At 67.9% G+C, this 44,157-nt stretch carries 46 protein-coding genes, 2 tRNA genes and 2 pseudogenes; 30 read left to right on the forward strand and 20 right to left on the reverse strand.

Annotated elements, in window-relative coordinates; all coding sequences use genetic code 11:
- The 6 genes and pseudogenes from FV233_RS11435 to tsf form a co-directional block, all read left to right on the forward strand.
- Nucleotides 1-112, forward strand: a pseudogene (locus tag FV233_RS11435) (IS630 family transposase); the annotation flags it as partial.
- Nucleotides 113-322: 210 nt separating this feature from the next.
- Nucleotides 323-1,228 (forward strand): class I SAM-dependent methyltransferase, encoded by a 906-nt coding sequence (locus tag FV233_RS11440; RefSeq protein ID WP_147897558.1) that lies wholly within the window; start codon nt 323-325, stop codon nt 1,226-1,228.
- A complete protein-coding gene (locus tag FV233_RS11445; RefSeq protein ID WP_147855127.1) occupies nt 1,225-1,965 on the forward strand; it encodes a pseudouridine synthase in 741 nt (246 codons plus the stop codon). Before FV233_RS11440 ends, FV233_RS11445 begins: the two co-directional genes overlap by 4 nt.
- Before the next feature lie 28 nt (nt 1,966-1,993).
- Nucleotides 1,994-2,185, forward strand: a complete 192-nt coding sequence (locus FV233_RS30240; RefSeq protein ID WP_187278091.1) for a hypothetical protein — start codon at nt 1,994-1,996, stop codon at nt 2,183-2,185.
- A 283-nt stretch (nt 2,186-2,468) separates the two neighbouring features.
- Complete coding sequence (locus tag FV233_RS11455; protein ID WP_147855129.1) at nt 2,469-3,536, forward strand: 30S ribosomal protein S2; 1,068 nt, start codon at nt 2,469-2,471, stop codon at nt 3,534-3,536.
- Nucleotides 3,537-3,654: 118 nt separating this feature from the next.
- A complete protein-coding gene (gene tsf, locus FV233_RS11460; RefSeq protein ID WP_147855130.1) occupies nt 3,655-4,581 on the forward strand; it encodes a translation elongation factor Ts in 927 nt (308 codons plus the stop codon).
- A 218-nt stretch (nt 4,582-4,799) separates the two neighbouring features.
- Here the strand turns inward: tsf and FV233_RS11465 are convergent, their stop codons facing one another.
- Complete coding sequence (locus tag FV233_RS11465) at nt 4,800-5,198, reverse strand: nuclear transport factor 2 family protein (protein WP_147897560.1); 399 nt, start codon at nt 5,196-5,198, stop codon at nt 4,800-4,802.
- A gap of 192 nt (nt 5,199-5,390) precedes the next feature.
- On the opposite strand from FV233_RS11465, the gene FV233_RS30245 reads away from it, so the two are divergent.
- Nucleotides 5,391-5,537: a hypothetical protein gene (locus FV233_RS30245; RefSeq protein WP_187277736.1), complete on the forward strand. Its 147-nt coding sequence runs from the start codon at nt 5,391-5,393 to the stop codon at nt 5,535-5,537.
- A 27-nt stretch (nt 5,538-5,564) separates the two neighbouring features.
- Here the strand turns inward: FV233_RS30245 and FV233_RS11470 are convergent, their stop codons facing one another.
- Together FV233_RS11470 and FV233_RS11475 are read right to left on the reverse strand one after the other, a co-directional pair.
- On the reverse strand, nt 5,565-6,380 hold the full coding sequence (locus FV233_RS11470) for a metallophosphoesterase (RefSeq protein ID WP_147897561.1): 816 nt from the start codon (nt 6,378-6,380) through the stop codon (nt 5,565-5,567).
- The gene (locus FV233_RS11475) at nt 6,377-7,279 is read right to left on the reverse strand and encodes a diacylglycerol kinase family protein (protein ID WP_147855133.1); all 903 of its coding nucleotides are present in this window, start codon (nt 7,277-7,279) and stop codon (nt 6,377-6,379) included. The genes FV233_RS11470 and FV233_RS11475 overlap by 4 nt, the downstream gene beginning before the upstream one ends.
- Nucleotides 7,280-7,467: 188 nt before the next feature.
- On the opposite strand from FV233_RS11475, the gene pyrH reads away from it, so the two are divergent.
- From pyrH to FV233_RS11545, 14 genes are all read left to right on the forward strand, one after another.
- Complete coding sequence (gene pyrH, locus FV233_RS11480; protein WP_147855134.1) at nt 7,468-8,190, forward strand: UMP kinase; 723 nt, start codon at nt 7,468-7,470, stop codon at nt 8,188-8,190.
- A 105-nt stretch (nt 8,191-8,295) separates the two neighbouring features.
- Nucleotides 8,296-8,859 carry a ribosome recycling factor gene (gene frr, locus FV233_RS11485; RefSeq protein ID WP_147855135.1) on the forward strand — a complete coding sequence of 188 codons (564 nt, stop codon included), beginning with the start codon at nt 8,296-8,298 and terminating at the stop codon, nt 8,857-8,859.
- Nucleotides 8,860-8,878: 19 nt separating this feature from the next.
- Nucleotides 8,879-9,736 carry a phosphatidate cytidylyltransferase gene (locus FV233_RS11490; protein ID WP_147897562.1) on the forward strand — a complete coding sequence of 286 codons (858 nt, stop codon included), beginning with the start codon at nt 8,879-8,881 and terminating at the stop codon, nt 9,734-9,736.
- A gap of 19 nt (nt 9,737-9,755) precedes the next feature.
- The gene (gene dxr, locus FV233_RS11495; protein ID WP_147897563.1) at nt 9,756-10,934 is read left to right on the forward strand and encodes a 1-deoxy-D-xylulose-5-phosphate reductoisomerase; all 1,179 of its coding nucleotides are present in this window, start codon (nt 9,756-9,758) and stop codon (nt 10,932-10,934) included.
- Nucleotides 10,935-11,062: 128 nt separating this feature from the next.
- Nucleotides 11,063-11,380, forward strand: coding sequence for a hypothetical protein (locus FV233_RS11500; RefSeq protein WP_238262964.1), 318 nt, complete (start codon nt 11,063-11,065; stop codon nt 11,378-11,380).
- Nucleotides 11,381-11,419: 39 nt separating this feature from the next.
- Nucleotides 11,420-12,802 carry a PepSY domain-containing protein gene (locus FV233_RS11505; RefSeq protein ID WP_147897564.1) on the forward strand — a complete coding sequence of 461 codons (1,383 nt, stop codon included), beginning with the start codon at nt 11,420-11,422 and terminating at the stop codon, nt 12,800-12,802.
- A gap of 24 nt (nt 12,803-12,826) precedes the next feature.
- Complete coding sequence (locus FV233_RS11510; protein WP_147853254.1) at nt 12,827-13,219, forward strand: DUF2946 family protein; 393 nt, start codon at nt 12,827-12,829, stop codon at nt 13,217-13,219.
- Nucleotides 13,220-13,284: 65 nt separating this feature from the next.
- Nucleotides 13,285-15,597, forward strand: coding sequence for a TonB-dependent receptor (locus tag FV233_RS11515; protein WP_147853255.1), 2,313 nt, complete (start codon nt 13,285-13,287; stop codon nt 15,595-15,597).
- A 203-nt stretch (nt 15,598-15,800) separates the two neighbouring features.
- On the forward strand, nt 15,801-16,694 hold the full coding sequence (locus FV233_RS11520; protein WP_238262966.1) for an ABC transporter substrate-binding protein: 894 nt from the start codon (nt 15,801-15,803) through the stop codon (nt 16,692-16,694).
- Complete coding sequence (locus FV233_RS11525) at nt 16,691-18,730, forward strand: cache domain-containing protein (RefSeq protein WP_147853257.1); 2,040 nt, start codon at nt 16,691-16,693, stop codon at nt 18,728-18,730. The genes FV233_RS11520 and FV233_RS11525 overlap by 4 nt, the downstream gene beginning before the upstream one ends.
- On the forward strand, nt 18,727-19,125 hold the full coding sequence (locus FV233_RS11530; RefSeq protein ID WP_147853258.1) for a response regulator: 399 nt from the start codon (nt 18,727-18,729) through the stop codon (nt 19,123-19,125). The genes FV233_RS11525 and FV233_RS11530 overlap by 4 nt, the downstream gene beginning before the upstream one ends.
- On the forward strand, nt 19,122-20,387 hold the full coding sequence (locus FV233_RS11535) for an adenylate/guanylate cyclase domain-containing protein (RefSeq protein WP_147853259.1): 1,266 nt from the start codon (nt 19,122-19,124) through the stop codon (nt 20,385-20,387). Before FV233_RS11530 ends, FV233_RS11535 begins: the two co-directional genes overlap by 4 nt.
- A gap of 145 nt (nt 20,388-20,532) precedes the next feature.
- Nucleotides 20,533-21,519: an ABC transporter substrate-binding protein gene (locus tag FV233_RS11540; protein ID WP_147853260.1), complete on the forward strand. Its 987-nt coding sequence runs from the start codon at nt 20,533-20,535 to the stop codon at nt 21,517-21,519.
- Nucleotides 21,520-21,852: 333 nt separating this feature from the next.
- Nucleotides 21,853-22,185, forward strand: coding sequence for a hypothetical protein (locus FV233_RS11545; RefSeq protein WP_147853285.1), 333 nt, complete (start codon nt 21,853-21,855; stop codon nt 22,183-22,185).
- Between the two features lie 1,044 nt (nt 22,186-23,229).
- Here FV233_RS11545 and FV233_RS11555 read toward each other — a convergent pair.
- The 3 genes from FV233_RS11555 to FV233_RS11565 all read right to left on the reverse strand — a co-directional run bounded on the left by FV233_RS11555 (nt 23,230) and on the right by FV233_RS11565 (nt 24,010).
- Nucleotides 23,230-23,595: a cytochrome c family protein gene (locus FV233_RS11555; protein WP_147853262.1), complete on the reverse strand. Its 366-nt coding sequence runs from the start codon at nt 23,593-23,595 to the stop codon at nt 23,230-23,232.
- Nucleotides 23,596-23,734: 139 nt separating this feature from the next.
- Entirely contained in the window at nt 23,735-23,914 is a 180-nt protein-coding gene (locus FV233_RS11560; RefSeq protein WP_147897565.1) for a hypothetical protein, read from the reverse strand.
- Nucleotides 23,915-23,934: 20 nt separating this feature from the next.
- Nucleotides 23,935-24,010, reverse strand: a tRNA-Glu gene (locus FV233_RS11565).
- 103 nt (nt 24,011-24,113) lie between these two features.
- On the opposite strand from FV233_RS11565, the gene FV233_RS11570 reads away from it, so the two are divergent.
- A complete protein-coding gene (locus FV233_RS11570; RefSeq protein ID WP_246689963.1) occupies nt 24,114-25,097 on the forward strand; it encodes an RluA family pseudouridine synthase in 984 nt (327 codons plus the stop codon).
- A 259-nt stretch (nt 25,098-25,356) separates the two neighbouring features.
- The gene (gene rpoH, locus FV233_RS11575) at nt 25,357-26,250 is read left to right on the forward strand and encodes an RNA polymerase sigma factor RpoH (RefSeq protein WP_147853264.1); all 894 of its coding nucleotides are present in this window, start codon (nt 25,357-25,359) and stop codon (nt 26,248-26,250) included.
- Between the two features lie 49 nt (nt 26,251-26,299).
- Here rpoH and FV233_RS11580 read toward each other — a convergent pair whose 3' ends face one another.
- The 9 genes from FV233_RS11580 to hemB form a co-directional block, all read right to left on the reverse strand.
- Nucleotides 26,300-27,718: a histidine kinase gene (locus tag FV233_RS11580; protein ID WP_147897573.1), complete on the reverse strand. Its 1,419-nt coding sequence runs from the start codon at nt 27,716-27,718 to the stop codon at nt 26,300-26,302.
- 281 nt (nt 27,719-27,999) lie between these two features.
- On the reverse strand, nt 28,000-29,292 hold the full coding sequence (locus FV233_RS11585; RefSeq protein ID WP_147853266.1) for an adenylosuccinate synthase: 1,293 nt from the start codon (nt 29,290-29,292) through the stop codon (nt 28,000-28,002).
- 143 nt (nt 29,293-29,435) lie between these two features.
- The gene (locus FV233_RS11590) at nt 29,436-29,768 is read right to left on the reverse strand and encodes a hypothetical protein (RefSeq protein WP_147897567.1); all 333 of its coding nucleotides are present in this window, start codon (nt 29,766-29,768) and stop codon (nt 29,436-29,438) included.
- Between the two features lie 86 nt (nt 29,769-29,854).
- Nucleotides 29,855-30,712, reverse strand: coding sequence for a D-amino-acid transaminase (locus FV233_RS11595; RefSeq protein ID WP_147853268.1), 858 nt, complete (start codon nt 30,710-30,712; stop codon nt 29,855-29,857).
- A 52-nt stretch (nt 30,713-30,764) separates the two neighbouring features.
- Nucleotides 30,765-32,072, reverse strand: coding sequence for an adenylosuccinate lyase (gene purB / locus FV233_RS11600; RefSeq protein ID WP_147853269.1), 1,308 nt, complete (start codon nt 32,070-32,072; stop codon nt 30,765-30,767).
- A gap of 120 nt (nt 32,073-32,192) precedes the next feature.
- The gene (locus FV233_RS11605; protein ID WP_147853270.1) at nt 32,193-32,939 is read right to left on the reverse strand and encodes an arginyltransferase; all 747 of its coding nucleotides are present in this window, start codon (nt 32,937-32,939) and stop codon (nt 32,193-32,195) included.
- Nucleotides 32,940-33,063: 124 nt separating this feature from the next.
- Nucleotides 33,064-33,555, reverse strand: a complete 492-nt coding sequence (locus FV233_RS11610) for an RDD family protein (RefSeq protein WP_147897568.1) — start codon at nt 33,553-33,555, stop codon at nt 33,064-33,066.
- Nucleotides 33,556-33,635: 80 nt separating this feature from the next.
- Nucleotides 33,636-33,968 (reverse strand): hypothetical protein, encoded by a 333-nt coding sequence (locus FV233_RS11615; protein WP_238262779.1) that lies wholly within the window; start codon nt 33,966-33,968, stop codon nt 33,636-33,638.
- A gap of 32 nt (nt 33,969-34,000) precedes the next feature.
- Complete coding sequence (gene hemB, locus FV233_RS11620) at nt 34,001-35,059, reverse strand: porphobilinogen synthase (protein WP_147897570.1); 1,059 nt, start codon at nt 35,057-35,059, stop codon at nt 34,001-34,003.
- Between the two features lie 102 nt (nt 35,060-35,161).
- Between hemB and FV233_RS11625 the strand changes: the two genes are divergently transcribed.
- Both FV233_RS11625 and FV233_RS11630 read left to right on the forward strand, forming a co-directional pair.
- Nucleotides 35,162-35,719, forward strand: coding sequence for a DUF6163 family protein (locus FV233_RS11625; protein ID WP_238262781.1), 558 nt, complete (start codon nt 35,162-35,164; stop codon nt 35,717-35,719).
- 162 nt (nt 35,720-35,881) lie between these two features.
- A complete protein-coding gene (locus FV233_RS11630) occupies nt 35,882-36,394 on the forward strand; it encodes a winged helix DNA-binding protein (protein ID WP_147853274.1) in 513 nt (170 codons plus the stop codon).
- Between the two features lie 10 nt (nt 36,395-36,404).
- On the opposite strand, the gene FV233_RS11635 is transcribed toward FV233_RS11630, so the two are convergent.
- Complete coding sequence (locus tag FV233_RS11635; protein WP_281406463.1) at nt 36,405-37,007, reverse strand: exopolysaccharide biosynthesis protein; 603 nt, start codon at nt 37,005-37,007, stop codon at nt 36,405-36,407.
- 356 nt (nt 37,008-37,363) lie between these two features.
- Between FV233_RS11635 and bcsS the strand changes: the two genes are divergently transcribed.
- Nucleotides 37,364-38,035 (forward strand): cellulose biosynthesis protein BcsS, encoded by a 672-nt coding sequence (bcsS, locus tag FV233_RS11640; RefSeq protein WP_238262783.1) that lies wholly within the window; start codon nt 37,364-37,366, stop codon nt 38,033-38,035.
- Here bcsS and FV233_RS11645 read toward each other — a convergent pair.
- Both FV233_RS11645 and FV233_RS11650 read right to left on the reverse strand, forming a co-directional pair.
- Nucleotides 38,002-39,588: a cryptochrome/photolyase family protein gene (locus FV233_RS11645; protein WP_147897571.1), complete on the reverse strand. Its 1,587-nt coding sequence runs from the start codon at nt 39,586-39,588 to the stop codon at nt 38,002-38,004. The two genes, bcsS and FV233_RS11645, sit on opposite strands and share 34 nt — an antisense overlap.
- Before the next feature lie 10 nt (nt 39,589-39,598).
- Nucleotides 39,599-40,323: pseudogene (locus tag FV233_RS11650) on the reverse strand (SDR family oxidoreductase).
- 110 nt (nt 40,324-40,433) lie between these two features.
- On the opposite strand from FV233_RS11650, the gene FV233_RS11655 reads away from it, so the two are divergent.
- From FV233_RS11655 to FV233_RS11665, 3 genes are all read left to right on the forward strand, one after another.
- The gene (locus tag FV233_RS11655) at nt 40,434-41,297 is read left to right on the forward strand and encodes a formyltransferase family protein (protein ID WP_147853278.1); all 864 of its coding nucleotides are present in this window, start codon (nt 40,434-40,436) and stop codon (nt 41,295-41,297) included.
- 78 nt (nt 41,298-41,375) lie between these two features.
- Nucleotides 41,376-41,717 (forward strand): DUF1236 domain-containing protein, encoded by a 342-nt coding sequence (locus FV233_RS11660; RefSeq protein WP_147897572.1) that lies wholly within the window; start codon nt 41,376-41,378, stop codon nt 41,715-41,717.
- An 87-nt stretch (nt 41,718-41,804) separates the two neighbouring features.
- A complete protein-coding gene (locus FV233_RS11665; RefSeq protein ID WP_147853280.1) occupies nt 41,805-41,990 on the forward strand; it encodes a hypothetical protein in 186 nt (61 codons plus the stop codon).
- 9 nt (nt 41,991-41,999) lie between these two features.
- On the opposite strand, the gene FV233_RS11670 is transcribed toward FV233_RS11665, so the two are convergent.
- Complete coding sequence (locus FV233_RS11670; RefSeq protein ID WP_147853281.1) at nt 42,000-43,025, reverse strand: hypothetical protein; 1,026 nt, start codon at nt 43,023-43,025, stop codon at nt 42,000-42,002.
- 503 nt (nt 43,026-43,528) lie between these two features.
- On the opposite strand from FV233_RS11670, the gene FV233_RS11675 reads away from it, so the two are divergent.
- On the forward strand, nt 43,529-43,810 hold the full coding sequence (locus tag FV233_RS11675) for a PilZ domain-containing protein (RefSeq protein WP_147853282.1): 282 nt from the start codon (nt 43,529-43,531) through the stop codon (nt 43,808-43,810).
- A gap of 190 nt (nt 43,811-44,000) precedes the next feature.
- On the opposite strand, the gene FV233_RS11680 is transcribed toward FV233_RS11675, so the two are convergent.
- A tRNA-Lys gene (locus tag FV233_RS11680) sits at nt 44,001-44,076 on the reverse strand.
- Nucleotides 44,077-44,157: the final 81 nt, after the last annotated feature.

Genomic DNA, 44,157 nt, shown 5'->3' on the forward strand with positions numbered 1-44,157 from the left:
GCCCGACCTCTGGGCTGCTATCCGCGAGGCCTTCACCCGCTTCACCCCAGACGAATGCCGCAACTGCATCACCGCCGCCGGATACGAGGACGACTTGGCCGTCGCTACATAAGTGGGAACAGCTCTAGGCACACGCACGGGTTGCTGGAAGTAAGCTCGGTCGGGATCGGGCGGCGAGGTGCGCGGATCCGGAGGCTGGGCTTCCGGGCCCATTCCGGTGTAACAGGCGACGTTCCCCCCGGATGATCCGAGTCGGGCGCGGGTTTCCCGCTCCGCCGTGGATTCGCGTTCCGATGCCAGCTCTCCAGATCCCGAATCATTCATGCGCCACGCCGTCTACGGCCTGCCGCCGATCGACCTCGCCGAGGTCCCCGGTGACGCCGTCCAGTTGTCCCCCCTGATCCCCGACTCTGCCCGGCTCGAAGATCTGGCCGAGGGCAGCCTCGACGCCGCCACCGTGCTGGCGCCCCCCGGCACGATCGAGCGGCGCTACGTTCTCGCTCATACGTTGCGGGCCCTCGTGCCCGGCGGCCGGATGATGGCGCTCGCCCCGAAGGACCGCGGCGGCGCCCGGCTGGCGAAGGAGCTGGCTGCCTTCGAATGCCCCGCGGCCGACGAGCCGCGCCGCCACCACCGGATCTGCACGCTGGTTCGGCCGCCGGAACCGGCCGGGCTCGCCGCCGCGATCGACGAGGGCGGCCCCCGCCACGTCGACAACCTGGCCTTGTGCACGCAGCCGGGCATCTTCTCCTGGGATCGGCTCGATCCCGGTACCGCGCTCCTCTTGGCCAACCTTCCGGCGATGAAGGGGCGGGGCGCCGATCTCGGCTGCGGCCTCGGGATTCTGTCCCGGGTGATCCTGAACTCGCCCGCCGTCACGGCGCTGACTCTGGTCGAAGTCGATCGCCGCGCCGTCGAGATGGCGCATCGCAACGTCGCAGACCCGCGCGCCACGATCGTCTGGGCCGACATCCGGGCGGCCGGGACGGTCCCGGGGAGCCTCGACTTCGTCGTCATGAACCCGCCGTTCCACGACGGCGGCACCGAGGACCAGGCGCTCGGCCGTACCTTCATCGCCCGGGCCGCCGAGGCGCTGCGGAAGGGTGGCACGCTGTGGCTCGTGGCCAACGCGCATCTCCCGTACGAGACCGCCCTGGGGGCGGCCTTCCGCGATGTCGCGGTCAGGGTGCAGGCCGGAGGCTACCGGGTCTACGAGGCGCGCCGATGAAGGCGACGAAGTCCGTCCGACTCGACAAGCTGCTCGCTAACCTCGGCTATGGATCGCGCCGAGAGATCCAGAATCTGGCGCGGGGCGGCGCGATCCTGCTGGACGGCGCGGAGGTGGCGGATGCCGGCGACCGGATCGCCCTCGATCCCGACCTCCCGCAGCGGCTGACCATCGACCGGGCACCGGTCGATCCGCTGCCGGGGCTGTGCTTGATGCTGCATAAACCGCTGGGCGTGACCTGCTCGCACAAGGAGGCCGGTCCGCTGGTCTACGGGCTGCTGCCGGAGCGCTGGCGCCGGCGCGATCCGCCGCTCTCCACGGTGGGCCGTCTCGACAAGGAGACCTCGGGGCTGCTGCTGCTCACCGACGACGGCGCGCTGCTGCACAAGATCATCGCCCCGAAGGCGAACGTGGCGAAGCGCTACCGAGTCGCCCTGGACCGGCCGCTCGACGGCACCGAGGCGGCGACCTTCGCGTCCGGCACGCTGATGCTGGAGGGCGAGGACCGGCCGTTGCTGCCGGTGCAGCTGGAGGTGGAAGATCCGACTCATTGTGCGGTCACGCTGACCGAGGGCCGCTACCACCAGGTCCGCCGGATGTTCGCGGCGGTCGGCAACCATGTCGTGGCACTGCATCGGGACCGAATCGGGGGGCTCGACCTGCCGACCGACCTCCCCGCCGGGGGGTACCGCGTGATGAACGAGACCGACGTCGCGGCGGTGTTTACTGGCCCTTGAAGCACCCTGCCGACTGGATACCGGATTAGTGGCGCGATCCAGCGGGCGCGACCACGGCACCGAGAATCGTCAGGGTTTGAAGACCGATCAATCCGGCTACCCGGCGCACGATCTCGGCACCGGTCTCCGCCAATTCGGCACGCAGATCCGCCCTCGCGACGAGATCGCCCTGGAGCACCTCAGCCATGGCATCGGCCAAACCTTCAGCCCGCTCGGGTGAAAGCTTGGCCTTGTCCCGGATTGTCCGGGCGAACTTCAGCGTATCGAATGCTACGGCAGCCAACGGGGCATTACCAAAGCCTAGTGCGACAGGTTGCAAATGCCTTGAGCCGCCCCTTGCGCGTCACCCGAATCCTTGCATCGGGCGCCGGCCTCTGCTAAGCGCCCGCCCATCCCACACGCGGAGCCGGCCTCATGCCTGAATGAGGCGTCTTCCGGTGGCCGCCCGAATTCTTGGGCGGCTGCATCCCTCCGCGGCGGATCCAACCGGAGAGTACAAAGATATGGCCGTCGATTTCTCTATGCGTCAGCTGCTCGAGGCGGGCGCCCATTTCGGTCACCAGTCGCACCGCTGGAACCCGAAGATGCAGCCGTACATCTTCGGCACCCGCAACAACATCCACATCATCGATCTGGCCCAGACCGTGCCGGCGCTGCACACGGCGCTGCAGGCGGTGAGCGACACGGTCGCCAAGGGCGGTCGCGTGCTGTTCGTCGGCACCAAGCGCCAGGCCGCCGACACGATCGCGGACGCCGCCAAGCGCTCGGCCCAGTACTACGTGAACTCCCGCTGGCTGGGCGGCATGCTCACCAACTGGAAGACCATTTCGGGCTCGATCTCGCGCCTGCGCAAGGTCACCGAGACGCTGGAGACCGGCGGCCCGGGCCTGACCAAGAAGGAGCGCCTGATGCTGTCCCGTGAGAAGGACAAGCTCGAGAAGGCGCTGGGCGGCATCAAGGACATGGGCGGCGTGCCGGACCTGCTGTTCGTGATCGACACCAACAAGGAGCAGCTGGCGATCAAGGAGGCGAACCGCCTCGGGATCCCGGTGGCCGCGATCGTCGACACCAACTGCAACCCGGACGGCATCACCCACATCGTCCCGGCCAACGACGACGCCGGCCGCGCCATCGCCCTCTACTGCGACCTGATCGCAAAGGCTGCCATCGACGGCATCTCGCGGGCCCAAGGCTCGTCGGGCATCGATCTGGGCGCCTCCGAGGAGCCGCAGGCCGAGGAGCTGCCGGCTAACGACGCCGCCGCCGTCACGGTCGAGTCCGACGCGCTCGATCCGGCCGACGTGGCGATGCTCGCCGAGACCACCGAGCATTTCGAGCTGCTCGCCGCTCCGCGCGGCGCGCCGGACGACCTGACCAAGCTTCACGGCGCCGGTCCGCAGATCGTCCAGAAGCTCAACGATGCCGGCATCTACCATTACTGGCAGATCGCCGCGATGACGCCCGAGGAGGTCGCCAAGGTCGATTCCGACCTGAAGCTCAACGGTCGCATCGACCGCGACTCGTGGGTCTCGCAGGCTCGCGGCTTCGTCGAGGCCGCCGCCGCGGTGTAAGCCTTCCGGACCTCGCGGCGCCCCGGTGATCGGGGTGTCGCGGATCCAACCTTATCGGGCCCGGCCGCTCACCCGCGTGCCGGGCCTCTCTCATCCAGACCATACGAAAGGGACCGCCATGGCCAACATCACCGCCGCGATGGTGAAGGAGCTCCGGGAGAAGACCGGCGCGGGCATGATGGACTGCAAGGGTGCGCTCAACGAGACGCAGGGCGACATCGAGGCGGCCATCGACTGGCTGCGCAAGAAGGGCCTCGCCAAGGCCGCCAAGAAGGCCGGCCGCGTCGCCGCCGAGGGCCTTGTGGCCGTGGAGTCCGCCGGCCATCACGCCGCGATCGTCGAGGTGAATTCCGAGACCGACTTCGTCGCCCGCAACGACGCCTTCCAGGCTTTCGCCCGCGAGGCCGCCAAGATCGCCCTCAACACGGACGGCACGCTTGAGGGTCTCCAGGCCGCCCATTTCCCGGGCGCCACCGAGACCGTCTCAGAGAAGCTGCAGAGCCTGATCGCCACGATCGGCGAGAACATGAACCTGCGCCGGGTCGCCAAGCTTGAGGTGAAGAAGGGCGTCATCGCCTCCTACGTCCACAGCCAGGTCGCCGACGGCCTCGGCAAGATCGGCGTGCTGGTGGCGCTCGAGTCCGAGGGTGACGTCGAGGCCCTGTCGGCGCTCGGCCGCCAGATCGCCATGCACGTCGCCGCCACCAACCCGGTGGCGCTCGACGCCTCGGGCGTCGACGCCGCGACCCTGGAGCGCGAGTCCAACATTCTGCGCGAGAAGAACGCCGGCAAGCCGGATCACGTGCTCGCCAAGATCGTCGAGAGCGGCCTGAAGAGCTACTACAAGGAGGTCACCCTCCTGGAGCAGCCCTTCGTGCACGACGGCTCGAAGACGGTCAGCCAGGTGCTCAAGGAAGCCGCTGGCAAGGTCGGCGGCGCCGTCGCCTTGACCGGCTTCGTCCGCTACGCCCTGGGCGAGGGCATTGAGAAGGAAGACGGCCCGGACTTCGCCACCGAGGTCGCTCAGCAGGCCGGCCGCGCCTGATCCTTTTCGGACCTCCGGGTTCAGAAATCCAAGACCCCGTCCGGTGAGAGCCGGGCGGGGTTTTTTATGGACGGGGGCTACGATCTGAACGTCAGCCGCTTGGCCCTTCGCGGGCGGCGGCCGCCTCGACCCGTCCCCTCAACGCCTATCGACCACGGCCCACGAATGGGCGATCATCGCGGCATCTGGTGCACGGTGCCGACGTTCAGCCCGTGCCTCTATGGTGTCTGTGGGTCCAGCATGACCCAAAGGCGCTTGATCCGACCCTCGACGACTTCTGCGATGTCTGAGCCGGTGACAGTGACCGGGCCATCCTGTGGGCCGGCATGCCAGTGCAGAACGCCGAACCCGTGATGCCCGGTGGCAGCGCCATCGGGCACGAAGCGGAAGTTTGGCCCGAACTGCTCGAGGAGCTTGCCGGCGACGGCGGAAATTGCGGCGCGCCCCCTGACGACGTCCGCCGGCTCGTACATGACCGGATCGTCAACGAAGAGCTCATCCAACGCGTGCTCACGCTTGGCGCTGTCGCGTTCGTTGAACACCCGTTCGAGGTTCGCCCGAAGGAGGCGGTCGTAGTCCGGTTCATCTGGCGTCGAGGCAGTCGTTCCGTCCGGCACGGCGCATCCTTTCGCGGTGGCGATCCGGGTTGCGAGCCTATCTTCGGATACGGCGGGTTAGAAGGTCCGGACGGCGCCTTCCGAAGAACTGAAGTGCTTGCTTCGCCCGGGAACGGACGGGCGGATCTCCACCCGTCGCGGAGCATCGAGATGCCGCGCGGGTCGCGGTGGGATCGTCATCCCCGACGCCCCGTGCTGCAGCGCACACGCAGTTCGATACGGCCGCGCTACATGCCATCCATGGCTTTGAAAACCTTTTCCTACCTGATGATCGGCGTGTTCGCGTCCGGTCTGGTCATGACGCTTCTGGGCTCCGTCGGGCTGTTCGCCGGTAGCTGACACGCGACGCCGGCGTGACCGCTTCAGTCATGCCGGCGCTGCATCGACCCAGGCGCGCCCGTCCCACAACCGGACCCGGACGGTGGCGCAGCCCTCCGCGACGATGATGCGATTATAGGAATTCGGCTCGTTGCCGCGCAGCCGCGTCGAGGTCGCCGAGCCGGCCTGAACGGTCAGCAGACGCCTGGGGCGTGATCGGACCAGGGCCCGGCCGAGCATCTCGGGGATAGATCCCTCTGCTTCCGCGTAGCGCGCGTAATGCCGATGCAGGTGCCCGGCGAGCGTCAGCCCCACACCGTACCGGCGGAATACCGCCAGGGCTCGATCCGCGTGCCCGACTCGACGCGCTTCCACGTCCCAGGGCGGCGGCAGGAACGGGTGGTGGCCGACCACGATCTTGAACAAGCGGTCGGGCATCGCCGCGAGACGGACCTCCGCTCGAGCAAGCTGACGGCGGCGGATCACGCCATGCGACCAATCCGGCTCCGGCGCCCAGCGCCGCACGGTGTTGAGGCAGACGATCCCGATCTCGGCGTCCTCGAAACACGGCTCGGTCTCGACCGCGATGGCGTGCCGATAGCGCGTGAAGGGTGACACGAAGCGCTGGACCAGCCGGAACGGCGAGATGTCGTGGTTGCCCGGCACCCCGATCCAGGGCGGTGCCAGACGACCGAGGAAGGCCCGGGCCTGCGCGAATTCCGATGGGCGCGCGGCCATGGTGAAGTCGCCCGACGCCACGATCAGGTCCGGGGCATCGGCGTTCAATTCGTGGACCAGGGCCTCCACCACGGCCGGGTCGGTCCGGCCGAAATGCAGGTCGGATATGTGGCTGATCCGTCTCACCGGTGTTCGACCGTCTGAGGGACGATCACGGTCAGCGCCTGTCGGTGGATTCGGTAGCGCAGCGGCGTGGGGATCAGCATCACCTCGCCGTCGTGCATGACCCGCAGCGCCCGGCTCTCCGATGCGATGGTGAGGTTGGCGGCCGGCAGCCGTTCCACGTCCGGCAGCCGCCGCCAGTCGCCCAATGCGAAGCCGAGGGCGAGGCGGAGGGTCCGCGACAGGGAAAGCTGCGCCAGGACGTAGAGGGTGAGCTGCCCGGCATCCACTGGCGCCCGCACCAGCACGTGGCCGGGCCGCTCGACATAGTCGCCGATCACCACCGCCAGCAGCCGGAACCGCCAGGTCCGCGCCACGCCGTCGATCGTGCCGGTCACGGTCACCCGCGGATAGCGGCCCAGATGGCGCAGAACCCCCAGGATCCAGCGCAGCAGGCTGCGGAGACCGAGGTGCCGGCGGTGCAACTCCCGGTGCCGTGTGACCCGTGCCGGCAGGCCGAGCGCCGAGTTGATCAGGAACGTGCGGCCATTGACCTCACCGACGTCGATCCGCCGCCGGGTGCCCGAGACGAGGGCTGCCACCGCGGCATCGATATCGAGCGGCACGCCGAGGTCCCGGGCCAGGAGATTCAGCGTGCCGAGCGGCAGGATGCCGAGCGGTGTCGTCTTTCCGACGAGGGCGGCGGCCGCGCACGCGATGGTGCCGTCGCCGCCGGCGACAACCAGGGCATCGATATCGGGCTCCGACGCGGCGGCGGCGATCCGCAACGACAGGGGCGCCCCGCGGTCGGCCTCCCCCAGGGGCTCGATCCCGGCCGCCACGAGCTTCTCCCGGATCGCCTCCGGCGTCGTGCCGGACGCCACCGCCCCGGAGGCGCCGTTGATGACGAGTGCGATGCGCATGGAATCCCGGGCGTCCATTCCGATGGCGGGCCCCGCTCCTCTGCCAAAGCTGCACGTCGATCGCGTGTCGGTGGGAAATCGTCCCCGTGATCCCCGCCGGGATCGGCGTCCGCCCCTCGACGCCGATCCCGCGGCTGACGTAGAAGCCTCGCGGGTTCGCGCGATGCGGTGGGGAGCCGGAGATCGAGATGCCGGAAGCGACGCCGTTTCGCCGTATCCTCCTCAAGCTGTCGGGCGAGGCCCTGGCCGCCCCGGACGGCTACTGGCTCCATCCGCCGACGCTGGCGGCGCTCGCCGAGGACATCGCCCGCACCATCGAGTCCGGGGCGGAGATCGCCATCGTGGTCGGTGGCGGCAACATGATCCGCGGCGCCCGCATCTCGGCGGCCGGCTGGATCGACCGAGCGACCGGTGATTCCCTGGGCATGATGGCCACGGTGATGAACTCGCTGGCGATCGAGACCGCGCTCAACGCCGCGGGCGTGCCGGCCCGGACCATGTCGGCGGTGTCGATGCCCACGATCTGCGAGACCTATGCCCGCCAGCCGGCCCTGCACCACCTCGACAAGGGCCAGGTGGTGGTTCTGGCCGGCGGAACCGGCAACCCGTTCTTCACCACCGACACCGCCGCGGTTTTGCGCGCCGCCGAGCTGCGCTGCGACGCCGTGCTCAAGGCGACGCAGGTGGACGGCGTCTACTCGGCCGACCCGAAGAAGGACCCGAGCGCCACCCGCTACGACCGCCTGACCCATGACGAGGCGATCGCCCGCGACCTCAAGGTGATGGACACCGCGGCCTTCGCGCTCGCCCGCGAGAGCCGGCTGTCGATCGTGGTCGGCTCGTTGCATCCGCCGAGCTCGATCGCCGGGATCCTGTCCGGCGAGGCGCCCTCGACCCTTGTGGCGCCCTGACCCGACAGCCCTAGAGGTTTGCGGCACCGGGAAAATTCCGCCATTGAGGCCGCGACTGCCCGTACCGGGCGAGAAGACGACGTCAGATCTGTCGGGACCACGACCATGGCCACACCGGAATTCGACCTCAACGACATCAAGCGCCGCATGCAGGGCGCGGTCGCGTCGCTCTCCAAGGATCTCGGATCCCTGCGGACCGGACGGGCCACGCCCTCGCTGCTCGATCCGATCCAGGTCGATGCCTACGGCTCGTCGATGCCGATGGCGCAGGTCGCAACCGTGAGCGTTCCGGAGCCGCGGCTCCTGTCGATCTCGGTCTGGGACCGTAGCATGGTCACCGCTGTCGAGAAGGCGATCCGCGAATCCGATCTGGGCCTCAACCCGCAGACCGAGGGCCAGACCATCCGGCTGCGCATCCCCGAGATGAACGAGCAGCGCCGCAAGGAGATGGTCAAGGTCGCCCACAAGTACACCGAGGAGGCACGCGTCGCCGTGCGCCACGTCCGCCGGGATGGGCTCGACCACCTCAAGAAGCTCCTGAAAGACAGCGCCATCTCGGAGGACGACGAGAAGCGCCAGGCCGCCGACGTGCAGAAGGCGACCGACCAGTACATCGCCGAGATCGACGGCGTGCTGGCCTCGAAGGAGAAGGAGATCATGCACGTCTGAGGCGAAGGCCGAGACGCGCGTGACCCCCACCGCAACCCCGGTCGCCCGCCCCTCCGGGCGGCGCGAACTCTGGCTGCGCGTCGCCTCGGGCGTGGTGCTCGCACCCGCGATCCTGGCGGCCCTCGTCTATGGCGGTTGGCCCTTCGCGGGGATCTGGCTCGCCGCCGGCATCATTGGCTTCGCCGAGTGGATGGTGATGAGCCGGACCGAACCGCGTGAGGTGCTGATCGCGCTCGGCGCGGCGACGCTCGCCGCCCTGTTGCTGTGTCAGCGCGGCGGCGCGCCCGCCCTCGCCTGCATCGCCGTCCTGCTCCTCGGGGCCGCGGCTTGCGCCACAGTGGCGCGCACCGGATCCGGCCGTCTGCGGGCGCTCGCCGGCGTGCTCGCGGCGGCAGCGATCGCCTCGGTGCCGGTCGCCCTGCGCGACGATCCCGGAATCGGCCTCATCGGCCCCGCGTGGATGTTCGCCGTAGTCTGGTCCACCGACATCGCCGCCTACTTCGCCGGCCGCAAGATCGGCGGCCCAAAGCTCATGCCCCGGGTCTCGCCGAACAAGACCTGGTCGGGCGCCATCGGCGGCCTGATCGGCGCTGTCGCCGCCGGATCGCTGGCTGCGATCGCCGCCGACCTTGCCGGGTTTGACCTGCCGAGCGCCGCATCCCTGCCGGTGGTCGCCGGGGTGAGCGCCCTGGCCTCCGTGCTGAGCCAGGCCGGCGACCTCGTCGAATCCGGCCTGAAGCGCCGCTACGGGGTGAAGGATTCGAGTAAGATCATCCCGGGCCATGGCGGCGTCATGGACCGGCTCGACGGATTTTTCGCGGTGGCCGTGCTGGCCGGGCTCTATCTCGCCCTGCGCGGAAGCGGTCTCATACCGTGACGATGAGGGAGTTTCACCCGTGACCCAGATCGTCACCGTCTTCGGCGCCACCGGCTCGATCGGCCGCTCCACCGCCGACCTGCTCGCCCAGCACCCGGACCGGTTCCGCACCGGCGCCGTCGTCGGCGGCCGCGACGCGGTCGCGCTGGCCAAGGTCGCGCGCGAACTCGGCGCTACCTTCGCGGCGCTCGCCGATGAGAAAGCCGGCCCGGCGCTTGCCGAGGCGCTCTCGGGCAGCGGCATCGCCAACGGGGCCGGCGAGAGCGCCGTGATGGAGGCCGCCGCCCGCGACGCCGACATCGTGGTTGCCGCGGTGAGCGGCGCCGCCGGCCTGAAATCCACCCACGCCGCGCTCCGGCTCGGCCGCAAGGTCGCGCTCGCCAACAAGGAGAGCCTCGTCTGTGCCGGCGACGCCTTCATGCGCGACGCCGCGCGCTACGGCGCCACGATCCTGCCGATGGATTCCGAGCACGACGCCCTGAGCCAGGCGCTCGCCGGCCGGCCGCTGGCGGATGTCCGCACCATGATGATCACGGCGTCCGGCGGCCCGTTCCGGACCTGGACCCGGGAGCGGATCGCCGCCGCCTCCGCCACCGAGGCCGCGGCCCATCCGACCTGGTCGATGGGCATGAAGATCAACATCGATTCGGCCAGCCTGATGAACAAGGGCCTGGAGCTGATCGAGGCGCACCACCTGTTCGGCATCGAGCCCGAGCGCCTGGACGTGGTCGTGCACCCGCAATCGGTGATCCACGGCCTCGTCTACTGGCTCGACGGCGCCGTGACCGCGGAGCTGGCACTCCCCGACATGCGTGTGCCGATCTCGCATTGCCTCGGGCTCGGCGACCGCCTGACCATCGCCCGGGGCCGGCCCCTGGATCTCGTGAAGCTCGGCGCGCTGACGTTCGAGGCGGCCGACGAGGAGCGCTTCCCGTGCCTGCGCATCGCCCGGGCGGCGCTGGCCGCTGGCGGTGCGGCGCCCACCGTGATGAACGCGGCCAACGAGGTGGCGGTGGCGGCCTTCATCGCGGGCCGGATCGGGTTCTACGGGATCAGCGACATCGTCGAGCGAGCCTGCGAACACTTCGCCGGCCCGTACCGTTCGGCACCCGCCGACGTGGACGAGGCGCTGGCTATCGACGCCCATGTCCGGGTCTGGAGCGCCGAGGCGCTGCCGGAGTTGCGCGCGGCCGGCTGAACGAGCGTCGGGGAGGAACCTGCTGCCGGGCTTCGGCTTCCCGTTGACGGGGGGCGGCGGGGACGCCTAACAACGGCGCCATGCGCCGGTGCCTGCCCCAGACGGTTCAAGGCCGCGCGATCATCGGGATGGTCGCGCTCTACGCGCTGTTGCTTCAGGCTTTCCTCGGCTTTGCGACGCCGGCCCGCGCGGTCGGGCTGCCCGGTGCGGTCCTGTGCGCAGAGCACGGATCCGGGGCGCCGGACGACGGGACTGTCGCGCACCACGCCCATCCGTGTTGCACGCTCGTGCAGGCCGGAAGCGTCGCGCTGCCCGTGTCCGAGCCGGTGGTGGTCGCGTGGCCGTTCGCTCCGGCTTCGCGCCTCGCCTGGCGGCCGGAAGCCGAGCTCCCGAAGACGGGCCCGCCGCGCACCGCCACCTCTGCCCGAGGTCCGCCCGCCGCTTGACGATCCCGCTTCCCGATCGTTCAGGCCCGGACCGTTCCCATGTCGATTATTCTGCACGGCGATGCCCCAGTGTTCGGGGCCGTCGCCGCTCTGCGCGCGTCCCGCGAGGCCGTCTATCGTGCCGTGTGGCGCTGGCACTTCTACGCCGGCCTGCTGTGCCTGCCGTTCCTGATCACCCTGTCGGCCACCGGGGCGCTCTACCTGTTCAAGGACGAGATCAACGGCAGCCTGTTCGCCTACCGGACCCGCGTGCCCGTCCAGGCGACGGCGCCGCTCGGGCCGGACCGCCTGATCTTCAATGCCCTGCAGGCCGAACCTGACGGGGTGCTGGTCTCCTATGCGGACCCAGCCTCGCCCGACGCATCCGCGGTGGTCACGCTGTCGGAGGGGGGACGCAAGCGCCTCGTCTACCTCGATCCCTACACCGGCTCCGTGCTCGACAGTGTGGACCGCGACGGCGAGTTCATGATGGTCGTGCGCCAGTTGCACAGCCTCAGCTACTTCGGCGCTTTCGCCAATGCGGCGGTCGAGCTGGTGGCGGGCTTCGCCATCATCCTGGTCGTCACCGGCCTGTACCTGTGGTGGCCGCGCGGCCAGGCCGGTGGCGTCGTCAGCCTGCGCGGTACGCCGCGCCGCCGGGTCTGGTGGCGCGACCTGCACGCGGTGACCGGGCTCGTGGCCGGCGGCGGCCTGCTGTTCCTGGCGATCACTGGATTACCCTGGTCGATCTGGTGGGGGCAGCAGCTCCGGACCTGGTCGAACGCCGCAGGCCTTGGCCAGCCGGCGATCCTGTGGGCCGGCAAACCGGTCTCGAGAGTGCCGCTGCGCGCGCGGCTGCCGGATGCAGGCTGGACCTTGCAGGATGCGCCGGTGCCGCGCTCGCTGCCGGCTGGTAGGACGGCGGAACCGATCGGGATCGACCAGGCGGCGGACATCCTCACTCGGCTTGGGATGCCACGGGGCTACGAGCTCGCGCTCCCGGTCGGGATCGACGGCGTGTATGCGGCCGCCGTCTACCCGCACGACGTCGCGCAGCAGCGGATGATCTCCCTCGATCAGTACACCGGCGACCCTCTGGTCGACGTACATTTCGAAGATTTGGGCCCGGTCGGGCGCGCGATCCAGTACGGGATCGGCATCCATAAGGGAGAGCATTGGGGCCGGATCAACCAGTTCGCCATGCTGGCGTTCTGCCTCGCCACGATCCTGCTCGCCGCCACCGCCGCCACGATGTGGTGGAAGCGGCGCCCGGCTGGCGGACTCGGCGCGCCGCCCTGGCCGCGGGACCGGCGGGTGGTCGCCACCGTCGCCCTGGTGATCGCCGGCCTCGGCGTGCTGTTTCCCCTGACCGGCCTCGCGATCCTCGGCATGCTCACGATCGATTGCGCCGTCCAACTGGCTCATAAGCGCCGGACCGCCTGACCCAGACCGGCGGGCTCGACGCCCGTGGCGACCAACCTCACGCATTCCGGCACGCGTACCCGGTTCCTCGGGATCGGGCTGATCCTGCTCGCCCTCTGGGTGCAGTCGCTTGCCCCAATCGCCGCTCTGCGGATGGCGTCTGCCGCACCCGGGATGCTGCCCGGGGCGATCCTGTGCGGTCACCCGGCGGGAGACGACGCGATCAGCGCCTCCGTGGAGCAACCGGTCGCGCCTCCGGCCTGTGAGGTCTGTCGGCTGTGCTGCGCCGGGATCGTCCCCCCGCCCCTACCGCATAGCCCCGACGTCACCCAGCCGCTGCGCTGGATCGCGGTGGCATGGCCGACCCCGCCCCCGTCGCGGCCGAACGCGTCACCGCGCGTCACCGGCCAAGCCCGGGCGCCGCCCCTCATCGCCTGATCACGTGCGCTCCCGTGCGGCGACGGCGCCGTCCGGTCCCAAGACCGATCAGACGAGATTTCAGGATGTTGATCCACCAGAATGCCGCGCGGTTCGGCGCGTTGGCCCTGCTGCTCGCCGGCGGCACCCTCCCGGCCTCGGCGCAGCAATCCGTCACGCTGGATGAGCTTTCCGTGGAGGGCGAGGCCAATCCAGGCACCGGACGAACCGCCATCGCGCCACCCTTCGGCATCGCCGCTCCTCCTGGCTCGGCCCCGTCGGTGATCGAGCACCCGGTCGGCCAGGTGGTCACCGGGATCGGCCGCGGCAACACCATCGCCGACCGCCCGGCGACCAGCATCGGTTCGGTGCTCGCCAACAGCCCGGGCGTCACCGTCCGCCAGGGCAACGGCGGGCGCGACGTGATCATCTCGATCCGGGGAAACAATGCCCGGTCCACCGGGGTGATCAAGAATACGGTGGTGCTGGAGGACGGCTTCATCCTCACCCAGCCCGATGGCGCGTCCCGCTTCGACCTGACCGAACCGCGGGCCTACAGCCGCATCGACGTGTTCCGCGGGCCGCAATCGCCCCTGTTCGGCAACTACGCCACGGGCGGCGCCATCGCGTTCCGCACCCGCACCGGCCGCGAGATCGACGGCTACGAGATCGGCACCGACGCCGGCAGCTTCGGCTACCTCAACACCTACTTCACCGTCGGCAAGGCCAGCGGGCCATTCGAAATCAGCCTGTTCGCCAGCGACGTCCGCAGCAACGGGTATCAGGATCATTCGAGCTTCAACACGCAGACCATCAATCTGCTCGCCAGCTACACGCCGACGCCGGACAACCGCTTCACCCTGAAGGTGATCAACAACACCCTCGATACGAATCTGGCGGCGCGCTCCTCCCTGGCGCAGTACCGGATCAATCCGTACCAGCGCGGCTGCGCGGCAGCTGCGACCGCTGCCCCGGGGTGCACGACTTTCAGCTTGTTCCGCAACGGAGCGTTCGGGGCGACCGTACCGGTCACCGCCGACGAGGGCGCGTTCGGCCGGAAGGACCGGCGCACCGTCGCAGCGGCGCGCTGGGAGCACGACATCGACGCGTTCACCACCTGGCGCACGCAGCTCGGCTTCGACGAACGCAACTTCAACCAACCATTCTACACGACCTCGGGCCGCGGCTCGTTCCCGGCCTGGAACTTTCTGACCGACCTGACGCGGCGCGGCGACCTGTTCGGCCTGCCGGCGGTAGGCTACGTCGCGCTCGCCTACAACACGATCGACAACCACAGCACGACCTACAACCGGGCGCCCTATGGTGGCCCCAGACTCGGGGCGCTGATCGGCGTCCAGGACGCGGTGCAATCAAACCTCGGCGGCCGGGCCCGGCTGGAACTCAGCCTGTCGGACCGCTGGACCGGCGTGCTGGGGATCAGCGCCGAGGGCACCGCCATCACTGGCCGCAACCTCGCCTACAGCTACACGGCCGGGGGGGCGACCCGGACGGTGGCGGATGCCGGCCGCACCTTCCTGAACGTCGCTCCCGAGATCGCGCTGGTGTATCGGCCGGACCAGGCCTGGGCCTTCCGCGGCCGGGTCGCCACCGGGTACACCACGCCGGCGGCCAGCAACCTGTTCGTCACGTCGGCCGGCCTGCCGGGCAACAACACCCAGCTCCAGACCCAGGAGAATCTCGGCTTCGACCTCGGGGCGGATTGGAGCCCGACCGAGACTCTGCGTCTCAGCGTGACTGGCTTCTACGAGTTCTTCCGCAACGAGCTGGTCTCGCAATCGCCGGGCGCGGGCCTGCTGTCCTACACGTTCAACGCGCCGGCCTCCGAGCATCGGGGCCTCGAGGTCGGGGCCGACTGGGCCTTCGCGCCGGGCTGGCGCGGGGTCCTGGCCTACACGTTCGATGACCAGATCTACACGCGCTATACCGAGCAGTTGAGTGCCGGCAGCCTCACCCGCCGGTTCGACCGGGCGGGCAATCAGATCCCCGGCGTACCGGCCCACCAGCTCCTGGCCCGTGTCGGCTACGACGTGCCGGCGGGGCCGCTTGCCGGACTCGGGGCGTTCATCGAGACGGTGGTGCAGGGCGATTTCTACATCGACAACGCCAACTTGCTGAAGGCGCCGGGCTTCGCGATCGTCAACGCCAACGTGCACTATGCGACGGAGCTGACTGGCGGCTACGCGAAGCGGCTGAACCTCTACCTTGAGGTGCGCAACCTGTTCGACACGACCTACGCCGCATCGGCCCAGAATCTCGCCAACTCGCTCAGCGGTACGACGGGCCTCCAGAACGGCGCCGCCGTGCTGGCGACCACCACGGGATCCGTGTTCGCGGGTGCGCCACGCAACATCGTCGGGGGGATGCGCCTGGCATTCTGATAACCGCGTCCAGGGCTCAGCCTTGGTGGCGTGGGCAACCGTGCCGTAAGTTCTCAACCGGGCGTCGGGGGGAATCAGGGTTTGGGTCGCGATGGCGGAAGCACCGGCGCGGTGATCGGATGAGGCGGCGTAGCGTCCTTGCCGGGTTGTCGTGGGCCGCTGCGGGCTGTCCGCTGGCTGCGCGGGCCGAGGAGCAGGCACGGGTGACGGCGCTCTGGCCGTTCGTGGAGGGCGGCACCGAAGGCCACACCCTCTCGGCCGTGTTCCGGGCGGCCCTGCGCGATCACGGCCGCGCGGACTTGCGCGTCGAGGACCGCTGGGGCGGCGCGGACGTAGAGCATACCCGCGTGTTGGCGGCCGAGATCGTGCGGTCGGAGCCGCGCGTGATCTTCGCGTTCCTGAACGCGCAGCTCTCCGCCGTGTCGTCCCTGACCCGAACGATTCCGATCATCTTCGTCGGCGCCTCCGATCCGGTCGGGTCCGGATACGTCGCCAGCCTGCAGAGGCCGGGCGGCAACATCACCGGCTTCACCCTTTACGAGGCATCCCTGGCCGGGAAATGGCTGGCGGCCCTCAGGGAAGCGGTGCCGACGATCCGGCATGTCGCGCTCCTGTCCAATGCCCACACGGAAATCCGGCGCGGCAACTTCTATTCCGAGGCGCTCCGGACGACGGCCGCCTCCCTCGGCATCGAGACGGAGGTCGTCATGGTCAGCCATGCCGACGCGATCGACCCGCTCGTCGCGGACCTCGGTCGCCGGGGCGATGCGGGGCTGATCGTGGCCCCCGGGACGTTCAGCGAGGCCAACGGGGACCGCATCGTCGCCCTGACGGCCCAGCATCGCGTTCCGGCGGTGTTCGCGATCCGGCGCTTCGCACATCGCGGCGGCCTAATGTCGTACGGTCCCGACCCGGCGGACGCCGTGCGCCGCGCGGCGGCCTACGTGGATCGCATCCTCCACGGCGAGAAGCCCGCGATCCTGCCGGTACAGGCGCCGACGAAGTTCGACTTCATCGTAAACCTCAAGACGGCACGGACCCTGGGACTGGAGATCTCGTCGGTGCTGCTCGCCCAAGCGGACGAGATCGTCGAATGATGCGGGTGAACCCTATCGAGGCCCCCGCGGGCCTCGAGATCCGGGCCCGACGCTTCCGTCTGCCGCTGGCGGCGAAGTTCGCGGTCGCCTTCGTGGGCCTCGTGACCCTGGTGCTGCTCATCAATGGCGTGGTCGATCTGCTGCTGAATTACGGCGACGCCAAACGGACCGCGATCGAGGTTCAGCGCGAGAAGGCGCACGCGGCCGCCGAGCGGGTCGAATCCTTCATCTCCGAGATCGAGAGCCAGATCGGCTGGACCACCCGGGCCGAGTGGCGCCGCATTTCGCCTGAGCAGCAGCGCTACGACTTCATCCGACTGCTCCGGCAGGCGCCCGCCATCACGGAGGTCGCCTATCTCGATCCGAGCGGTAGGGAGCAGCTGCGGGTCTCGCGCCTGGAACCGGATGTCGTCGGCAGCGGCAAGGATTTCTCGACAGCGCCGCGCTTCACCCGGGCGCTCGCCGAGAAGGTCTGGTTCGGCCCGGTCTATTTCCGGCGGGGATCCGAGCCGTACATGACCGTATCGGTGGCCCATGCCGGACGCGACCCAGGCGTGACCGTGGCCGAGGTCAACCTGAAGCTGATCTGGGACGTGGTCAGCAGCATCCACAACGGCGCGGGCGGCTACGCCTTCGTGGTGACCGCCAGCGGACGGCTGATCGCGCACCCGGATCTGAGCCTCGTCCTGCGGGACACCGACCTCTCGACCCTGCCGGAGGTCGCGACCGCCCTCGAGGCCCGTCGGACCGGCGCCAATCCGGACACGACGGATTACGAGATCACCACCGCGTTCGACGGCGGTTCGGTACTGGCGGCCCACGCAACCATCCCGCGGGTCGACTGGATCGTGTTCGTGCAGCTGCCGTTGGGCGAAGCGATGGCGCCGCTCTATGCTTCGGTGGTCCAGACCCTGGCGCTGATGGGTCTCGGCGTGATGCTTGCGACGGTCGCCGGGACCTTCCTTGCCCACCGCTTGGTCGTGCCGATCCGCCAACTCGAGGACGGCGCGGAACGCTTCGGGTCCGGTGACCTGTCGGAGCGCATCGTTATCCGCACCGGCGACGAGATCGAAACCCTGGCGGACCGGTTCAACCTGATGGCGAGCCGCGTCCAGGAATCCTACGAGACCCTGGAAGCCAAGGTCGAGGAGCGGACCCGCGACCTCAACAGGTCCCTCGACGACCTCCACAAGGCCCAGGACCGGCTGATTCAATCGGAGAAGCTCGCCTCCCTGGGGCAGCTCACCGCGGGGATCGCCCACGAGATCAAGAACCCCCTGAACTTCGTGAACAATTTCGCGTCCCTGTCCTCCGAGCTGGTCGAGGAACTTCAGGAGGCGCTTCAGCCCGTCGCGCTCGATCCGAAGATCCGCGAGGAGGTCGACGAGATCGCCGATCTGCTCAAGGGCAACCTCGGGAAGGTCGTGCAGCACGGGAAGCGCGCCGATTCGATCATCAAGAACATGCTGCTGCACTCCCGCTCCGGATCCGGCGAGCACCGCTTGGTCGAGATCAATGCCCTGGTCGAAGAGAGCCTGAACCTCGCCTATCACGGGGCACGGGCGGCGCAGCCAGACTTCAACATCACCCTGGACCGCAATCTCGATCCGGAGGCCGGCGTCGCGGATGTCTACCCGCAGGAGTTGACGCGCGTCCTCTTGAACCTGATGTCGAACGGGTTCTACGCCACCGAGAAGCGCAAGGCCGTGGAAACCGAACCGGGTTACGAGCCTATCCTGTCGGTGACCACCCGCGATCTGGGAGAGAGCGTCGAGATCCGCGTGCGCGACAACGGCACCGGCATCCCCGACAGCGTCAAGGCCAAGATGTTCGATCCGTTCTTCACCACCAAGCCAGCCGGCGAGGGTACGGGCCTCGGCCTGTCCCTGAGCCACGACATCCTGGTGAAGCAGCATGGCGGGGCGATCGACGTCGCCACGGAGGCCGGCCAGTTCACAGAATTCACGATCACGCTGCCGCGCGACGGAGCGAAGGCCGCGCAGCCGATCGTCGTCCCGGAAAAGAGCGAGCCATGAACGTCATCATCCTCGTCGTGGACGATGAGCCCGACGTCACCGACCTGTTCCGGCAGCAGTTCCGCCGCGAGTTGCGCGCCGGGCGTTTCGCAATGGAATTCGCGCATTCGGCTCCGGAGGCCCTGGCCTGCGTGAACGCCTCGGACGGGGCCAGCCTGATCCTGATGTTCTCCGACATCAACATGCCGGGCATGACCGGGCTGGAACTCCTGCCGCTCGTCCGGGCCGCGCGCCCCGACGTCCCGGTGATCATGATCACCGCCTATGGCGACGCGCAGACGCGGGAGAAGGTCTTGTCCGGCGGCGCGGCGGATCTGATCACCAAGCCGATCGACTTCGACCTGCTGCGCGGCGAGATCGACCGCCGCCTGGCCTCCGTCGCGGGGACGGCATGACCGGCGAGGTGCCTCCGGCCAAGATCCTAGTCGTCGACGACGAGCCGGATCTCGAGGCGCTGATCACCCAGAAGTTCCGCCGCCAGATCCGCGACGGCCAGGTCCGGTTCCTGTTCGCGCATGACGGCAACGAGGCCCTCGGGGTGCTGGCTGAGAACCACGACGTCGACATGGTCGTGTCCGACATCAACATGCCGGGCATGGACGGGCTGACGCTGCTCGCCAAGCTGCAGGAATCCGATGCCAAGCCCTCGACGATCATCGTCTCGGCCTACGGCGACATGGCCAACATCCGCACCGCCATGAACCGCGGGGCGTTCGATTTCCTCACGAAGCCGATCGACTTTTCCGATTTCGAGACGACCATCGCGCGGACGCTCCAGCATGTGGCGACCCTGCGCGAGGGGCGCCGGCGACAGGTGCTGGCCGAGCGGGCGCACGCCGCCCTGGCACGCTACTTCTCGCCCAACCTCGCCGAACGTCTGGCCGGCGACGCGTCGGGCCTGGAACTCGGCGGCGCGCGGCGCGAGGTGGCCTCGCTATTCACAGACATCGCCGGGTTCACCAGTCTGGTCGAGAGCCTGGACCCGACCCAGCTCGCAGAAATTCTGAACGGCTACTTCGCCGAGATGACCGATCTCGTGTTCGCGCACGAGGGCACCGTCGCCAAGATCGTTGGCGACGCGATCCACGTCCTCTTCGGGGCGCCCGGCGACCAGCCGGACCATGCGGCCCGGGCGGTCGCCTGTGCGCTCACCCTCGACACCGCCTCGGAGGCTTTCCGGGCCCGCTGGCGGGACCGCGGGATCGAGATCGGCGCGACCCGGATCGGCGTTCATGCCGGGCCGGCCATCGTGGGCAATTTCGGGGGCGGCCGGTATTTCGACTACACGGCCTACGGCGACACCATCAACACGTCCGCCCGTCTCGAGAACGCCAACAAGGCGTTCGGAACGCGGATCTGCGTCAGCCAGAGCGTGGTGATCCGGACGGAGCAGTTCCGCGGGCGCCCGGTCGGCGATCTCGTCCTGCGCGGCAAGCAAGGGGCGCTGCGCGCGTTCGAGCCGCTGACCGAGACGGAGTACGATGCGGCGATGCTGGACCGTTATCTCGATGCCTTCGCCAAGCTGGAGGCGGGCGAGGCCGGCGCCATGCCGGCCTTCGCGGCCCTGGTCGGGCTGCGCCCCGACGATGCCCTTTCCGCGTTCCATCTCAAACGCCTGCTCAATGGCGCATCGGGAGCGCGCATCGAGGTCCGCTGAGACCGATCACGCCCTCGACCCGGCGGCCGCGATGGCCGACACTCGGGACACGTTTCTCCGTCAGTCGAGCAACCTGCGGGATGGTCCGTCCTTCGAACAGCCGGCGGTGCGACCGCCTGCCGCCAAGCCGTCAGGGAACGGGCGGATGAGGCGACGCGACCTCCTCTTGGGTCTCGGCGGCGCGGTCGCCTGGCCCGCGGCCGGCTGCGGCCAGTCCCCGGCGCGCCGCCGCCTCGGCGTCCTCCTGGTGTACGACGAAGGGCATCCCGATATGCCGATCATCATCGGCACGCTCAAGGACAGCCTGCGGAAGCTCGGTTGGATCTGGGGTCAAAACCTCGACGTGGACCTGCGGTACGGCGACGGCGACAGCTCGAAGATGCGCCGCCAAGCCGACGAGATTCTGGCGGCCAAGCCCGATCTGGTCTTCGCGCAGGGCGTCGTCGGGACGACGGCCCTGCAACAGGCGACCACGACGACACCGGTGGTGTTCATCCAGGCGCAGGATCCGGTCGGCGGAGGTCTCGTCGCCAGCCTGTCGCGGCCCGGCGGAAACCTGACAGGGTTCACGAATTTCGACTATACGTTCGTCGGCAAGTGGCTGCAGCTCCTCAAGGAACTCAGCCCCGGCGTGACGCGGGCGCGCGCCATCATCAATCCGGATTACCGCACGCGGTTTGCCGGCTACGGCGCCGAGCTCGGGCGGATCGGCCCCGAACTCCACATCCAGGCCGAGGTCAGCGGCGTGCACGACGCGGCGGAGATCGAGCAGGCGATCATCACCTTCGCCGAGGAACCTCATGGCGGTCTGATCGTGCTGCCGGACGCGATCACCGGCGTCTACAGCCGGCAGATCATCGACCTGACCGCCCGGCACCGCCTGCCCGCGGTCTACGCCTACGCGGCCCAGGTCCGCATGGGCGGGCTCGCCGCCTACACGACCAGCGTGGCCCGGGACGTCCAGCAAGCCGCCGGCTACATCGACCGGATCCTGCGGGGGGCGTCCGTCGGCGACCTGCCGGTGCAGGCGAGCGAGCGCTTCATGACCCTGATAAACCTGAAGACGGCCGCCGCGCTCAACCTGACGATCACGCCGTCGCTGCTCGCCACGGCTGACGAGGTGATCGATTAGCCCAGACTGTGGGGCTCAGGCAGCGCCTGACGACCCATGAACCGCTCGATACCGCGTCGATCGACACGGGGTCTCCGGACGCATCCGTATCTCGGCGACGGGCGCGCTGAACGCAGCACAATCGTGAACGGCACCCGCCGGTCTCGTGGTGGTCTTCCAGCCGATTGTCCTGGACGGAACCCGCGTGCATGAGAGATTATTCCGGTTAGCCGCATCGTCCTGCGAGGCCGACCGAGAACACGGCGACTGACTATGGAGACAGTGATTGCGTTTCCGGCATCGAACCACATTTCCCTGAAAGCGTTCTCGCTCCGCACCAATAAGGAAGTCCACATGAAGGTAATCTCTGCGACCGTTCTAGGTCTAACGCTCCTCAGCGCCATGGCCCCGGCCTTGGCGCAACCCTACGGCGGCCGCGACTACGGCTACGACCGTGGTGACTATGACCGTCGCGACCGGGACTACGATTCGCGGGATCGCCGCGATTACGGGCGGGACTATGATCGCGCACCGCGCGGCGGACGGGGTGATTACGCGTTCGACGAGATGGAGTATCTGCGCTGTAATCCGGACGTGCGCCGCGCTGTCATCAGCGGCCAGGTGAAGTCCGGCCTGTATCACTACCGAAAAGTCGGAATGGCCGAAGGCCGGCGTCTCAGCTGCTGACCGGCGTTGGGGACGCTGCGCTCCATGAGCCGGCGGATATAAAAACGCGTCCTCTCATCACAGGACGGGCTTTCGGCCTGGGACAACCGCGTCACCGCGGAGTCCGAGGCCGTTTTGATCAGCGCCACCTTCGGGATGTGGAACGGGACGCCCGAATAAGCTCGATCGTTACTTGCTGCTTCCGCCGCCGCCGCCGCCCTGCGGTACGGCTCGCTCGGGCTGATTGGCATTCCCGGCAGACGAGGAGCTGTTGGACCGCGTATCCGCCGGCTGACCGGTCGGCGACGCCGTCACGCCGGCGTTGCCACCGGTGGTGCTGCTTTGCGGCGCCACGACGCCCGGCGTTCCAGGAGACGCGGGCGCCGTGGCGGGGGCCTGTGCAGAGGCTTGCCCGGCGAGGAAGAGGCTGGCGACGGCCGCAGCCGTGAGAACGCGAGTGTGCATTGTTTATCCTGATTGACTGAAGTCTTCAGAAACGCGCTAAGACGCCCAACGGTTCAAAATCAGGTGCGACAAGCAGAACGCGCAGTAAAACCGCCACCGCGCGTTGGACGGTTTCTCCCAAATCCGCAACTGGGGTGAATCTCACAGGTCGGAGCGTCTACGGCCAAGCCGCCTCAGATCAGATTGACGGTGCCGTGTTCCTTAAAGGCTTTCGGACAATCGTTCTCGTCCACCAGTTGCTGGGCCTCCGCCAGCGTCAGGTGGCGGTCGGCAGCCAGCACTGCCAAGGTCATCCACTGTCTCGACGTGTCGCGCTCCTGCTTCCTCGGTCAGCGACGCGGCACGCGAAGGGTTCGAGAGCAAGAAAAACCCCGCGCGGCAGATGCCGGCGGGGCTGAAGGAAAATGACGCTCGGTGCGTTACGCCGGCGACTGATTGCAAGATAGCAATACCAGACGCGGCAGTAAAGCTGCTGTGATGACAAACCGAACTAAATATTGGCCTCAAATTTTTTGCGGGTACCACGGATTGTTAGGATCATGATGATGCCGAAAAGCTCATCTCCGGCGCCTCATTTCGATCCTTCGATCATGCGTTCCGTCAGGACTGGGCCTTCAGGTAGGCGATCACGTCGTTGATCTTCTTGTCGTCGGTGAAGCCCTGGAAGATCATCTTGTTTCCGGGCACCTTCGTCTTCGGGTTCTTCAGCCACTCGTGAAGGTTGGCCTCGTCCCAGGTGATGCCGGAATTCTTCAGCGCCGCGGAGTAGTTGTAGCCTTCGTAGGTGCCGGCCTTGCGCCCGACCACGCCCTTGAGGTCCGGGCCGACGCCGTTCTTCTGGAAGTTGTGGCAAGCCTTACAGGGAGCGAACGCCTTCTCGCCGGCAGCCGCATCACCGGCCTCCTGGGCCTGGGCCGAAAGCGGGATCAGGGCGGCGAGAACAGCGCCGAGAACGAAAGAACGCATGGATTTCCTCTTCGGCCAGGCGGGACGGATGACGATGCGAAGCCTGACGCAGTGAGGTGTAGACGTCCGCTCAAGCCGCTTAATCCACCGCCCGGCTGGAACGCCGATTAAAATTATTCAAAGTCGAGATGCAGAAAACTCAATGCGGCAAGCGGGCGGGATCAGCACGATCGACCAGCCCGAACCGCTCCGGCAGCTTGCCGTCAAAGACCGCAACACCGAGCGACAACCCGCGATCCGGCATCGAGAAGATCGGGTAGTGGTACAACTTGCCCAAGAGACGCAGAGCTAACCGCCGCTCGCGCTTGGCCTTGCCCAAAGATGTGAAAAATGCGCCGGTGGCGCTCCCAAGGGGAATCGAACCCCTGTTTTCGCCGTGAGAGGGCGACGTCCTAGACCGCTAGACGATGGGAGCTTTCCGGCGGCGCGCAGGTGCTATAGCCACGCCCCGCCGGGGGAGCAAGGGCCTTCTCTCGAGATTCCGCACGGATCGGTGCGGCGGGGCGCAGATTGGGGTCGTGGTGGACGCAAACGACGAAGAGCGGGTCGGGACCGTGGCGGATGGGGGAATCCGGCTCGATCGGGCGCTGGTGGCGCTATTTCCGGATCTCTCGCGGGCGCGGCTCCAGGGTCTTGTGCGCGCGGGCTGCGTGCGCCGGGACGGCGCAGAGGTACGCGACCCGTCCGCAAAGGTCGCCGCGGGAGCACAGATCAGCCTTGATGTGCCGCCGGCTGCGGATGCCCAACCCGCGGCCGAGGCCGTGAACCTGGTGATCGCCTACGAGGACGACGACCTCGTCGTGATCGACAAGCCGGCCGGGCTGGTGGTGCATCCGGCGCCGGGTCACGAGAGCGGAACCCTGGTCAACGCGTTGCTCGGCCATTGCGGCGCGAGCCTGTCGGGGATCGGCGGCGTGCGCCGGCCCGGCATCGTCCATCGCCTCGACAAGGACACGAGCGGCCTGATCGTGGTCGCCAAGAACGACGCGGCCCATCAGGGTCTGACCGCGCAGTTCGCGGATCATGGCCGGACGGGTCCGCTGGAGCGCGCCTACGCAGCCCTGGTCTGGGGGGTGCCACATCCGCGGGCGGGAACGATCCAGGCGAGCCTGGCCAGGTCGCGTCACAACCGGGAAAAGATCGCCGTGGTCTCGGAGGAGGCCGGGCGGCACGCCGTCACGCATTACACGGTCGCCGAGACTTACCCGGAAGTCGCCCTCGTGCGCTGCCGCCTCGAGACGGGCCGAACGCACCAGATCCGCGTCCACCTCGCCCATCGCGGCCACCCGCTCCTGGGCGACCCAGTCTATGGCGGTGCGTTCCGCACCAAGGCGGCGCGGCTGCCTCCGGAGGCGCGCGACGCGCTCCTAGCCCTCGGGCGCCAGGCGCTGCATGCGGAACTGCTGGGCTTCAGGCACCCGCGCACCGGCGAAACACTCCGGTTCGAGAGTTCGATCCCGCCCGATATCGCCACGCTGGTGAACGCCCTCGCGAAAGCTTGAGCGTTCAGGATCGGGGAGGAAACCGTAACCCCGTCGCGTGCGAAAGGTCACGGCGAGCCGCGTCAGATCGTGACATGGTACGACCAATCGGCCGGTCGCGCGTTGATGGCAATATGGGGGTGCCCAACCGCTACCGGTCCGTCCGACTTACCCGTATGACATGGGGGGTCGGGAGGGTCGGCTCAAGAGCGGCCCGAGTGGACGGCACTGTTGCCCGTCGCGTCCGCCCGTCAGGGGGACAAGAGTCCAGGAGAATGCCATGGCCGGTACGCTGCCCGTGCTCGCCAATGAAGGTGGCCTTTCGCGCTACCTCGACGAGATCCGCAAGTTCCCGATGCTGGAGCCGACGGAAGAGTTCACGCTGGCCAAGAGCTGGCGGGATGCCGGCGACCGTGAGGCCGCGCATCGGCTCGTGACCTCGCACCTGCGTCTCGTGGCCAAGATCGCCATGGGCTATCGCGGCTACGGCCTGCCGATCGGCGAGGTCGTGTCCGAGGGCAATGTCGGCCTGATGCAGGCGGTCAAGCGCTTCGATCCCGACAAGGGCTTCCGGTTGGCGACCTATGCCATGTGGTGGATCAAGGCGGCGATCCAGGAATACATCCTGCGCTCCTGGTCGCTCGTGAAGATGGGCACCACCGCGAACCAGAAGAAGCTGTTCTTTAACCTGCGCAAGGCGAAGGGGAAGATCTCGGCATTGGACGAGGGTGACCTGCGGCCGGATCAGGTCAAGCAGATCGCGACCCGCCTGGGCGTACCCGAGCAGGACGTGATCGACATGAACCGGCGCCTGTCCGGTGACACGTCGCTCAACGCCCCCCTGCGCGAGGAAGGCGAAGGCGAGTGGCAGGACTGGTTGGTCGATAACGCCCCGAGCCAGGAGACGGTGCTGGCTCGTGAGCAGGAGGGGCAGAACCGCCTCTCGGCCCTGCGCGACGCCCTCGGCGTGCTGAACCCGCGGGAACGGCGAATCTTTGAGGCCCGGCGCCTCGCGGATGATCCGATCACACTGGAAGACCTATCGGGCGAGTTCGGCGTCTCCCGGGAGCGTGTTCGACAGATCGAGGTTCGAGCCTTCGAGAAGGTGCAGGAGGCGGTGAAGCGCAACATCGCGAACCGCGAATTGCCGCGTACCGGCATCGAGGCTCACTGAACCGACAATCCGGCGCGCGGGCATGCGCGCCGGAACGTCCCGGCCACGATTACTGCCATGCGTCGAACGCGTTTTGCATCACCTGGGCGCCGGCACTGCCCTTCTCAAAGGTGAGCACCGCGCGCTTGCCCGACGTGTAGCGGACCGCCAGATCGAACCAGTTGCGGTGGAGCAGCAGATCGGTGTTGCGATCGACGTCGTTCTGAAGTGACGACAGACCGATCAGGAACAGGTTGTCTCGGACCCGCACCGGCAAGCCGGAGACGGGCGAGCCGCGGCCGTTTTCATCGTCCTTGGCCTGAAGCAGGCCGACATCCTGCACCGTCCGCCCCGTCCCACTCTGCTGGCTGAAGGCGAGGCTCACCGTATGTGAGGCCGGCAGCGTCGCGTCGAGGTTTCGCTGGATCGTCATCACCAGCGTCAGCCCGGCATCCGGGATCGTCACAGTCGCGACCACGGCGTTCTGGAGCGGTTGTCCCTGCTCACCATTCACCGTGTCGAGCCTCCAGGTCACCCGGCCGGTCGTCCGCGTCGGCTGCGCGTTGTCGGTGCCCGTCCCTTCCTCGATCAGTTCCGCGCGCTGGGCGATGGCTAGGTTCGGCTGAGCCGGTGACGGCGCGACCCGCGCCGGCGTGCCGTTCTCGGCACGTGGAGGTGTCCGCGTTGCGGGAGCGGACTCGCCGCCGACCCGGTCGCCGAACTTGGTTTCGCTGTCCGTCTGTTGTGAATCGGCGGTTTCGGTCACGCCGGACGGCAGGTTCTGCGGCCGGTCGCGAAGCAGGAAGGCCGCCACCGCGATCAATCCGATCACGATCGCCAGAACGCTCCCCACGAAAGCGTTGCGCAGGATGCGCGAGCGCCCCGACCGCGGCGGCACGACCTCGATCCGTGGACGCTGGCGGCCGTTGCCGCTCTCGCCCACTGCCGCGGCGAGGTCCGCATCATCCTCGGTGTCGGGGGCCGAGTCGGCCTCGGGTCGCAGTTCCTCTGCGGTCGCGGCGGCCGGCGACGGCCCTGGTCTGCGCGACGAGATCGCGATCGGCGCGTCGCGTGGCTCCGGCTCCTCCAGGGCGGCGGGTGCGAAGGGCGGCGGCGCTGCGGGTAGGACCGGCTCCGGCGCCTGAACCGGGATGGACTCAGGGGACGGGGATGGCGGCGACGGAACGGGCGGCGCCGGCTCCGGGATGTCCGCGGGCGGGTCCGGTCGTGGACTCGGCTCCGGCTGGGGGATCACGGCGTCGTTGGCGGGCGCCGGAAGGCCCCCGTGATCGACTTCGAGCCGCTCGATCGCGGTATCGAGCGCCCGGCGTTCGAGATCAATATCCGCTTCTGAGAGCGGGGGGTCCAGCGAACGGAGCTGGCTGATCAGGGCGTTGCGGGCGCGGTCGTAGACCGCCTTGCGCAGGGCGGGTGATCGGTCGGGCAGCGCGTCGAGCGCGCGTGCCAGAAGCGGGTAATAATCGGCCATGTTGCCCAGGTCCGCGCCTTCGGCCGTCGCCCGGCAGGACCGGTCGATGGCCGAGGACCGACGTTCGTTCCCGAACCGACGATCGGGATCGGCCGCCGGCCGGTTATGTCTGCCCGCCGCGCGGATCGGCACCCGCGAGTCGGTTCCTCCGATATCGTACCGGGCGGTCGATCCCTAAGACCGACGCCCGCCATAGGCTGGTTCTAGATCAAGCGGACGCGGGCTGGATACATGCCGAACAGCAGAAAAGGTGCGTCATCAACGGGATAGGGCTTCAGGCCTCAATCCTCGAAGGGATTCTGCATCAGAATGGTGTCGTCGCGCTCGGGCGAGGTCGACAGCAGCGCCACCGGAGCCCCGATCAGCTCCTCGATCCGGCGGACATACTTGATGGCCTGCGCCGGCAGATCTGCCCAGGACCTCGCGCCCGCGGTCGTCTCAGACCAACCCGGAATGGTCTCGTAGACCGGCTCGACCCGGGCCTGCGCGGCCTGGCTCGCCGGCAGGTGGTCGATCGTCTGCCCGTCGAGCTTGTAGCTGGTGCACACGCGGATCTCGTCGAATCCGTCCAGGATATCGAGCTTGGTGAGCGCGATGCCGTGGATGCCGGAGGTCCGCACGGTCTGGCGCACCAGAACCGCGTCGAACCAACCGCAGCGGCGCTTGCGGCCGGTGTTGACGCCAAACTCGCGGCCACGAGCGCCGATGGTCTCGCCGATCTCGTCGTGCAACTCGGTGGGGAACGGCCCCTCTCCGACCCGGGTCGTGTAGGCCTTGGCGATGCCGAGCACGTAGCCGATCGCGCCCGGGCCCAGGCCGGACCCCGTCGCGGCCTGGGCCGCCACGATGTTCGAGGAGGTGACGAAGGGATAGGTGCCGTGATCGACGTCGAGCAGCGCGCCCTGGGCGCCCTCGAACAGGATGCGCTTGCCGGCCCGGCGCTGGTCGTCGAGCAACCGCCAGACCGTGTCGGCGAACGGCAGGATTTTTGGGGCGATCGCAGTCAGTTCGGCGAGAAGCGCCTCGGCATTCACTTCGTCGATGCCAAGCCCGCGCCGGAGCGCGTTGTGATGGGTCAGAACCCGCTCGATCTTGGCCGGCAGCGCATCGATATCGGCGAGATCGACCACCCGGATGGCGCGGCGCCCGACCTTGTCCTCGTAAGCCGGCCCGATGCCCCGCTTCGTGGTTCCGATCTTCAGGCCGGCATTGGCGGTCTCACGGAAATGATCGAGTTCGCGGTGGAGCGGCAGGATCAGCGTGGCGTTATCGGCGATCCGCAGAGAGGCGGGCGACACCTCGACGCCCTGCGCCTTGATCCGCTCGATCTCGTCCACGAGGTGCCAGGGATCTACCACGACCCCATTGCCGATCACCGAGAGCTTGCCGCCGCGCACGACCCCGGATGGCAGGAGCGCCAGCTTGTACGTCACCCCGTCGATGACGAGCGTGTGGCCGGCATTGTGGCCGCCCTGGAACCGGACGACGATGTCGGCTTGCTCGGAGAGCCAGTCGACGATCTTGCCCTTGCCCTCGTCGCCCCACTGGGCGCCTACAACGACGACGTTGGCCATGCCTGCCTGCTTACCCGCGACGGAAACCGGGACGGAGCAGCCCACGGGTGCGGGCTGCGTACGTCGTGAGCCGTTTCCGCGATCCGCGCGGCGAAATCAAGCAAGGCTGCCACATGGCAGCCCGCACGCTCTGCGGAACGCGCTTATTTCGCCTCGGTGCCGGAGTTCCGGCCGGGGAGTTCCTGCGGCTTGATCACCGGCATCGAACCGGTCTCGTCCGGCTTCACAACGGTGCCGGTGGTGCCGGTCTCCGGCGGCTTGATCACGCCGTCGTTCTTCTGGAGCTTGTCGCTGAGCGACTGATCCTTGGGCGGCGCGTCGGCGCTGGGGCGGACGCGATCCGGCGGCGTCTGGGTCGACGGCGGCAGAGCCGGATCGGTGTCCCGGCCCTTCAGCGGAGCATCCGGGTTCTGAGCATAGGCGGGAACAGCAAACAGAGCCGCCGCGAAAGCGGCGAGCAGGATCTTCCTCGACAAGGTTGGTCTCCCCTCTTGGAACACGCGTTCCGAGAGCAACAGACTTGTGTCGGATCCGTTCCTGTTTGCTGCGTGGCGCGGCCAGCTCAACCCTGACAAGCGGCCTCGACGTAGAGTTCGCGCAGGCGCCGGGTCAGCGGACCGGGACGGCCCTCGCCGATCGACCGGCCGTCGATCTCCACCACCGGCATCACGAAGGCTGAGGCGCTGGTGTAGAACGCCTCCTGGGCTTCGTAGGCCTCGGCGACCGAGAACAACCGTTCCTCGACCTTCAGGTCGGCCTCGCCGGCGAGCTTCAGCACGGAGGCCCGGGTGATGCCTGGCAGCAGCGCCGTCGAGAGCGGCCGCGTGACGAGGACGCGCTCGCGGCTCACGATGAACGCTGTGGACGACGAGCCCTCGGTCACCGCCCCGTCCTCGACCATCCAGGCCTCGGCGACCCCGGCCTCGGCGGCCTGCTGCTTGGCGAGAACCTGCGCCAGCAAGGCCACCGACTTGATGTCCCGCCGCTTCCAGCGCAGGTCCTCGACGGTGATGACCCGGGCGCCGGTCTCGGCGAGCGGGTTGGCCAGCACGGTCTTGGCCTGCGTGAACATCATCACGGTGGGCTCGGTCCCGGCCTTCGGGAAGGCGAAGTCGCGCTCGGCAACGCCGCGGGTGACCTGCATGTAGACGAGTCCCTCGCGGACGCCGTTGCGCGCAACGAGCTCGGTCTGCAGCTTTTCCCATCCGGCCGCGTCGTGCGGGTTGCGGATGCCGATCTCGCCCAGCGAGCGATCGAGGCGCGCCAGGTGCGCGGCGTTGTCGACGAGCTTGCCGTCGATAATCGCGGAAACCTCGTAGATTCCGTCCGCGAACAGAAAGCCGCGGTCCATGATCGGTACGCGCGCCTCCTCAAAGGGGAGAAATGCGCCGTTGAGGTAGACGATGCGGGGAGCGGTCACGGATTGCCTTCCTATGTTCGTCACGGGCCCAAGCAGGATTCGTGCAGCGGTTTCAGGCTGCGCCGAACACGCGCGCAAAGATCGTGTCGACATGCTTGAAGTGATAGCCGAGGTCGAAGCATTCCTCGATCTGCTCGGGGGTGAGCGCCGCGGTCACCTCAGCATCCGCCTTCAGCAGAGCCAGGAAGTCACCCTCCCCGCGCCAGACGGGCATCGCGTTGCGCTGGACCAACCGGTAGGAATCCTCGCGGGACACGCCGGCCTGGGTGAGTGCCAAGAGCACCCGCTGCGAATGGACGAGGCCGCCGAGGCGGTCGAGGTTCTTCTGCATGTTGGCCGGGTAGATCAGCAGCTTCTCGATCACCCCGGTCATGCGGGCCAGCGCGAAGTCGAGGGTCACGGTGGCATCCGGGCCGATCATCCGCTCCACGGAGGAATGCGAGATGTCGCGCTCATGCCAGAGCGCGACGTTCTCCATGGCCGGGACGACGTAGCCCCGAACCATCCGGGCGAGGCCGGTGATGTTCTCGGTGAGCACCGGGTTACGCTTGTGCGGCATGGCCGAGGATCCCTTCTGACCCTCGGAGAAGAACTCCTCCGCTTCGAGCACCTCGGTGCGCTGCAGGTGGCGGATCTCGATGGCCAAGCGCTCGAGCGACGAGGCGACGACGCCCAGCGTCGCGAAGAACATCGCGTGGCGGTCACGCGGGATGACCTGAGTCGAGACCGGCTCGGCGGTCAGGCCCATCTTCTCGGCGACGTACTGCTCCACCCGCGGATCGATGTTGGCGAACGTGCCGACCGCCCCCGAGATCGCGCAGGTCGCGACCTCCTCGCGGGCCGCGACCAGGCGACGGCGGCTGCGCTCGAACTCGGCATAGGCCTGCGCAAGTTTGAGCCCGAAGGTCACCGGCTCGGCATGGATACCGTGCGAGCGTCCGATGGTCGGCGTGAGCTTATGCTCCAACGCCCGCGCCTTGAGAGCGGCCAGCAGCGCGTCGACATCGGCGATCAGGATGTCGGCGGCGCGCACGAGTTGAACGTTGAGGCAGGTGTCGAGGACATCCGAAGAGGTCATGCCCTGGTGGACGAAGCGCGCCTCCGGGCCGACGATCTCGGCGAGGTGTGTGAGGAACGCGATGACGTCGTGTTTCGTCACCGCCTCGATCTCGTCGATACGGGCGACGTCGAACGCCGCGTCCTTGCCCTTGGCCCAGATCGTCTCGGCGGCCGCCTTCGGCACGACGCCGATCTCGGCCAGCGCCGTGGTGGCATGGGCCTCGATCTCGAACCAGATCTTGAAGCGGCTCTCGGGCGACCAGATCGCCGTCATCGTCGGGCGGCTGTAACGGGGGATCATGGGAGCCTCGGCACGGTCCGGAATTCGTGCGTGGCCGGTAGCATGTGCCGGCCCGGCCGCTCAATGCGGTTCACGCAGGCCGGCGCCACGCCGGAGCATGACGTCTGATGTCGATCCCGGTCAGGGCACGCGGACCCAGCCCTGCCCCATCAGCCGTTCCTGCGGGCGGAACCGGGACTTGTAATCCATCTTGCGCGAGCCCTCGACCCAGTAGCCCAGATAGAGGTAGGGCAGTCCAAGGCGACGGGCGCGCCGGATGTGGTCGAGGATCATGTAGGTGCCCGGCGACCGCCCGGCCTCCTCCGGATCGTAGAACGAGTAGACCATCGACAGACCGTCCGCGAGGACGTCTGTGAGGCAGTAGGCGAGCGGCGGCCCGAACCCGCGCCCGGTGATCGCCGTGTCCGGACCGCGCCGTCTGTACGACACCAGATGCGTGTCGACGTGGCTGTCCTCGATCATCATGGCGTAGTCGAGCACCGTCATGTCGACCATGCCGCCATCGCCATGGCGGGCGTCGAGGTAGCGGCGGAAAAGAGCGTACTGCTCAGAGGCAGGCCGATTCGGTTCCGGCGCGCCGATCCAGTCGTCGTTGCGCGCCAGGATTCGCTTCTGGCTGGCGGTCGGCTGGAAGTCGTCGACCACGACCCGCACCGAGATGCAGCCGCGGCAGGTCTCGCAGGCCGGGCGATACGCGATGGTCTGCGAGCGGCGGAAGCCGCCCTGCGTCAGGATCTCGTTGAGGTCCCGGGCACGGCGCCCGACCAGATGCGTGAACACCTTCCGCTCCTCCTGGCCCGGGAGATACGGACACGGCGAAGGCGCGGTCAGGTAGAATTGCGGAGTGTCGCGCGGATGGCTCGTCACGCTTGGTCTTGGCCCTGCACCGGGTGGTCCTCGCGGCGCCGGCGTACCAATGTACAGGCGACACGGCCGGGCTCAATGCCCCCGGCCGCTCGCCGCATGAGAATTTCGTCGCGCCTCCGGGGTCTCAGCGGGCGTGAACGACGGCCAAGCCGAGTAGCAGGTCGTGGCCCAGGCGCCGATCGGCGCGCATCAGACCGAACGCGACATCGAGGCACCACAGGAGGAAGGTCGAGACCGCGACGTAGAACAGCAGCGCGTGGACGGCCGCGCTGATGAAGTCCACGGGGCCGCCGCGCTCAGGGGCGACCACCCGAAGGCCCATCAGACGCTGCCCGATGGTGCTCTGTTTGGCTCCCCCCACCGTGATGGCGCTGTAGATCACGCCGCTCGCTGGAAGCACCGCGAACAAAGTCCAGCCCAGCCCGAAGGTCACCACGCCGATGACCGTGATCAGCAGCGTTAGCAGGGCGGTAAAGCCGAAGATGAACAGGATATCGAGCAGATACGCGACGGTGCGGGCCCCGAGGCTGGCACGCACGAACGGGATGGGCAGCGAAGCTGTGTAGCCAGGGGCCTCGTAGCGCTGCTCGGCGTCACCGGGTTGGGGATTTTGCATAAGTGTCGCGTCCTGCAAGCGAGGCGGCCTATCGAGACGTGGGTGCGGAAAGCGGCCGCCGCAAGAGCGGATTCGCGCGCTCAACGCTCCGCGGGATCATCGGCCTCCGCGTCCGGCGTGTCGAGGTAGAACCGCTTCAGCAGGTAGAGCGAGGGGCCGGACAAGCTGCTCCCCTCGGTCGCCAGCCCGATGAGCGTCGCGCCGGCATCGAAGCGGCAAGTCAGCCAGTGCTGACGGTTTCCTTCGGCATAATCGACCCGGACGGTATCCGCGGCCGGCCCCGGCGCGGCGCGCAGCAACCGGATGCCAGGCTGTGGCGCCACCGCCGGCAGGGCGCGCCGGCAGGTGGCGACCCGTTCCCGGCGGAGCGTATCCTGGCAGGCCGCGAGCCCCCCTAGGAAACCCGCCGTCACCGCCGCTCCGAGGAGCCAGCGGCGCCCATGCCTCACCGGGCGTTGCGCAGGCGCTCGGCGACCCGGGGCGCGTGGTAGGTCAGCACCCCGTCGGCGCCGGCGCGCTTGAAGGCGAGGAGAGCCTCCACCATCGCGCGGTCGCCATCGAGCCAGCCGTTGCGGGCCGCTGCCTCGATCATCGCGTACTCGCCGGACACCTGATACGCGAAGGTCGGCACCTGGAACTCGTCCCGTACCCGCCGGATGATATCGAGATAGGGCAGCCCCGGCTTGACCATCACCGAGTCGGCTCCCTCTGCCAGATCGAGCCGGACCTCGTGCAGAGCCTCCGCGGAGTTGCCTGGGTCCATCTGGTAGGTGCGCTTGTCGCCCACCAGCGCCGCCTGGGTGCCGATCGCATCGCGGAACGGCCCGTAGAACGCGCTGGCATACTTGGCCGCGTAGGCCATGATCTGCACGTCGAGGAAGCCGGCCTTGTCGAGCCCGGCCCGGATCGCGCCGACGCGCCCGTCCATCATGTCAGAGGGGGCGATGATGTCGGTGCCGGCCTCGGCCTGGATGAGGCTCTGCTCCACCAGGATCGCCACCGTTTCGTCGTTCAGGATCGCGCCGTCCTTCATCAGCCCATCGTGCCCGTGGCTGGTATAGGGATCGAGCGCCACGTCGGTCATCACGCCGATTTCGGGCACCGCCCGCTTCACGGCCCGCACCGCGCGGCAGACCAGATTGTTGGCGTTGAGCGCCTCGGAGCCGGTCGGATCGCGCAGCGCAACCTCGGTGTAGGGGAAGAACGACACCGCCGGGATACCCAGCCGCGCCGCACGCTCCGCGTCGCGCACGATCTCGTCCACGGAGAGCCGCTCGACTCCCGGCATCGAGGCGATCGGCTCGCGCCGGCCCTCGCCCTCGATCACGAACATCGGCCAGATCAGGTCGTCGACCGTGAGCGTATGCTCACGCACCAACCGCCGCGACCACTCCGCCTTTCGGTTGCGGCGCGGGCGCTGCGTGATCTTCAGCACGTCCGGACGCGCGCTCTCGCGAGCGGCCTCCAGGGCGATCGGGCGCGGCTCTGGCAAGATGTCTGACATGCGGCTTCGGTATCGTGCGCGCGGTGAAGCGTGGGTCGCGCGGCGCATCGGCGCTGGGGCTTCCGGACTAGCACACCGTCCGGGCACGGTGAAATCAGACCGTTGACGCAGGGCGCCGGAACGGATTCAACCCAGCATATCCCCCATCAATCCCGGCCTCCCGACGATGCATCGGCTTTTCTCACCCACGGGCGCGCTGTAATGCCCGGCTCCTTCCCGATCCGGCGCAAGGGTGTTCGGCCGGGCGACACGCCCACCGACCGGATCGAGCGCGCGCCGGGGCCGGCCCCCGGAACATGGGACACGGTCCTCGTCTGGTTCATGCGGATCACGGCGCTGTTCTGGCTAGTCAAGAGCATCGCGTCCTGGGCGACGATCCTCGACGTCATGCCAGATTCGCGCCCCTTCGAAATCGAGCCGTTCGGCCGCCAGGCCGCGATCGTCTACTTCGCGGTGGTGGACGCGTCGGCGGCCATCGGCCTGTGGCTAACGAGCGCATGGGGCGGCGTGATCTGGTTGCTGGCCGTGACATCCGCGATGACGCTCGCGGTGTTGACCCCGCAACTCGTCCCGATGCCGGTGCCGTTGCTCGTATTCGGCCTGACCGTCGTGCTGATGTACTTCATGCTGTCCTGGCTGGCCGCGCAGGAAGCACGGTGAACGAACCGTTCTGATCTTCGCTTCAGTTTGTCTTTACCGCGAAGAGTAAATCGGGAATTCATCCTGTCGCTTAAATCGCCTTTCATTCCCGGTACGTAGCTTAGCCATCATCAGCGGCACCGCATCGAACGGGCGCCGCGGCAACAGACGGTGAGGCAGACGATGAAGACCCAGAGCGCCCGTGTCGCGAAGAGCGAGGCCCCCGAGGAGACCCCGTCCGCCAAGGGCTCCTACCTGGAGGCGCTTCACCTAGTCGAGCGGCTGCACCGCCGGCTGCTGGATGTGATCAAGGACGAGTTCGAGCGCCGCGGCCGGGAAGACGTCAACAGCGTCCAGGCGCTGCTTCTGTACAACATCGGCGACAAGGAGCTGACCGCGAGCGAGTTGCGGACGAAGGGCTACTATCTCGGCTCCAACGTCTCCTACAACGTCAAGAAGCTCGTCGAGGCCGGCTACCTGCACCACGCTCGCTCGAAGACCGACCGACGCTCCGTCCGAATCAGCCTCACCGAGAAGGGCCAGCAGGTCCACGAGATCATCCAGGGGCTCTACGACAAGCATGCCCGCACGATCGCGCCGATCGGAGGCATCTCGGACGACGACTTCGGCCGGCTGAATACGGCTCTGGGCCGTCTCGAGCGCTTCTGGACCGACCAGATCCGTTACCGGCTCTGATCCGAGCGGCTCAGAGGTTCAGGAGGCTGACGATCCCGGCGATGACCGCGTAGGCGAAGCCCGCATTGATGGCGACGCCGAAGACGCCGATCACCAATCCGCCCATGACGACGAGGCCGTCGCGCTCGACGAGGCCGAGACCCACGAGGCAGACGGCGAGCCCCAGCGGGATCTGCCCGACGATCGGCGCGGCCACGATCAGCGCCAGCGCCAGCGCCAACAGGGCGATCCCCATCCCGCGCATGCCCAGCGCGGTCTCGAACACGCTGACGCGCGGACGCGACCAGCGCTCCAGACGCCGCAGGATCGGCACCGCCCGGGTGACGGCGCGGCGCACATCGGTGAGCGCGATCGATCGGCCGAGCAGGATCCGGGGCAGCCACGGCGCCGACATGCCGGCCGCGATCTGAACGGCCACGAGCAGCAGCAGGAGCCCGCAGATCAGCGGGATCGGCGGCGGCATCGGCAAGCAATTCGGCAAGCCGAGCAGAACCACGAGCAGCGCGAAGGCGCGATCCCGCAGCACTGCGACGATGTCGCCCACGGTGAGGCGCTCCCCCTCCTGGCTCGCTAGCACAGTGAGGACGTCCGACGTTCGTGAACCGGCAGTCAAGGATCCGCCAACCTTCGCTGTCCTGGCGCGGGCTCTAGCCGAGATCACCCGGCAGGCCAAGCGCGTGGCTGCCGCACGGACCTGTTGCTGCGGCACGGTCGAGGATTCATACCTAAGGTAACGCCAATCAAACTCGAAGCAAATCTTACGTATGTCAAAGCACATCTTCGATGCTGTGCATTTCGCCGGCAGCACGCCTGCGCAACTCGAGATAATTTTCCAGTGAACCTACGGTAAAAATTACTGCGCTCTACGTCGTTCAGCAGTAGGTTTACGGCTTCGCCACCGAGGGCGGATCCGTGTGCAGGAGCAAAGCCTTCGCGATCGGCCGGAGCAAGCCGCTCGGAGCCTCCCTGGTGGCCTCGCTGTTCGCTGTGCAGGCTCCTCCGGCATGCGGCGGAGAGATCGATGCGCTGCTGTTCGGCAGCCTCGACGCCGGCGCCGCGACATTCCTGACCGTCGGCGCGAAGCTCGCGCTCGGCCCTCTCGATCAGGACGGCTTCGTCATACTCGCGAGCGTCGGGAGCGGTCGTCAACGCGAACGCGGCGCATTCGGCCTTCCGCGCACGCGCTACACGTTCATCGCGGCCGCGGTTCTCGGTTACCAATGGTTCTACGATTGGGGAACGACCGCAATCTTCGCGGGGCCCGAAGGCTCGATGGAGATGCTGGCCGACCCGCGCGCCGTAACGGTCTCGCCAGCCGCGTATGGCATGCGCCTGCACGCCGAGATCTGGGCACGCCCGACCGAGAACACGCTCCTCCAGGCGACCGCTGTCTCCGGCTCGACTCGCGTCAGCTTATGGACACGACTCGCCTGGGGCTATCGGATAGGTGGCGCCTATCTCGGCCCGGAGATCAGCGCGTACGGAGACGAGACGGGCTATCGAAAATGGAATCTCGGCTTGCACGCGACCGATTTTGCCATCGCCCGCTACAGCTTCCGTGTGTCGGCCGGTCTTCAAACCGAGACGGCTTGGCGAAGCGCCGCACCCTACGTGGCGTTGGCGGTGTGGTCGCCCTGGTGAACGCGCTCGGATTCGAGGGCGCCGAGGAAGCGGCTCGCATCCTCACGGATCTCGGCGCGGCGCTGATCACTCATGCCTCGGAGGGTCCGATACGGCATCGCCATGCGCGGGTTTCCAGACAGCGTGTCAGCGTTCTCGATCAGGAAATTCCAGTACAGGTAGTTGAACGGGCATGCGTCCGGCCCCGCCTTGACCTTTACGTCGTAGGCACAACGCGCGCAGTAATCCGACATCCGGTCGATATAGGCGCCTGAGGCCGCGTAGGGCTTAGAGCCCATCACGCCCCCATCGGCCCACAGCACCATGCCGTGCACGTTGGGCAACTCGACCCATTCGTAGGCGTCGGCGAACACGATCAGGTACCATTCCTCGACCTGTGCCGGATCAAGGCCGGCGATCAGGGCAAAGTTTCCGGTTACCATCAGGCGCTGGATGTGATGGGCGTAGGCGTGGCGACGGGTATCCGCGACCACGTTGGCGATGCAGTTCAGCTTCGTCTCACCCGACCAGTAGAACCACGGCAGGTCCCTGCCGGCATCCAGAGCATTGGTCTCCCGATACTCCGGCATGCGTGCCCAGTAGACGCCGCGGACATATTCCCGCCAGCCGAGGATCTGCCGGATGAACCCCTCGACACAGTTGAGCGGCGCGGTCCCGTCTCGATAGGCCCGTTCGGCGGCCCAGCAGACTTCCTCGGCAGTCAGCAAGCCGGCGTTGAGCGGTGGCGATAGCAGCGCGTGGTAGAGGTACGGCGCGCCGGCCTTCATGGCATCCTGGTAATCGCCGAACGTGGACAGGCACTGTTCGATGAAGTGCTTGAGGGCGGCTAGCGCGTCGGCCCGCGTTACCGGCCAGGAAAAGGTCGCGAGGTCGCCGAAATGGCTGGCGAACTCGCGCTCCACCAGCGCGATGGCCTCCCGGGTAATCGCGTCGGGCTGGAACCCGATGCGGTCCGGTAGCCGGTGCCCCTTCGGCAGACGCTTACGGTTGTCGGGATCGAAGTTCCAGCGGCCGCCGACGGGCTCGCCGCCATCCATGAGGAGGCCAGTCCGACGGCGCATGCCGCGATAGAACGTCTCCATCCGAAGATGATGACGCCCCTCGGCCCAGCGGGCGAAATCCATCCGCGGGCACAGAAAGCGGTTGTCGGACCGGATCTCCACCGGGACGGGCAGGGCCTCGCGCCAATCCTGCATCATCTCCCAGACCCGCCATTCGCCGGGCTCGGTGACGACGACGGAGGTGGGCGCATGGCGGGCCACCGCCCGCTCCAGCTCGCCCGTGAAGCTGCCGGTGTTACCGAGATCCGTGAGGCGGACGTAATCGACCGCGACACCCTCGGCCTCCAGTTCGGCACCGAAATGGCGCATGGCGGCGAACAGGAAGGCGATCTTCTGCTTATGGTGACGGACATAGGTCGCCTCGTCCCGCACCTCGACGAGCAGGACGACGTCGCGCTCGGGATCGAGGTCGAGCAGGCTCGACACCCGCCGGTTCAACTGATCCCCGAGGACGAACCGCAGGACGCCTCCGGCTTCTCGTGTGGGCTTCATGGACACCCCGTCAGCCCTTCGTGCGCAGGTTCGCGCGTCCGCCATCGACCCCGATCACCTGCCCGGTGATCCAGCCGGCCTCGTCCGAGACCAGGAAGGCCGCGAGTGAAGCGATGTCCTCCGGGCGTCCGAGACGCTGGAGCGCGTGCATGGTGGCGATCCCCTCAGTCAGGGTCTCGTTGCCGGTGATGGCCGCCGCCAGCGGGGTCCGGGTCAGAGAGGGCGCGACCACGTTGATCCGCATCTGCGGTGCCAATTCGGCCGCGAGCGACAAGCCGAGCCCCTCGACGGCACCCTTTGCCATCGCCACCAGGTATGCGCGGGGAAACCCTGGGCCACGGCAACCGTCGAGAACAGCACGACCCCAGAACCCGATTCGCCGGCGCCGGACTTGAGTGCGGCCGCGGCGGATTGCACGGCCGAGAAGGCGCCGAGCGCATTGATGCGGAAGTCGGTCTCTACATCGACCCGAGTCAGCCGCCCGATCAGCCGCAGGTTGATGGTGCCAACCGCGTAGACCAAACCCGCGAGAGAGGGACCGACCGCCTCGCTGACAGCGGCGAAGAAATCGCGGTCGCCGACCGTGAAGGTCGTATCGCTGAGTTCGTCGGCCGCTTGCACCAGTCGGTCTCCGTCCCGAGCCGCGAGATGCAAGGCGTAGCCACGCGCCCGCAGGGCCCGAGCAGTCGCCAAGCCGATGCCGCCCATGCCGCCGTAGATCAGAACCTGTCGCACGCACGGGCCTCTTGCTACCCAACCTGGCCCGGACAAAGTAAGGCCGGTTCCGTCCCCGGGCAGGCGGCCGGCTCACTCGCTCCACGTGCACAAGGTCGCAGGCGGCAAGCATGAAGTTCGCGTTCGCCGGCATCGATTTCCTCGGCGGCGTGTTCGAGGGCCTGGTCGAGGCCGGCTGGAAGCCGGTCAAACTGTTCACCCGGCCCTGTGACGGCGTCTACGATCACAACGACGTGCTGGTCGCCCGCGCCCGTTCGCTGCGCCTGCCAATCCAGTTGTCACGCATCCGAGAGCGCGACATCGAGGCACTCCAGGCCGAGCACGGCAAGGATTGGGCGTTGGTGGTGGCCGGCTATCCCTGGCTCGTGAAGGGCTGGCGCGGCCGGGCCGCCTACGGGCTGAACATCCATCCTTCGCCGCTGCCGACCGGCCGCGGGCCGTACCCGTTGTTCCGGGCGGTATTGGACCGGTACGAGACATGGGGTGTCACGGCCCACGTGCTCGCTGACGGGTTCGACACCGGCGACATCCTGGCTCAGGAGATCTTTGGCCTCGACGAGGCCGAGTCCCATGAGACGGTTCTCGCCAAGTGCCAGATGGTGGCCCGGCGTCTCGCGTCAGGACCAATCGGCAAGGACCTTCCCGCACTTTGGCGACGCGCCGAGCCGCAGGGCGACGGGTCGTACTGGCCCCGCGCTACAGACACCGACCGGACCCTCGATTTCCGCCAGGATGTGGGATCGATCCTGCGCCGGGTCCGGGCCTTCGGCACCGTCGAGACCATCGCCCGGCTGGGGGACGCGCGGGTCTACGTCGCTGCGGCCGAGGGCTGGCGCGAAAGCCACCCGCACACGCCGGGTGCGGTGGTGCACCGCCATCGCCGGCACGTCGTGATCGCCGCGCTGGACGGCTACGTGCAGATCACCCGCTGGTCGCCGGTGCCGCTGGCGGAGGCCGCGCAGGTCGGGCGCTGATATCGCGCGTTGTGGCGAGCTGGAACGCATTCGTGACGGGCGGTGTTTCCGCCGGTCCTGGACGTCACGGAGCCTCACATGTCGACACGCGCAAGCCTCGCCGCAGCCCTCGGGCTTGCCGCGCTGTTCACCGGATCCGCTTTCGCGCAGGGCGTGATCGTGGATCAGGACGATTTCGGTCCGGACGACGAGGTCGTCGTGCGCGACTACATCGTGCGCCGTTCGGTCGGCCCGGGCCCGATCGTCGGATCGATTCCGCTGCGGCCGGGTACCATCGTACCGGCGGACGTTGAACTCGCGCCGTTCACCGATACGCAGAACCCGCGCCTGCGCCGGTACGGCTACTTCGTAGCCCCCGGCGACAAGGTCGTGGTCGTGGATCCGGCGACCCGCGCGGTGGTGCGCATCTTCGACCGCTGAGCCCGAACCGGCGCCCGTTCGCCTTCCGGTCGCCGATCCGCTAACACCCTGGTGCGAATGATCAAGAAAAGCGCCAGGGGGAAACACATGAAGGCCAAGCCATACGTGGTTTCGGGCGAAGCGCTCCTCGTCTCGGTGCTGCTGCTCCTGTCGGGGGCGATGCTGTTCGAGTGGATGGTGATCTCGCCCGACAGCCCTGTCTCCGCGCTCCTGCGCGTGATCGGGGCCGCCGCTGCGGCTTTCGTGGCGATCCTGCCCTTCCGCCGGGCCTGAGCACTGCGCTCACCAGTCGCTGAGTGCGGCGCGCTTCCAGCGATTGGCGGCGACGCAGCGGTACTCGAACGCCTCGTCCCAGGCATGATCGCCCGGCGAGCAGGTCTCACGGCTGCTCCGCGGCGGGTTCGGTGACGTCTCCCGGACGGAGGCGGCCTGAACCCGTCCCCCATCGCTCACCCGGAACACGGGACCGTTCCCGGTCCCGTAGACCAGATCCCGGCCATCGAAGCCGAAGGTGCGCGCGAAGGCACCATCACGGTTGCCGTCGAGCGCGATCGACTGACCCGCCCCCAGCAGGATCGGCACGCCGGTGAAACGGCCGGCCGCGGTGTCGATCCCGATCCCGTAGGTGCCCTCCCCCTGGAACGAGAAACCGCGGTCGGTGACCGAGCCCGGGAGGTTGCCCAGCAGGACGCCGTAGCCGGTATGGGCGCCCGGGACGCCGCCCGTGGAGATCTGCAGGCCGACCCGTTGGCGATTGCGATCCGTCGTCGGCGATTGCGCGGACACGTCGATCTCGGCGCCGATGCAAGAGGCGACCGGATCGGCCTCCTGGGTCATGTCTACGCAGTTGAAGTTTCCGGCCCAGGACGGCCCCACCGGTCCGATGCCGTTGGGCTCCTTAAAGATCGTGCCGTTGACGGCAACGTTCTGCGCTCCGGTGCTGGCCAGGCTGCGGTTGTGCAGTTCGCCCGTGATCGTCCATTCGTAGCCAGCATTCTGCGGGCCCGACGATCCAAGCGCCCACAGCGCCTTGTAGGTGTGGCCCGGCTCCCCCGACCCCTCCGGGATGTGCCGATCGACCCGCAACGTCGAAGCGGGATCGAAGCGCCCCGGCCGATTCCAGAGGAAGGCGTGGCCGCCATCAAGGCCCGGCAGGCCGGTGCCCTGGACATCGCGGGAGAACCCCGTTGGCCAAGACGGGGGCGCTGCAAGGATGGGGACGCCGCCGGGCGCTTCGGCGCGGATGGCGGTGGGCCAGACGGCCCAGAGGAGACAGGACAAGGCTGTGAGGCGGGGGCGGATGCGCATGGATCGTCTCCGGAGGCCCCCTGGGGGCGGGGGTGTGTCGAGGTTGTGCGCGGAGCCTGCCGGTTCAGCATTGGAAACGCCATAATTCCGGCACTTGGCTCGAACGCCGCGGCCGGATCATGCGTTTGGGTCGCGCAGTGCATCGTGATCTGATGCGCAACACGTCGAGATAAGGAGAGCGACCCATGTCGAAGTCGCTGCGATTCCTGCGGAACTGGTTCCTACTGTCGATTCCTGTCGGGTTGTTCGTCGGCCGTTTCATCAAGGCTGGCAAAGGTCCGCCACTGCCCAAAGACGAGCCTAGGTAGCAGCCACAGCGCATCGCCGGCTACACGCCGCTCGTGACGGGGGCCGTGTGCACCAGTCCGCGCATAGCCTAGGAGGCTCGCCCCGGCACTTTATTTTCGAACAGTTACAACCATGATCAATCGATCATTAGTGTTTTCGGCGCATTTTTACTGACATCGCGGCAGATCGGCCGAGATCTCCAGGGTCATCCGGCCATGCCCCGCACCGCCAGGCCCCCGATCGGCTTCGTCGAGCGACGCGCCAGCGATCGCAAGGCGACGGCGCTTCTGGCCTTCGCGCAGCACCCGGACGGATCGCGCTTTCCCTGCCGGATCCAGAACCTCTCCGACGGCGGCGCTATGCTCGAATTCCTCGGCTCCCAGGTTGTCACGTTGGAGACCGCATTCGACCTCGTGCTGGCGAATACCGAGATCCGCTACGCCGTGAAGTTGATATGGCGGAAGGAGCGAACAGCCGGGGTACTGTTCTGCGTGTAAGGGCGGATTGAACTAAAATTTTGAATCGCAATCATCACACAATACAGAGCAAGCGCGCACAAAGACATTTTTGCAATTCTATTTACGCTCCCTAATCGTTTGACGTCCGTGTGATGGCCCGACCAACCCGTGCGCAATTGGCTCGAGTCGAAACCCCATCACGCTCGAGTTTTCATCATCGTGAATTGTGTGGTGAGCGCGCTGGGACTCGAACCCAGGACCTACAGATTAAAAGTCCGTTGCTCTACCAGCTGAGCTACGCGCTCGCGTCCGGGGACCGCCCTGCGGCGGCCGCGCGGGGACGGCGCGTTCGCAATAGGTGAGCGGGGCCGGGGGGTCAACACGGG

Source organism: Methylobacterium sp. WL7 (assembly GCF_008040085.1).
GTDB lineage: Bacteria > Pseudomonadota > Alphaproteobacteria > Rhizobiales > Beijerinckiaceae > Methylobacterium > Methylobacterium mesophilicum.

Coding starts and splice junctions, on each gene's coding strand:
- FV233_RS11580 (WP_147897573.1), bottom strand. CDS start 27,718: ATGGCCGATTATTACCCGCTTCTGGCACGCGCGCTCGACGCGCTGCCC.
- FV233_RS11660 (WP_147897572.1), top strand. CDS start 41,376: ATGTCGACACGCGCAAGCCTCGCCGCAGCCCTCGGGCTTGCCGCGCTG.
- FV233_RS11535 (WP_147853259.1), top strand. CDS start 19,122: ATGACCGGCGAGGTGCCTCCGGCCAAGATCCTAGTCGTCGACGACGAG.
- FV233_RS11445 (WP_147855127.1), top strand. CDS start 1,225: ATGAAGGCGACGAAGTCCGTCCGACTCGACAAGCTGCTCGCTAACCTC.
- hemB (WP_147897570.1), bottom strand. CDS start 35,059: ATGTCAGACATCTTGCCAGAGCCGCGCCCGATCGCCCTGGAGGCCGCT.
- FV233_RS11555 (WP_147853262.1), bottom strand. CDS start 23,595: ATGCGTTCTTTCGTTCTCGGCGCTGTTCTCGCCGCCCTGATCCCGCTT.
- FV233_RS11665 (WP_147853280.1), top strand. CDS start 41,805: ATGAAGGCCAAGCCATACGTGGTTTCGGGCGAAGCGCTCCTCGTCTCG.
- frr (WP_147855135.1), top strand. CDS start 8,296: ATGGCCACACCGGAATTCGACCTCAACGACATCAAGCGCCGCATGCAG.
- FV233_RS11610 (WP_147897568.1), bottom strand. CDS start 33,555: ATGCAAAATCCCCAACCCGGTGACGCCGAGCAGCGCTACGAGGCCCCT.
- rpoH (WP_147853264.1), top strand. CDS start 25,357: ATGGCCGGTACGCTGCCCGTGCTCGCCAATGAAGGTGGCCTTTCGCGC.
- FV233_RS11585 (WP_147853266.1), bottom strand. CDS start 29,292: ATGGCCAACGTCGTCGTTGTAGGCGCCCAGTGGGGCGACGAGGGCAAG.
- FV233_RS11645 (WP_147897571.1), bottom strand. CDS start 39,588: ATGAAGCCCACACGAGAAGCCGGAGGCGTCCTGCGGTTCGTCCTCGGG.
- FV233_RS11655 (WP_147853278.1), top strand. CDS start 40,434: ATGAAGTTCGCGTTCGCCGGCATCGATTTCCTCGGCGGCGTGTTCGAG.
- FV233_RS11530 (WP_147853258.1), top strand. CDS start 18,727: ATGAACGTCATCATCCTCGTCGTGGACGATGAGCCCGACGTCACCGAC.
- FV233_RS11440 (WP_147897558.1), top strand. CDS start 323: ATGCGCCACGCCGTCTACGGCCTGCCGCCGATCGACCTCGCCGAGGTC.
- FV233_RS11540 (WP_147853260.1), top strand. CDS start 20,533: ATGAGGCGACGCGACCTCCTCTTGGGTCTCGGCGGCGCGGTCGCCTGG.
- FV233_RS11455 (WP_147855129.1), top strand. CDS start 2,469: ATGGCCGTCGATTTCTCTATGCGTCAGCTGCTCGAGGCGGGCGCCCAT.
- FV233_RS11670 (WP_147853281.1), bottom strand. CDS start 43,025: ATGCGCATCCGCCCCCGCCTCACAGCCTTGTCCTGTCTCCTCTGGGCC.
- tsf (WP_147855130.1), top strand. CDS start 3,655: ATGGCCAACATCACCGCCGCGATGGTGAAGGAGCTCCGGGAGAAGACC.
- FV233_RS11630 (WP_147853274.1), top strand. CDS start 35,882: ATGAAGACCCAGAGCGCCCGTGTCGCGAAGAGCGAGGCCCCCGAGGAG.
- FV233_RS11515 (WP_147853255.1), top strand. CDS start 13,285: ATGTTGATCCACCAGAATGCCGCGCGGTTCGGCGCGTTGGCCCTGCTG.
- FV233_RS11545 (WP_147853285.1), top strand. CDS start 21,853: ATGAAGGTAATCTCTGCGACCGTTCTAGGTCTAACGCTCCTCAGCGCC.
- FV233_RS11675 (WP_147853282.1), top strand. CDS start 43,529: ATGCCCCGCACCGCCAGGCCCCCGATCGGCTTCGTCGAGCGACGCGCC.
- FV233_RS11500 (WP_238262964.1), top strand. CDS start 11,063: ATGGTCGCGCTCTACGCGCTGTTGCTTCAGGCTTTCCTCGGCTTTGCG.
- purB (WP_147853269.1), bottom strand. CDS start 32,072: ATGATCCCCCGTTACAGCCGCCCGACGATGACGGCGATCTGGTCGCCC.
- FV233_RS11475 (WP_147855133.1), bottom strand. CDS start 7,279: ATGCGCATCGCACTCGTCATCAACGGCGCCTCCGGGGCGGTGGCGTCC.
- pyrH (WP_147855134.1), top strand. CDS start 7,468: ATGCCGGAAGCGACGCCGTTTCGCCGTATCCTCCTCAAGCTGTCGGGC.
- FV233_RS11505 (WP_147897564.1), top strand. CDS start 11,420: ATGTCGATTATTCTGCACGGCGATGCCCCAGTGTTCGGGGCCGTCGCC.
- FV233_RS11525 (WP_147853257.1), top strand. CDS start 16,691: ATGATGCGGGTGAACCCTATCGAGGCCCCCGCGGGCCTCGAGATCCGG.